The organism is Thermobacillus sp. ZCTH02-B1, from assembly GCF_002159085.1.
GTDB lineage: Bacteria > Bacillota > Bacilli > Paenibacillales > Paenibacillaceae > Thermobacillus.
The window spans coordinates 115,344-172,639 of record NZ_LZRU01000019.1; the positions used below are offsets into that span (position 1 = coordinate 115,344).

A 57,296-nucleotide genomic window follows, 5' to 3' on the forward strand; every position below is an offset into this window, starting at 1 on the left:
TGGCCGATTCGCACCTCGGCCACGTCTTCCCGGACGGGCCGCCGGAGCGCGGCGGACTGCGCTACTGCATCAACTCGGCGGCGCTGCGGTTCATCCCGAAGTCGGAGATGGAAAAGGAGGGCTACGGCGCCTACCTCGGGCTGTTCGAACCGGAGGAATGAGTCCCCGGCCCCGGGGGTTGCGCCCGGCGAAAAACGAAGGGCAGCCGCCAGGGCTGCCTTTTCGTCGTCATATGCGGCATATGCGCGCCGGTCACGGCACCCGGCTGCGCAGCGCGGTCAGCGAGCCTTCCAGCGCGTAGGCGCCGAGGTTGGCCGGCACGAGGAAGCAGTCGCCGCGCCGGACGGGCAGCTCGCCGCCGTCCCAGCGCAGCGTGCCGGAGCCGTCCGCGGCGACCAGGATGTCGAAGCTCTCGCCCGATGTCGCGAGTTCCGCCCGGCCGTCCACGATTCCCTTCTCGACGACGAAGTACGGCGATTCCGCGATCCGGAGCCATTCGCCCGGCCGGAGGCCGTCCGTCTTCATGTGCTTCGCGCCGGCGCCCTCGTAGGCGATGACGTTCAGCGAATCCTCGATATGGAGCTCGCGCGGCTTGCCGTCGAGCCCCGGCCGGTTGTAGTCGTACAGCCGGTACGTCGTGTCCGAGTTCTGCTGGATCTCCGCCACGACCACGCCCGCGCAGAGCGCGTGCACCGTGCCCGCGGGGATGTAGAACGCGTCGCCCGCCTCGACCGGCACTTCCCGCAGGACTTCCATGATCCGGCCTTCGGCGATCGCCTTCTCCAGCTCCGCCCGGCCGACGCCTTCCTTCAGGCCGTAGATGATCTTCGCGCCGGGCTTCGCTTCGAGCACGTACCACATCTCGGTCTTGCCGAGCTCGCCCTCCGGCAGCCGCTCGTAGTCATCCGTCGGATGCACCTGAACGGACAGGTCGTCGTTGCAGTCGAGCAGCTTCACGAGCAGCGGAAACCGGCCGTTCCGTTCGGAAAATCCCTTCGCGCCGAACCATTCCCGGCCGAGCGTCCCGCGGATTTCGTCCAGCCCCTTGCCGGCGAGCGGGCCGTTCAGGACGCGCGTCGTGCCGTTCGGATGGTCGGCGATCATCCAGCCTTCGCCGATCGCCCCTTCCGGCGGCTGAAGTCCGAAGCGTTCCAGCGCGCGTCCGCCCCAGACCCGTTCCTTGAACACGGGGGCGAATTTGAGCGGATAAGGATGCACGCCCATGGATGTCTCCACTCCCTTTATCGTTTGTTCGGTCAGCTTCTGTGCGGCCGGCTTCTTATCCGCCGGCTTCCCTCGCGGCATGCTTCGCGTTTCCCTTGCGCTCCACCGCAATCAGATAGGGCGCCTGCGGCCGCTGGATCATCCGGTACAGCACCGCTTGTCCTTCGTCCGCGGGCAGCGAGCGCGCCCATTCGTCGACCGCCTCGCCCTCTTCGCGGCCGCCTTCGTGGCCCGTGTAGACGACGACGGTAAGCACGCCGCCCGGGCGGAGGAAACGGAGCGAAGCGTCCAGCGCCGGCAGCGTCGTCTCCGGCCGGGTTACGACCGATTTCGCTTCTTCCGCGCCGGGCAGGTAGCCGAGGTTGAACATGACGGCGGAGACGCGCCCCGCAAGTTCCGCGGGCAGCAGCTCCGCCATCCGGTGGTGGCTCGCGAGATAAAGTTCAAGCCGCGTCTCCGGAGCGGCCGTCGCCACGCGGGCGCGCGCTGCGTCCAGGGCGGCCTGCTGGATATCGAAACCGTAGACGGTGCCCTTCGGGCCGACGGCCTGCGCGAGGAAAGCGGTGTCGATGCCGTTGCCGACGGTCGCATCGATGACGGCGTCCCCCGGCCGGATCCGTTCGGCGGCCAGCCGGTGGGCCATTGTCAGCACGGACGGGAAACCCATCAGCAGCTCCCCGGGCAGCCGCCGGCTCCGCCCGCGCTGGCGGCGAGTTCGTCGTCTTCGTCCGTTCGCTCGGCGCCGCCTGCGGCGAATCCGTTCGCGAATCCGGCAGCCGTCCCCGCCGCGGCGGCATCCGGAACGCCGGGAAGCATGCCGCCGAACGAGCGCGCCGCGTCCGGACGGCCGGCGACATCGCCCCCGCCGACCGCGCCGGGACCGCCGCCCGAGCGCGGCATCCCCGCTTCTCCCGCGTCCGTCGCCGCAGCCGGCGCCTTGGCCCCGCGCTTCTTGCCCTGCCAGGTATTCCGCCGTTCGAGCTCCGCGTCGATCGCGTTCAACACTTCCCATTTCTTCAGGCTCCACATCGGCCCGATGAGCAGCTCCCGCGGCGCGTCGCCCGTCACGCGGTGGACGATCATCTCCGGCGGCAGCATCTCGAGGGTGTCGACGACCAGGTTCACGTATTCGTCCATTTCGAGAAAACGAACCAGGCCCGCCTGCCACTGCTTCACCATCGGCGTCTTCTTCATCAGGTGGAGCAGATGGATCTTGATCCCCTGCACGTCCATGTCCGCGACCGCGCGCCCCGTCTCGAGCATCATGTCATGCGTTTCGAGCGGCAGCCCGTAGATGATGTGGGCGCAGACGCGGATGCCGCGTTCGCGCAGCCGCCGGACGGCGTCGTAGAAGCAGGCCGTGTCGTGCGCCCGGTTGATCAGCTTCGAGGTCGACTCGTGGATCGTCTGCAGTCCCATCTCGACCCACAGATACGTCCGCTCGTTCAGCTCGGCGAGGTAGTCGACGACGTCGTCCGGCAGGCAGTCCGGCCGCGTCGCGATCGACAGGCCGACGACGCCGGGCTGCGCGAGGATCGTCTCGTAATATTCGCGCAGCACGTGGACCGGCGCGTACGTGTTCGTGTACGCCTGGAAATAGCCGATGTAGAGCGCGTCCGGCCACTTCTTGTGCTGGCGGTCGCGGACCGTGTTGAACTGCGTGACGAGGTCGTCGCGCCGGCTGCCGGCGAAGTCGCCGGACCCGCGCGCGCTGCAGAACGTGCAGCCGCCGATCGCGAGCGTGCCGTCGCGGTTCGGGCAGGTGAAGCCGGCGTCCAGCATGACCTTGAACACCTTGCGGCCGAACTGCCGGCGCATCTCGTAGTTCCAGGTATGAAACCGCTTGTCGCCCCACAGGAGCGGCGTTTCGCCGCCCGCGGGCATCGTACCGGCGGATTTCACTTCCACGTTCCTCCGTCCCCCGGCCGTATGAAGGCCGTGCAATCATGGGACCATTATAGCGAAAAAAATTTTTTTCCGCCATGCGCCCGCCCGTTCCTTCCGCAGCGGACCGGTTCGCGCCGAAACCAGAACGATCGGCCGCCCGGCGGGCCGGAAAACGCGCTTTCCGGGTCCGTCCGGCGTACGAATCCCGGACCCGGAAAACGCATCGTTCGGAATCGGGAACTGGAAAAAAATCGCCCGTTCCGGAGCGGTCGGATTGCGGGCGTCTTGATAAACCTTACATGATATGTTATATTGAAATTGCGTCAAATCAACAAAAAAACCTTACATGAGATTCATTCTCAGTCGAAATAACGGGCGTCCAATCGTTTACAGAATTGACAGCAACACATTTCAAGCGAGGTGAACGGCATGGATCGGCTGAGGATTCCGAACGGCGACGAGAAGGTGACGGTCGAACTGACGGTCAAGGAGCTGCTGGCGCTGGCCGGCCAGAAGTTCCGCCTCGACCGGAACGTCGAGATTTCCGCGCGCAGGAAGCTCAACGAAGCGATCGAAGACACCTACCATCTGGAGCCGAAGACGGTTCACTGACGGCGGGACGCGGCGTTCGTGCGGGACCTTCCGGATTCACCCGGAAGGTCTTTTTGCTTGCCTTCTTTACATCCACGCCGCCATCGGGCACAATGGGGAATAGCGTGCAAAGGGGGAATGGACGCATGCGATTGCGCGGAAGGAAAGGCATCCGCGAAGAAATCGAGAACCAGCCGGATTTGGTCGTGCTCGATCCCGCGCCGTACAGGGGCCGCTGGCGCGAGCGGTTCGGCAACGACCGGCCGATCCATGTCGAGCTCGGCATGGGCAAGGGGAAATTCATCAGCGAGATGAGCGTGCGGTACCCGGACATCAATTTCATCGGAATCGACATGTACGACGAGCTGATCCGCCGGGCGGCCGTCAAGGCGCGGACGGCCTGGGCGCCGTTGGGAGTCGATCGTCCGCCCAACCTTCAGCTCGTGCGCGCCAACATCGAGTATCTGGAGACGTTCTTCGCGCCGGGCGAAGTCGAGCGGATCTACCTGAACTTCAGCGACCCGTGGCCGAAGAAGCGGCACGCGAAGCGGAGGCTGACGCATCCCCGCTTCCTGAAGAAATACATCGAGATTCTGAACGACAACGGCGAGATCCATTTCAAGACCGATTCCCGCGACTTCTTCGAGTTCTCATTGAACAGCTTCTGCGACATGCAGATCCAGCTTCGGAACATCTCGCTCGACCTGCATCGGGACGGCGTGCGCGAGGATCTCGTCATGACCGAGTACGAGACGAAATTCGCCGGACAGGGCATGCCGATCTACCGGCTTGAGGCCGTCGTCGGCGAGGCGGCGCTCCGCCGTCACCGCGAGGCGGTGCAGGCCGAGCTTGCGAAGATTCGCACGGGCAGGCCGCCGGCCGTCCGGCCCGAATCCTGAGCGTGCGCGGGTCCCGGCCGGGACGGCGTCGAAGCCCGATCCCCGCTCCGCCCGGACGCCGCGCCCGACCGGCTACGGGATTTCGGCCGGCATCCATCCGACGGACGTGACGAAAAGGGCCGTCACCGTGCCGATTACGGCTCCGGCCGCCACGTCCGACGGATAATGGAGGCCGAGATAGATGCGCGACCAGGCGACCGACGCCATGATGACGAGGCCGGCGGGCAGCAGCACCGGCAGCAGCCGGGCGTCCGCCGCCGCGAGAAAAGGAATGACGAAGGCGCAGATCGCCGTCGTGTGCCCGGACGGGAACGACGGGTCGGTGAGCGGCTTCTTCGTTCCGGTCACGATCTCCTTCAGCGCCTGGTACGGCCGCAGACGGCGGACTTTCCGCTTCACGACATAGACCGGAATGTGGCTGATCACGATGGCCGTCAGGCTCTGCCATCCCGCCTCGTTCCAGGGCGCGGGCGCGAGCAGCGCGACCGCGAGCGACGTCATCAGCGTAAAAAAGGCCCCGCCGGCGTGCGTGATCGTCCGCAGCCAGACGCCGAGCAGCCTCCGCACTCCTCTCTCGAAACGGCGCCCGTTCGCCCACACCACCAGCCGCTTCTCCTGGGCGACGAGCCATGCGCGCAGCCGTCCGGCCGCTTCTTTCCATCCGTTCTTCATCGGTTCCTCCGTCCTGCGTTCGGTTCCGGATTGAGTCGGCGCAAACCTCCATTCCGCATCATACCACAGAAAGCCCCCGGTGTTCCGCCGCATGTCCGTTTTTTTCGGTCCGGCGTTTCACCCGCGCGGGGTTCTTTTTGTCCCGTCACGGATGAAAAGGACGCCGGTTGGAAACGTTATACGAGACAGACAGAAAACAGACAGAGAGAGAACAGGGCAACCAAAGGGGGCGCTATCGCACATGTTCAACGTTCTGCTGGTCGCCGCGCAGATTCTCGTCGCCTGCGTCGGCGTGTATCAGTTCGCGATCTCGCTGTTCGGCCTCAGGAAGCGGAAGGCGCGCCGCCGGCACGAACCGAAGCATTCGTTCGCCGTCATCGTCGCCGCCCACAACGAGGAGCGGGTGATCGGCGCGCTGCTCGACAATCTGCTGAAGCTCGACTATCCGCGCGAACTGTACGACATCTTTGTCATCTGCGACAATTGCACCGACCGCACGGCGGACGTGGTCCGCGCATACGGCGTCCATGCGTTCGAGCGGCGGAATCCCGCGCTCCGGGGCAAGGGTCACGCGATCGAATGGATGCTGAACGAGCTGTGGAAAATGCCGAAGTCCTATGATGCGGTCGTCATGTTCGACGCCGACAACCTCGTCAGCCCCGACTTCCTCCGCTGCATGAACGACGACCTGTGCGAAGGGCACCGGGTCATCCAGGGCTATCTGGACACGAAAAATCCGACCGACTCCTGGGTGACGGCCGCCTACGGCATCACCTACTGGTACTGCAACCGGCTGTGGCAGCTGTCGCGCACGAACCTCGGCATGGCGAATTTCCTCGGCGGCACCGGGATGTGCTTCGAAACGCGGCTGCTGAAGGAAATGGGCTGGGGCGCGACGAGCCTCGTCGAGGACCTCGAGTTCACGATGCGCTGCATCAAGCGGGGCATCTATCCCGTGCTGGACTACGACGCGAAGGTGTACGACGAGAAGCCGATCACGCTGCGGGCGTCCGCCCGCCAGCGGCTCCGGTGGATGCAGGGGCATTTCTGCGTGGCGCGGCGGTACTTTCTGCCCCTGCTGCTGGACGCGCTGAGGGAGCGGAATTTCATCAAGTTCGACGCCGCGCTCTATTCGGTCACGGTGTACAACGTGCTGATCGCGTTTCTCGCGACCGCCGCGCTCTGGATCGACAATCTGCTGCCGTCGGCGAACCGTTTCGCCTCGATCTACGAATGGCTGCCGAGCTGGACGCCCGGCGCGGCGCTGACGCTCTCCGCGCTCCAGTTCCCGGCCGCGCTGCTGCTGGAGCGGGTGAAGGAGCCGCGCGTCTACGCGCATCTGCTGACGATGCCGCTGTTCCTGCTGACGTGGTGGCCGATCACGCTGTACGCTTTTTTCACGCAGAACAACAGGGAATGGAGCCACACGCAGCACACGCGGGTCATCCGGCTCGAGGAGATACGGGGCAAGCGGGTGCGGTTCAACGAAAACGGTTGACAAACCCGGTTCCGGCGTGGTAATATTCATCAAGCGTATTCGAGAGTGGCACAAGCAGAAGCACCCGCTTCTCACCTGACCGGCTGCGGCCGGCTGGTTCGCCGTCCGACAGGCTTTGCATGCGCAGGCGCCGTCTGCGCTGCGGGGCGTTCCAGACTGGTCAAGGAATGCGGGTCCGTGCGGCCCGCTTTTTTCGTGCATGGGATCGCCGCGCATATCTTCCTGGAGGTGGAGTGATTATTAGCCGCGAGCATCAGATCAACGAGGAGATCCGGGCGAAGGAAGTTCGCCTGATCGGACCCGACGGCGAGCAGATCGGCATCAAGCCGTTCCGCGAAGCCTTGCAGATGGCGATCGACATGGATATGGATCTCGTGAACGTCGCGCCGATGGCGAAGCCGCCGGTATGCCGGATCATGGACTACGGCAAGTTCCGGTACGAGCAGCAGAAGAAGGAGAAGGAGGCGCGCAAGAACCAGAAGACCGTCGACGTGAAGGAGATCTGGTTCCGCGCCAACATCGAGGAACACGACTACCAGGTGAAGTACCGGAACGTCGTGAAGTTCCTCAAGGACGGCAACAAGGTGAAGGCGACGGTCCGTTTCCGCGGGCGCGAGATCACCCACGCCGAGATCGGCCAGCGCATCCTCGACCGGCTGCGCAACGATGTCGCCGACCTCTGCATCGTCGAGCGCGCGCCGAAGCTGGAAGGCCGCAGCATGGTCATGATTCTGGCGCCGAAGAACAAGGACAAGGACTGACGCGCCGGCCGGCGGAGCCTTTTTGCGCGTTCCGCCGATACCAATTTCGGATGGAGGATCAATCGTCATGCCGAAGATGAAAACCCACAGCAGCCTGAAAGACCGCTTCAAGATTACCGGCACCGGCAAGGTGAAGCGGTTCAAAGCGAACAAGAACCATCTGCTCTACGGCAAATCCGGCCGCCGCAAACGCGTGCTTTCGAGCCAGCCGATCGCGTCGAAGGGCGACGTCAAGCGCCTGAGACAGGGACTCGCGCAGCTCCGCTGAGCGCCCTGCGCCGGAGATTCGCCGGAAACGGCAGCCAACCGCATCATGTGACAGCATAACGGGAACAATGGGAGGTTCACGATATGGCAAGAGTGAAGGGCGGCTTCGTCCGCACGCGTCGCCGCAAGCGGATCCTGAAGCTCGCGAAGGGTTATTACGGCGCCAAGCACCGCCTGTTCAAGTCCGCGAAGGAACAGGTGATGAAGTCGCTGCTGTACGCGTACCGCGACCGCCGTCAGCGGAAGCGCGATTTCCGCCGGCTGTGGATCACGCGGATCAACGCGGCGGCGCGCCAGAACGGCCTGAGCTACAGCAAGTTCATGCACGGGCTGAAGCTGGCCGGCGTCGAAGTGAACCGCAAGATGCTCGCGGACCTCGCGGTGAACGACATGAACGCGTTCAACGCGTTGGCCGGCATCGCGAAGGAGAAAATCAACGCCTGAGATCCGGGCCGCCCGACAGGGCGGCTCGTTCGCGTTTCAAGCGAGCGATTCAACCGGAAAGGGCGGGGACGAGCGGTTTCCAGAGCTCCCGGCAGCGGAGCGACGGCCAATACCGGACGGTCCGGTACCCGGCCCGAAGATAGAACCGGTGCGCCCGGTCGTTGCCATCGTCCACGAAGAGCACGGCCGAGGCGCAGCGGCGGGAGCGGCCGTATGCCTCGGCCTCGGCAAGCAGCGCCGATCCGATGCCGCGGCCGCGGCTTTCGGGTTCGACCGCCAGCAGGTCGATATGGAGCCAGGCGGGAGCCAACGGCGGTTTCGCCGCCATGAACATGAAGTGGATGAATCCCAGAACCTTGCCGTTCCGTCCCGCCGCGACCAGCGTCCGGCCCCGCCGGATGCGCGCGGCGAGCGCGCGGTCCGTCAGCGCCTCGCGCCCGATCGGCACGCGCGACAGCGGCGCGAGTTCGCTGCGGATCAGCCGCAGGATGGCCGGGGTGTCGCGGTGCGGACGGTACGGACGGATCTTGCAGGCGTGGGCCATGGCTTCCCGCTCCCTTGGTGTGTGCGCGTTCGCAGCCGGGGCGGCGCCGCCGCGCCGGCATACCATCGTATGCCGGACGGCCGGTGCGGGACCCGGCGGACGCTCCGGGGCGGGAGCGCGCGGCAGGGACGGGGCCGCCGGTCCGGCTGAGCGAAGGGGACAGGGTCACAAAGAAAAGCGAGAAGGGGAATGCAGCGCGGTTGGGCGAGGAAGATGGGATCGGCGAGTCGCGGAAGACGACCGCGCCGCCGCGGAATGTGCGCCTTTTTCGATGCGGGCGATCCGGTGCGACTTCGAATTCACTATCATTTTGGTTGAGCGACCGCGGGCATATTGACGGGCACCCGGGGTGAGACTATAATATACGATAAACGTTGAACCGCATATGTCATCGGCAATGATGAGGAGAAAGCGTTCAGGGCTCTTTCGTCCAGAGAGCGTGCGGAGTGTGCTGAGACCGGCGCCGAAATCCCTGTTGACGCGATGTCGCCTCGGAGCTGTTCCCTTGAACGACGTTGCTTAACGGATCCGGCGTCCAGTAGAGGGGATCGTCTGGCAAGCGTTACCCTGCCCAAGGTCGGTTCGGCATTGCGAAGCCGGACTTGTACCTGCAGAGGCCCATCGCCGCGAGGCATGGGCAAATCAGGGTGGTACCACGGAAGTGTCAAGCCTTTCGTCCCGGAGTGCGCTGCAGCGCATTTCGCGGCGGAAGGCTTTTTTGCTGGATCAGAATGCAAGATGCAAGGGAGGAAGGGTCTGATGAGCACGCAACCTGCCGCATTGCGCTCGAAGAACGAGCTGATCGAGAAGTGGTCCAAGCCGGAGGTCATCACCGGCTCGGAAATGCTGCTTCGCAGCCTGGTGCTGGAGGGCGTCGAGTGCGTATTCGGCTATCCGGGGGGCGCCGTGCTGTACATCTACGACGCCATGTACGGCTTCTCGGATTTCCACCACGTGCTGACGCGCCACGAGCAGGGGGCGATCCACGCGGCCGACGGCTACGCCCGCGCCACGGGCAAGGTCGGCGTCGTCATCGCGACGAGCGGTCCGGGCGCGACGAACCTCGTCACCGGCATCGCGACGGCGTACATGGATTCGGTCCCGCTGGTCGTCATCACCGGCAACGTTCCGCGCAGCGCGATCGGCACGGACGCGTTCCAGGAAGCCGACATCGTCGGCATCACGATGCCGATCACGAAGCACAGCTATCTGGTCCGCAAGGCCGAGGATATTCCGCGCATCATCCGCGAGGCGTTCCACATCGCGAGCACCGGCCGCCGGGGTCCGGTCCTGATCGACATCCCGAAGGACGTCTCGGCGGAGAAGGGGCTGTTCAAGCCGGTCACCGAAGTGAACCTGCGCGGTTACAATCCGACGATCGTGCCGAACAAGCTGCAAATCGAGAAGCTGCTGAAGGCGATCGCCGAAGCGAAGCGGCCCGTCGTGCTCGCCGGCGGCGGCGTCATCGCCTCGGGCGCGCATGAGGAGCTGCTCCGGTTCATCGAGACGACGCAGATTCCGATCACGACGACGCTGCTCGGCCTCGGCGGCTTCCCGAGCGGCCACGAGCTGTGGATGGGCATGCCGGGCATGCACGGCACCTACACGGCGAACAAGGCGATTCAGGGGGCGGACCTCCTGATCAACATCGGCGCCCGCTTCGACGACCGGGTGACGATGAAGGTGCAGGGCTTCGCGCCGAACGCGAAGATCGCCCACATCGACATCGACCCGGCGGAGATCGGCAAGAACGTGCCGACCGACATCCCGATCGTCGGCGACGTCAAGAAGGTGCTCGAGCTCCTGAACCGCGAGGCGAAGCGGACCGATCAGGCCGACGAATGGCGCGCGCAGATTGCGGCCTGGAAGCGGGAAATGCCGCTCCGCTACGAAGATTCGGACACCGAGCTCAAGCCGCAATGGGTCATCGAGATGATCTACGAGACGACGAAGGGCGACGCGATCGTGACGGCGGACGTCGGCCAGCATCAGATGTGGGTCGCCCAATACTACAAGTTCAACAAGCCGCGCTCCTGGATCACGTCGGGCGGCCTCGGCACGATGGGCTTCGGCTTCCCGTCGGCGATCGGCGCCCAGATGGCGCATCCGGACCGGACGGTCGTCTCGATCAACGGCGACGGCGGCATGCAGATGTGCGCCCAGGAGCTCGCGGTCTGCGCGATCAACAACATTCCGGTCAAGGTCGCGATCATCAACAACCAGGTGCTCGGCATGGTGCGGCAGTGGCAGGAGATCATCTATGACGAGCGATACAGCCACATCGACCTCGCCGGCAGTCCGGACTTCGTCAAGCTGGCCGAAGCCTACGGCGTGCGCGGATTCCGCGCGACGAACAAGGCGGAGGCGCGGGAAGCGTGGGAGAAGGCGCTCAGGCATGACGGTCCGGCCGTTGTCGAGTTTGTCGTCAGCAAGTACGAGAACGTCTACCCGATGGTCACCCAGGGCAGCACACTCGACGACATGATTCTGGGGGATGCGTGAGATGGAAAGGCACACGATCTCGATTCTCGTCAACAACCAGCCCGGCGTGCTGCAGCGCGTCGCCGGCCTGTTCGGCCGGCGCGGCTTCAATATCGAGAGCATCACGGTCGGCGAGAGCGAAGAGCCCGGCCTGTCCCGGATGGTCATCGTGACGACCGGGGACGACAAGACGATCGAGCAGATCGGCAAGCAGCTTTACAAGCTCATTGACGTGATCAAGGTGGTCGATCTGAGCGAGAGCCCGATGGTCGCGCGGGAGCTCGCCCTCATCAAGGTGCACGCGGAGCCCGCGCATCGGCCGGAAATTCTCGGCGTCGTCGAGACGTTCCGGGCTTCCGTCGTCGACATCGGCGCCTCGACGATGATCGTCCAGGCCGTCGGCGACTCGGACAAGATCGACGCGATCATCGAACTGCTCAAGCCGTATGGCATCCGCGAACTGAGCCGGACGGGCGTAACGGCGATGACCCGCGGCACCCGGTGAGCGGCCCGGGCCGGCACGGACCGCGGCGGAGATCGGCCCCGGTCCCGCGTTCGCCGATTTTTCCGCGGCTTCGTCCGATTTGGGGGATGCAACCTGCGGAAAGATGCGGTAAGATGGAAGATGTGCATATTTCGAAGGAGGCGCTCGAAACGCAATGGCAGTCAAAATGTACTACGAACAAGACGCAGACCTCAGCGTCCTGCAGAACAAGACGGTCGCGGTTCTCGGCTACGGCTCGCAGGGCCACGCCCAGGCGCAGAACCTGCGCGACAGCGGCGTGCGGGTCGTGATCGGCCTCCGGCCGGGCAAGTCGGCCGAGAAGGCGAAGAACGACGGATTCGAAGTGCTCTCCGTCGCCGAAGCGGTGAAGATCGCCGACGTCGTGCAGATCCTGATGCCGGACGAGACGCAGGCGAAGGTGTACCGCGAGGAGATCGAGCCGAACCTGAAGCAAGGCGCCGCGCTCATGTTCTCCCACGGGTTCAACATCCACTACGGACAAATCGTGCCCCGGCCTGACAACGACGTGCTGCTCGTCGCCCCGAAATCGCCGGGCCACATGGTGCGCCGGACGTACGTGGAAGGCTTCGGCGTTCCCGGCCTGATCGCGGTCGAGCAGGATGCGACCGGCAACGCGCTGGCCATCGGCCTCGCCTATGCGAAGGGCATCGGCTGCACGCGCGCCGGCGTCATCGAGACGACGTTCCGCGAAGAGACGGAGACGGACCTGTTCGGCGAACAGGCCGTGCTCTGCGGCGGCGTCAGCGCGCTGATCAAGGCCGGCTTCGAGACGCTCGTGGAGGCCGGCTACGCCCCGGAGATGGCCTACTTCGAATGTCTGCATGAAATGAAGCTCATCGTCGACCTGATCTATGAAGGCGGCCTCGCCGCGATGCGCGACTCGATCTCGAACACGGCCGAATACGGCGACTACGTGACGGGTCCGCGCATCATCACGGAAGAGACGAAGAAAGAGATGAAGCGCGTGCTCGCCGACATCCAGTCCGGCAAATTCGCCCGCGAATTCATCCTCGAGAACCAGTCGAACCGGCCGGTGCTGACGGCGATGCGGCGCCGCGAGGCCGAGCATCCGATCGAGCAGGTCGGCAAGCAGCTTCGCGAAATGATGCACTGGATCAAGAAATGATGCACGCGATCATGAAATAAAATGATAATCAAGGAAAGGACGAAACGGCGCCTTGCCTGCGCGTCCGCGCGGGCAAGGCGCGCCGTGCTGTCCGGAAGCGTTCGGCCCCGCGGCAGACGACGGGCGGCAACCTGATGCAGGCGGGCGCCATGGAGGTGCACTATGCGGAAAATTTACATTTTCGACACGACGCTCCGGGACGGCGAGCAGACGCCGGGCGTCAATCTGAACACGCAGGAGAAGGTCGAGATCGCGCTGCAGCTCGAGAGGCTGGGCGTCGACCGGATCGAAGCCGGCTTCCCGGCCGCCTCGCCCGGCGACCTGGCCGCCGTGAACGCGGTCGCGCGGGCGGTCAGAAACGCGACGATCGTCGGCCTGTCCCGTTCGCGCACGCAGGACATCGATGCGGTTCGGGAAGCGCTTCAGGGCGCGGAAGACGCGTGCATTCACCTGTTCCTCGCGACATCGCCGATCCACCGCGAGCACAAGCTGCGGATGACGAAGGAACAGGTGCTGGAGACGGCCGAGGCGGCGATCCGGTACGCGAAGAGATATTTCAGCAAAATCGAGTTCTCGCCGGAGGACGCCGGCCGCACCGAGCTGGACTTCCTGTGCGAAGTGGTGGCGATGGCGATCCGCGCGGGCGCGACCGTCATCAACATACCGGATACGGTCGGCTACATGACGCCGCTCGAGTTCGGCAACATCTTCAAGACGCTGCGGGAGAAGGTGCCGGGCATCGAGAACATCCAGCTCAGCGCCCATTGCCATGACGACCTCGGCATGGCGACGGCCAACTCCCTCGCCGCCATCGAGAACGGCGCCGACCAGATCGAGGGCACGATCAACGGCATCGGCGAGCGGGCGGGCAACACCGCGATCGAGGAAGTCGCGCTGGCGCTGGAGACGCGCTTCAACCACTACCAGGCGAAGACGACGCTGAACCTGAAGGAGATCGCGCGCACGAGCCGGCTCGTCAGCAAGCTGACGGGCATGCCCGTTCCGGCCAACAAGGCGATCGTCGGCGCGAACGCGTTCGCCCACGAATCGGGCATTCACCAGGACGGCATGCTCAAGGAGAAGTCGACGTACGAGATCATCTCGCCGGAGACGATCGGCCTCGTCGAATCGAAGCTCGTCCTCGGCAAGCACTCCGGCCGCCACGCGTTCCGCGAGAAGCTGATCGATCTCGGCTACGATCTGGATGAAGAAGCGCTCAACCGCGCGTTCGCGAAGTTCAAGGATCTCGCGGACCGGAAGAAGCGGGTGAGCGACGAGGACATCCGGGCGCTGATCGAGGAGAAGATCGTCGAGACGCCGGAAGTGTACCGGCTCGAGAAGCTTCGGGTTTCGTTCGAAAGCGATTCGGTGCCCACGGCGTATGTCGCGATCCACGTGCAGGGCGAAGGCGTCCGGGAACAGCGCGCCGAAGGCAACGGCTCGGTCGACGCGATCTACAACGCGATCGACGCGCTGACCGGCGAGGAGGTCGAGCTGGAGGACTACGCGATCAAGTCGGTATCGCAGGGCAAGGACGCGCTCGGCGAAGTACACGTCGTGCTCGCGCAGAACGACGTGTCGGCGCAGGGCCGGGGCCTCAGCACCGACATTCTCGAGGCGAGCGCCCGCGCGTACATCGACGCCCTGAACCGGCTGATCGAACGGCGCAAGTCGCCGCGGCGGCGCGACCGGATGAGCCTGATTTGAAAGACGGGCGCGGCCGGATCGGCGGCGTCCGGGCGGATCGGCGACCCGAACGTCGCCTTCATGAAGCAAGGAAAGCGGACGGGGGCTGCCTGCGGGCGGCCCCTGTTTTGATTCGCGCAAAACGCGGAGCGGCTCGATGACGGTCTGCCTGTTCGCTCCGTCGAAGCCGGATTGTGAAGGCATCACCGTTTTCAATCCGTGCTGCGACACGATCCTGCAGCCCCTCCCCGGGCGGTGTGAAGCAGAAGCCAGTTGCCCGTCCCTCCTGATTTTTGGGCGGGGCGGTGCAGGAATTCGGACTTTCCGCGCCGAATACAATGTGTCAAAGAAAATGCCGGCCTTACGGGCAAGGATCCGGCCCGGCCGAATCGGAGGTGACGGCGATGAGCTTCTGCTGCGGCGCGAGCATGATCGGCACGCGGGGCACGATGAAGTATTACCGCACGTTCATCCACAACGTGCCGATTCTGTTCTGTCCGGTCTGCCATCGTGTGGAAGTGCATCATCTGGTCGAACGGGAATACGAGCTGCTCGCGGAATACGCGCACGGGGACGGCGCCTCCGAGGTCGATTTCCGCGATTATGTCGATCAGGAGCGCGAGGAGCTGCTCGCCAACTGCGTGAATCACGAAGACGAGGATCCGATGGAGATCGTGCTGAACCAGATCGACATGGCGCTCGATTTGCTGGCGTTTGCAAAGCAGATCGGCGATCAGGAGTGGGAAGAACAGTTGAAGCGGCGCCTCGTCGTCCTGAACAACCGGCGCAACAAGCTGGCGCAGCGGCGGCCGAGCGGTCGGCGGACGTGATCACGGAACATCATGACAGCCTCCCGCAAGGAGGCTGTTGTTTTTTTGCCGAACCGTAGCGGAAACGATGCGTTTTTGCGCCATACCCCCCGAAAATTGGACAATCCCGCGAATATTGTCTGAACGAGACGAAAGCCGCGACGCATGTTGTCGGCTTCACATTTCCCGAGGCCTGGCGATCCGAAGGCATGCGGCCCGGACCGTCAGGCGGTCAGAGGTGAAGCGATTGATCCTCTTGTTGATCAAGCGGCTGTTCGGCAGATCCGGAGACGGCCGTGCGCGGGACGGCGCGCAGGAGCCGCCGGAGAAGATCGTGGCCCGCATCCGGGCCGGGGACGAGAGGCTCCGCGAATCGTTCATCGCGGACTACGGCCCCTACATCGCCCGGACGGCGAGCCGATTTTGCAAGCGATACATCGATCCGTCACGCGACGACGAATACAGCATCGCCCTTGCGGCGTTCAACGAGGCGATCGACGGCTATGACGGCACCGCGGGAAAATCGTTTCTCGGCTTCGCCGAAACCGTCATCCGCCGGCGTCTGATCGACCATATCCGCCGGGAACAGCGGCATGCCCGGGCGCTGCCGATGAGCGCGTTCGAGGACGATCCGGCCGGCGAATCGCCGCTCAACGCGGTGGAGACGGCGGGCGCGCTCGATGCGTACGCCTCCGAGAACCTCCGCGAATCGCGCCGGCTCGAGATCGAAGCGCTGGCCGAGCGCCTTGCGCGCTGCGGCATCACGTTTGCCGATCTTGCGGACCGGTCTCCCCGGCATGCCGACTCCCGCGCCCTGCTGCTCGGCATCGGCGCCGCGCTGGCGAGCCGGCCGGAGCTCATGGAGGCCATGGAGCGGCACGGCCGCCTGCCGATCAAGGAACTGATGGAGTGCTGCCGGGTGTCGCGCAAGACGCTCGAGCGGAACCGGAAATACATCATGGCGACGGCCCTGATCCTGTCGGGAGACTATCCGCTGCTCAAGTCCTATTTGCTGCCGGCGCTGAGGGAAGCGGCGGCGTCGAGGGAGGTGGGATCGTGAGAAAGGGAATTGTCATGGCCGAAGGCCGCCGCGGCCCCGTCGTGCTGACGCCGGACGGCGAGTTCCTGGAGCTGCCCGGCCTTGACGGGGTGGTCGGGGAGGAAATCGCGTTTGCGCCTTCCGTCCGCCGGACGGCTGCGCGCAGACGGCTCCTGTTTTCCGCCTCCGCGGCCGCCTTCCTGCTGCTGATCGCGGTCGGCCTGGCAAGGCTTCCGGTCTTCGGCGGCCCGCAGATCGCGGCCTATGTGGCGATCGACATCAATCCGAGCGTCGAGATCGGCGTGGACCGGAAACTCGACGTCGTCGAACTCCATGCGCTCAATCCGGAGGGCGCGAGGGTGATCGAGGGCGTCGCCTACCGGAAGCGGCCGGTCGGCGAGGTGGCGGCGGAGATCATCCGCAATGCGGAGGCGGCCGAGTATTTGCGGGACGGCGGCGAAGTGTTCGTCACGAGCATGGCGGCGGACGGCGTCGGCGAACGGTTCGAGGAGGAACTGGTGCGGGAGATCGACCGGGCCGTTCATGCGGCGGCGCTGCACCCCGGCGGAGAGCCGGAGGACGGGGAGGGCGCGGCCGCATCTTCCGGCGGGGCGGGACCCGATTCCGGAAAGGAAGGCCTGGAGGATGCCGGAAAGGACCGGGGAGCGGACGGGGCGAAGGCGATTCCCGGAGCGGGTTCCGGATCGGGAGGCACAGCGGCGCATCCCGGAGCGGGACCGGACGGGACCAGGGCGCAATCCGGATCGAACGCCGGAACGGCAAAACCGGGGCCGGCCGCCGGCGGCGCGGCTCCGAAACGCGAGCCGGCTTCGTCATCCGGGCGGGACATCGCGGTGACGATCGTCCGTGCGCCCGGCGAGCTGCGGGAGACGGCGAAGGCGAACGGCGTTTCGCCGGGCAAGATGGCGGTCTATCTGCTGGCGGAGAAGCGGGGACTGCCGATCAAGCTGGACGATCTGAAGCAGGGTTCGATCCGTCAGGCGGTCGAACCGTACGGCGGTCTGGCCGGCTTGCTCGGCGACGGGAATTCGGGTGAAGATCGGAAGCGCGAGCTTGCCGAATTGCTGGCGAAGGAAGCGGCCGCGAAGGCGCGGGACAAGGCCGCAGACGCGTCCGGCGGCAAGAAGGCGGCGGGCGGCAAGGAACCGTCGGGCGGCAAGAAAGCCGCGGCGGACGGAGGAAAGGACAAGACGGCGGTTGCCAAGAAGACCGCGGCGGACGGCGGCAAGGACAGGACGGGGGCCGCCGGCAGGAAGCCCGCGGCGGATGACGGAAAGCGAGCACCGTCGGATAACGGGAGGAAAGCGCCGGCGGTCGACGGGAAGAACGCGTCCGCGGCCACGGGCAGGAAGGCCGGGGCGAACGGCTCGAAAAACGCGTCATGGACCGCCGGCAAGAAGTCCGCAACGGAAGACGGAAAGAAACCATCTCCGGATAAAGGGAAGAAGACGTCGGCAGACGACGGACCCCGGTTTTGGAAGGCCCCCGGCGGCAGGCTGACGCCGGTGCCCGCGGGCAAGGTTTCGGCCGCCGACGGGAAGGCCCCGGCGGGAGCCGGCGGCCGGGATGACCGGGAGCCGCGGCGGAGCCTGACGGAGCCCGGGCCGGTTCAGCGGCGCGAGGTGCATGACCGCCGTGACCGGCGGGAAGAAGAGCCCCGGAAGAATGGTGGGCAGGACCGCATGTGGCAAGTTCCGGGATCGCCGCAGGATTGGATGCGGCGGGTACCGGACTTGTCCCGGAACGATGCGGGACGACGGGAGCAGGCGTCGCAGCGGAGGAGCGCGGGCCGGGAGACGGAGATCGCCCATGCGTCGATCCGCCCGCCCCTCGACCGGCAGGAGCGGATCCGGAAGCAACCGCAAGGCCAGCGGCAGGATCCGCGGCAGGACCGGCTGCAGGAAACGGAGAAGCGCGACCGGCAGGTCCGGGGACAGGAAGCGCCCGCACGATGGCAGGAACGGAAGCGGTAGCGGGCGACGAGCCGGGGACGTACCGGGAGCAGGGGGAGCTGCGGAAGCATCGGAAGCGGGGACAACCGGAAGCCGGGTGAACCATGCGGCATCGGGCCTGCAGGGCCGGACGACCGGCCGCGGGGACCCAGGCGGATCGCCGCGGCCGGCGGCTTCCCCGTCGGTTCCGCCGGTACGAATTTCCTGCCGATCTGAGCGGTCCGGACCATCGGCGGAATCGACAAAGTCTTCGGTTGACACGTTGTCACGCCCGTCTCTATGATTAGGATACCGGGGTTTTCCAACCATGGAATCTTTGCACATCCGCGAGTCAACGGCGGAGGCGATGGCATTTGCACGGAAGGATGCGTCAGGCAGCGCCCCCGGTCCGGACGTTCCGTCCTGAGCGCGGAGGAGGCGATCGAATGCTAATGACGAGCAGGCGTTATTTTCCCGCGCTTGCGGCTTATTTGCGGGCCGAATCTCCGGTTTCGCTCCAGTGCGCGGTCGAACTCGGCCGCACGCTGGCGGGCATGCGGCCGGAAGAGATCGTCGCGATGCATCACGAGGCCGTGCAGATGCTGGCGGCCAACGCGGAGCCGGAGGAAGCGCTGGACCTCTACGACCGGTCGTTTACGTTCCTGATCGAGATCATGGCGGCGTTCCGGGATCGCATGCCGGACTCCGGACCGACGTTGAACTGGTACGCGGAAATGAAGGAGAAGCTCAACCGCTCGCAGCGGTCTTTCGTCGATATCAAGAACAAGTACGAAAGCGTGCTGCAGCACATGGACAGCGGCATCGCCCTGTTTGACGGCGAAGGCACGCTGTCTTTCGTCAATCTGCAGATGGCCAGGCTGCTGGACGTGCCGCGCAACGCGCTGGCGGGCTGCACGCTGCGGCATCTCCTTTTCCACCCGCGGCTGAAGAAGCCCGTCCGCCGGATGATCCTGCGGGTTCTCAAGGAAATGGCGCTGAAGCGATCGCGGTACTTCGAACTGCAGGACGCGCAGGGGCGTCATCTGCTCGTCACCGTCACGTACGGCGACCGGCTCGACGGCCATTATCTCGTCAGCGTGAAGGACGTGTCCGAGTTCAAGCAGATCGAGCAGACGGCCTACCAGAACGACAAACTCGCCATGCTCGGCAAAATCGCCGCGTCCATCGCGCATGAAATCCGCAATCCCCTCACGTCGATCCGCGGATTCATTCAGCTCCTGCGGCCGCACCTCATGAAGCTCGGCAAGGAAGAGTATGCGCGCATCATCCTCGACGAGATCGACCGCGCGAACGATATCATTTACGAATTTCTCAACTCGAGCAAGCCGACCGCGCCGATGGCGCAGATCGTCACGGTCGAGACGCTGCTGAAGGAAGTGATGCTGCTGTCGGAGAGCGAGGCGATCATGCGCGGATGCCAGATCAACCTCGAGGCGTACGACCCGCAGGCGAAGGTGTCGATCGATGTCAAGCAGATCAAGCAGGTGATGCTGAACATCGTGAAGAACGCGCTTGACGCGATCACCGAACTCGGGGGAGAGAGGAACGGGCGCATCGACATCGTCGCGCGCAAGGAAGGATCATTCGTCGTGATTGCCGTCCGGGACAACGGCAAGGGCATGGATCAGGCGACGATGAGCCGGCTCTTCGATCCGTTCTTCACGACGAAGGAGCAGGGCACCGGGCTCGGCCTTTCGGTCAGCTATCGCATCATCCGCAACCACGGCGGAATGATCCGCGTGAGCAGCCAGCCGGGCGAGGGGACGGAATTCAAGATCTATTTGCCATCGGCGGACTGAGGCGGTAGAATCGGGTGTGACGCCCGATTCTTTTGTTTGCGGCCGTCGGCGGCCGAACGGGAACCGGGCGGAGCAACACGTCATGGAGGATGGACATTGGTTACGGAACTTCATTATACGGGAGATCTGCTTGAAGCGCTCGAGAATGCCGCGGCGGCGGTCGTATTCGCGGGACCGGACGCCGCCGGAACGGGCGGTTCGGGGGCGTCCGCGCTGCCCGGCGCCTTGCCGGATGCGATCCGGCGGCTCGGCGAGGCCGGCCTGTTCAAGGGCGAGGCGGGCGGCGTCCAGACGATTCCGACGCTCGGCACGATGCAGGCGGGCTTTGTCGTGCTTGCGGGTATCGGCGACGGATCGCCCGATTCGCTGCGTCAGGCGGGGGCGGCCGCGGCGAAGGCGCTGAAGCAGATCAAGGCGGAACAGGCGTGCGCATTGGTCGGTTCGGAGATCTTCGCCGGCGGCGGGGACGGCGCGGACGCGTCGGACGCGGTGCGGCGCAAGGCGCAGGCGTTGGCGGAGGGCTTCCTGCTCGGCGCCGCGACCCGCGAGCCGCAGCGCCGGGAGAAACCCGCCGAAACGAAGCTGCGCGTGACGTTCGCGCCGGACGGGCAGCCGGACGCGAAGGCGGAAGAGGCATTCCGGTCCGGGATGGACCGCGGGCGGATGTTCGGCGAGGCGGTCGCCTACGCCCGGAGGCTGACGAATCTGCCCGGGAACTTGCTGACGCCCGAGATGCTGGCGCTCGAAGCCGAAGCGCTGGCCCGGGAATTCGAGCTCGACATCGAGGTCATCGACGAATGGACCGCGACGGAGATGGAGATGGGCGGTCTGCTCGGCGTCGGTCAGGGCAGCGCCAATCCGCCGCGCATGATCGTCCTGCACTACGAGGGCGATCCGGATTCCAAGGAGAAGCTCGGCCTCATCGGCAAGGGCATCACGTTCGACACCGGCGGCATCTCGCTCAAGCGCGCCGATGGCATGGATGAGATGATCTCCGACATGGCCGGCGCGGCGGCGGTGCTCGGCGCGATGCGGGTGATCGGCGAGGCGAAGCCGAAGATCAACGTCGTCGCCGTCATTCCGGCCGCCGAGAACATGCCGTCCGGACAGGCGCTGAAGCCCGGCGACGTGCTGAAGACGATGAGCGGGCGGATGGTCGAGGTCGTCAACACCGATGCCGAAGGCCGGCTCGTGCTGGCCGACGGGCTGACGACCGCGATCCGGCGCGGCGCGACGCGGCTCATCGACGTCGCGACGCTGACCGGCGCCGTGATGGTCGCGCTCGGGGACGTCGCGACCGGCGCGGTGACGAACGACGAGGCGTTCCTCGCCGAACTGGTCGAGGCGAGCCGCGCGACGGGCGAGCGGATCTGGCAATTGCCATCCTGGCCGGAGTACCGCAAGCTGCTCGAGAGCGACGCCGCCGACCTGAAGAACAGCGGCGGACGCCACGCCGGCACGATCACGGGCGGGCTGTTCATCGGCGAGTTCGCCGAGGGGCTGCCGTGGATCCATCTGGACATCGGCGGCACCGCCTGGCTGTTCAAGGAACGGGGCTGGGAGCCGAAGGGCGCGACCGGCGTCATGACGCGGACGCTGGCCGAATACGCGCTGCGTCTCGCCGAGCGGCGGACGAAGGCGTGACGGTCAGGTGGATGGATGGCCCCCGCATCATCCCCGAATCGTCTTCGGCGGGCATCCGGTTTCGGGCGGGCATCGAGCGGATGCCCGCCGTTTTTTTGCGGCTGCCCCATTCGCCGACAGCACGGAACGGCCGTGGTTGCGGCGTGGACACCGCGTTGCAAAGACCCGCATCCCGGCGATGACTCTTGCACCCCCGCGAAGCCGGCCGTCACGCGGGCGCCGCGCCACATCGTCGGCCGCCGGGATCCACGCGGTGGCCTGCCGCGATGCGCCCGGCGGATCACGGGAGGTTCCGTCCGTTTCGGGTTTCCAACCTCAGGAAAACGTTATATTATTGAAGTATGACCAGCGGCCGGTCCACGTATCGGGCGCCCATCCGGCGCGGGATCGCAGATGCTGCATGAAGGGCGGATCGCGCCACATGGATGACCCGGCATTTGCGGCACGGTTCGATCTGCCGGCGGCATCCCGACCGGTCGGGTCGGAAGAACGCGCGTTTTCGCGACGACCGCCGGTGTCTGCTGCATGATGCCGTCAGGATATCGATCGGGGAGGAGCAGCCATGAGCGAGAAGACGTATGGCATTCCGCTTCCGGGATTTGCCGAATTCTGCAGGAAAGTCGCGGCGGACGGAGCGGTGCTGCTGAAGAACGACGGGAAGGTGCTGCCGCTCGGGCCGGGCGATCATGTCGCGGTCTTCGGCCGCTGCCAGATCAACTATTACCGCAGCGGCACCGGCTCGGGAGGCAGCGTCAACGTGCCGTACACGACGAATCTGCTGGACGGCCTCCGGAGCAAGAAGCACATCGCCGTCAACGAGACGCTCGCGTCCGTCTACGCGAAATGGATCGAAGAGCATCCGTTCGACGACGGCGGCGGAGGCTGGGCGGCCGAACCGTGGCACCAGAAGGAAATGCCGCTGACGGACGAGCTGGTCCGGGCCGCGCGGGCCGTGTCGAACAAGGCGGTCGTCGTCATCGGCCGGACCGCGGGTGAGGACAAGGACAATGCGAACGCGCCGGGCAGCTGGCTCTTGACCGACGAGGAGCTGGCGATGCTGGAGCGGGTGACGGCGCATTTCGAGCAGACGATCGTCGTGCTCAACGTCTCGAACATCATCGACATGAGCTGGCTGGAGAACCCGCGCTTCCGGCATCCGATTCCGTGCGTCATCTATGCGTGGCACGGGGGCATGGAGGGCGGCGACGCGATCGCCGACGTGCTGGCCGGCGACGCGGTACCGGGCGGCAAGCTGACCGACACGATCGCCCGGTCGATCGACGACTATCCGTCGACGCGCAATTACGGCGGCGAGTTCCGGAATGTCTACGAGGAAGACATTTACGTCGGATATCGCTACTTCGAGACGTTCTGCCCGGAGAAGGTGCTGTTCCCGTTCGGCTACGGCTTGTCCTACACGACGTTCCGCATCGAGCCCGGAGAGGCGAAGGAGATCGACCGGGACGGGGAAAAATGGATCGCCCTGACCGTCACCGTCACCAACACCGGCACCGAATACGCGGGGCGGGAGGTCGTGCAGCTCTATTTCGAGGCGCCGCAGGGCCGGCTCGGGCGGCCGGCGAGGGAGCTCGCCGCGTTCGCGAAGACCCGCACCCTCAAGCCGGGCGAATCGGAGCGGCTCGAGCTCGCGTTCCCGGTGCGCCGGATGGCCGCTTACGACGACGGCGGCGTGACGGGTCACCGCTCCGCGTATGTGTTGGAAGCGGGTACATACATGCTCCATGTCGGGCCGAACGTTCGGGATTTGAAGCCCGTCCGCTTCGAGAGCGGGGAGGGCTATGTCGTGCCCGATCTCGTCGTTGTGGAGCAGCTCGAGGAGGCGCTGGCGCCGACCGTTCCGTTCCGGCGGATGAAGCCGGGCCGGCGCAGGGCGGACGGCACGTACGAGCTCGTGTATGAAGATGTGCCGCTGCGGCGCGCATCGATCGCCGACCGGATTCGCGAGCGGCTGCCCGAGCCGATTCCGTACACCGGCGACCGGGGCATCACGCTGCGGGATGTCGAGGCGGGCAGGGCGACCCTGGAGGCATTTGTCGCGCAGCTTACCGACGAGGATATGGCCGTCCTTGTCCGCGGAGAAGGGATGTCGAATCCGCTCGTCACGCCGGGCACGGCGTCCGCCTTCGGCGGCATGAGCGACCGGCTGTTCTCGAAATTCGGCGTGCCGATCGGCTGCACGGCCGACGGTCCCTCGGGCATCCGGATGGACAGCGGGCACCAGGCGACGCTGATGCCGAGCGGGACGCTCCTGGCCGCGACCTGGGACGTCGACCTTGTCGAGGAGCTGTACGTGCTCGAGGGCCGGGAACTGCTCAGCAATGAGATCGACGTGCTGCTCGGTCCCGGCATGAATCTGCGGCGCAATCCGCTGAACGGCCGGAATTTCGAGTATTTCTCGGAGGACCCGCTCGTGACGGGGATGATCGGCGCGGCCTGCGTCCGGGGCATCAGGAGGGGCGGTTCGAACGCGACGCTGAAGCATTTCGCCTGCAACAACCAGGAGAAGCACCGGACGCAGGTCGACGCGGTCGTCTCGGAGCGGGCGCTGCGCGAGCTGTATCTGCGCGGCTTCGAGATCGCGGTCAAGCTGGGCGGCGCGAACGCCGTCATGACGGCCTACAACCCGGTCAACGGCGTCTGGTCGGCGTCGAACTACGATCTGAACACGACGATTCTGCGCGGCGAATGGGGCTTTGAGGGCATCGTCATGACCGACTGGTGGGCGAGCATGAACGATCCCGTGGAAGGCGGCGAATCGAGCCGGGAGAACACGGCGGCGATGATCCGCGCGCAGAACGATCTGTACATGGTCGTGCCGAACTACGGCGCGGAGACGAACGCGATGGGTGACAACACGCTGGAGGCGCTGGCGTCCGGCAAGCTGACGCGCGGCGAGCTCCAGCGCAGCGCGATGAACATTCTGCGCTTCCTGATGCGGGCGCCGGTGTTCCGGCGCGGGCAGCGCCCCGAGCAGACGTTCGAGGCCCGGCCCGCCGACCCGTCGCGGGCGCCTTCGCCGGCGTCGGTGCAGTCCGCCGACGATACGGGACAGGTCAAACTGCCCGCGGAAGGGCCGGCCTGGTTCTCGATCTCGCGGACCGGCGTGTATCGGATTCTGGCGCACGTCATGTCGCCCGAGCATTTCGTCGCCCAAAGCGCCTGCAACCTGTATCTCAACGGCGATCTCACGGCGACGGTGCAATCGAACGGCACCCTGGGCAGATGGATGACGCGGAAGCTCGTCAAGGTCCGGCTGGAGGCCGGGGTGTATGAAGTGCGGATCGAGCCGGTCAAGGCGGGCCTCCAGGTCGACTGGATCGCGTTCAAGCCGATCGAGATGTGAATGCAGCAGACGGAAGGGGCCGTCCGGAAGCCGTTCCGGCTTTCGGACGGCCCCGTCTGTTTCCCGGCCATCGGACCGGATACGGGGCTTGCGGTTATCGGACCGGATGCGGATCTTGCGGTTGCCAAGCGCCGGCGCCCGGGAGACGGATCGGAAGACCGGGACCGGTGCCGGTTTTCTCAAACGGGCGGGGGTGGATGCCGATAAAGTGGCAAGGGATTTTTTTGCAATAAATCAGGAAAAAAGGAGTGGAGCGATGTTGAAGCGATCGGACAAGGGATGGCGCATTCGGATCATGGCGGCGATCGCGGGATTGTCGCTGCTGGCCGCGCCGGCGGCGCCCGTCAACGCCGGGCCGAAGTCGTTCGCGTATCTGGATGACGGCAGGACGTACGTTCCGCTCCGGCTGCTCGGCGAGTACGCCGGCGCGTCGGTCTCGTGGCATCCGGAGGAGCAGCGGGTCGTCCTGCGCAAGGACGGAGGCGAGATCGTGCTCCATGTCGGCCGCACCGAGGCGGTCGTCGACGGCAGGGCGGTGCCGCTCGACGCGCCGCCGTTCGTGCGGGACGGCGTGACCTACGTGCCGCTCCGGTTCGCGGGCCGGGCGCTGGGACTCGAGATCGAGTGGCGGCAGGATGCGGGCGCGGTGCGCGCCGTGCGCGGGGACGGAGAAATGCGTCTGCCGGCCGTTCCGGTCGGCTCGATCCGGAAGGACGCCCCGCCGGTCGTCCACGAGACGCGCGAGTTCCAAGTGGACGGCAGGCGCGTCAAGGCGCAGATGATCACGATCTCGCTCATGGATCCGCGCGTCGAACTTGACGTCGTGGTGGCGAAGGATGAGGTCGGCCGGACGGAGGAATTGGGCGCGATGGCGGAGCGCCACGGCGCGGCGGTCGCGATCAACGGGGCGTTCTTTGACGCCTATACCGAATCGGATTACAAGAAGCCGTACGGGTGGCTGCTCAACGACGGCGAAGTGCTGAGCCGCGGGGATACGTTCCGCCGCGCCACCTTCATCTATGACCGCAACCATCTGGCCGAAATTGCGGAAGGTCTCGACATGCCGGATCTCATCAGGGCCGGGGGCATCGACGGCGCGGTGCAGGCGGGGCCGCGCCTCGTGCGGAACGGCCGGGTGGACCTGGACGTCGAGGGGGAAGGATTCACGGATCCGAAGATTCTGTCGATGAGCGGCGCGCGCAGCGCCCTCGGCATCACGCGCGACCACCGGCTGATCCTCGTCACGGTTCCGGCCGCGACGATTCCGGAGCTCGCGGAGATCATGCTGCAGGCGGGCGCCTGGCAGGCGATGAACCTCGACGGCGGCGCATCGAGCGGCCTGTATTACAACGGCCGATATTTGACCAAACCGGGACGGCTGCTCAGCAACGCGCTCATCGTGAAGCTGGAGCCGTGAGCGGCGGCACGGGCTTTCGGACGGAGCGGGGCCGGCGTCCACGGCATCCTGGACCGGGCGGGGTTTCGCCGGCTGCCGGCTCCGCGCATCCTGGCCGGCGCCGGCCCGGCATTCAGGCGCGGTCCCGCATGGCGTATCCCGGCTCCGGGACGAACGGGCGGAACCCTGCCATGCCCTCCGGAGCGAACGCGATCGGCCGGCCGCCGGCCGCCAGCAGCACGTTCCCGTAGCCCCGGCCGGGCGACGCCGGCAGGAAGAAGGCGGCGGTGTGCCGGAACGCCAGGGCCAGCGCCGCGTGGACGGATGCGATCCGGCGGTCGCCGCGCGCGCGGCCGGTCAGGTTGAGAATCAGAAGACCCGGGCCGCGCATCCTGGCCGCGGCCGCCTCGAAGCATTCGAGCGTCGTCAGGTGGACGGGCGTGCCGTCCTTCGTGAACGCGTCGATCAGGACGGCGTCGAGCGAAGCCGGCGGCTCGGCTTCCAGCAGCGCGCGGCCGTCGCCGATCGCGATGTTGTCCCACGGGTAGCCGAAATATTCCCTGCTGATCGCGGCGACCCGCCCGTCGATCTCGGCGACGGTGAACGTCCGTGCGGGGTATTGCGACGGGATCGTGCCGATCCCGTGGCCGATCATGAACGCCCGCTCGAAGCCCGGCGCGTTCCGCCCGAGCAGGTGGAGGATCGCCCGGGGGTATTCGAGCACGACGCGGCCGGGATCTTTCAGGTCGATCGCCCCCTGCACCGCCCCGTCGGCGAATTGGAGGCACCGGAACCGTCCCGTCATGCCGAACAGCGCGCCGGTCTCATAGACGGTGATGTCGTTCCAGGGCGTCTTCTCGCGTGCGATCACGTGCATGCGGCGATCACAGCAGCCCGAGGATGTCCGCCTCGATTTTCTCCGGCTTCACCGCCGGTCCGAACCGTTTGACGACGCGGCCTTCGCGGTCGACGAGGAACTTCGTGAAATTCCATTTGATGCTTCCCGAGCCGAGCAGGCCGGGCTTGCGGCTGATGAGGTACCGGTACAGCGGATGCCGGTTCGGGCCGTTCACGTCGATCTTGGCGAACATCGGAAACGTGACGCCGTAGCGGAGCGAGCAGAACGACGCGATCTCGGCCTCGCTCCCCGGCTCCTGACCGGCGAACTGGTTGCAAGGGAAGCCGAGCACGACCAGTCCCCGGTCCCGGTATTTTCGGTACAGCGCTTCCAATCCGGCGTATTGCGGCGTGAATCCGCACCTGCTGGCGGTGTTGACGATGAGCATCACCTTGCCCTTGAATGCCGACAGGGTGATGCGGCGGCCGTCAATCGTCACGACCTCGATGTCGTAGATGTCCGACATGCGTCACCTTTCCTTCCGGCTGGATTTGGCTATGATTGTAGCCGTGGGAAGACGGGCCGTCAACGGATCACCTCCGCCGCGCGCCGACGGGAATCCCGGGCAGCCAGGACGCTCCCGGCGGCGCCGCTGTTTTCCGGTTTGGCGGCCGCGGTTTTCATGCCGGGGAGGCGGGCGCCGCACGGGCTGTGCGGAACGCGGACGACGGATGCCGGCGGGACCGGACAAGCGGGTAACGCAGGAGGCGGCGGAAAAACGATCCGGGAGCGCGGATCATGCGGGAGCGTCCACGGGCGTATCATTTTTTGCGGACGGGTTCGCGGACGGCATCTTTTTTTTTGAAAAAAGTTTTGCGTTACGGCCGGTTTTGTCTTAAGATGAGGAAATATAGATCGTAACGCGAAGGAGATGCACGATGCCCATGAGGACCGACACCAGCCACTGCAAGATTCTCGACTGCACGATCCGTGACGGCGGACTCGTGAACAACTGGGATTTCAGCGTCGAGTTTGTCCGGGACCTGTACCGCTGGCTGAACGAAGCCGGCGTCGACTATATGGAGATCGGATACAAGAATTCGCCGAACCTGCTCAAAGGCGCCGATTCGGCGGGGCCGTGGCGGTTCCTCGACGACCGCTTCCTGCGCGAGGTCATACCGCAGAAGGGCGAGACGAAGCTGTCCGCGCTGTGCGATGTCGGCCGCGTGGACGAAAACGATATCCTGCCGCGCGAGGAAAGCCTGCTTGACCTGATCCGCGTCGCCTGCTACATCCAGGACGTGGACAAGGCGCTCCGACTGGTCGAAGTGTTCCACAAGCGGGGCTACGAGACGACGCTGAACATCATGGCGCTTTCAAACGTGCTCGAGAACCAGCTCGTCGAGGCGTTCAGGATGATCGCGGACAGCCCGGTCGACATCGTCTACATCGTCGATTCGTACGGCAGCCTGCTGCCCGACGACGTGAACTTCCTGGTCGACCTGTTCCAGAAACATCTGCCGCACAAGCGGCTCGGCGCCCACATGCACAACAACCTGCAGCTCGCGTTCGCGAACACGCTGCTTGCGGCCGGCAAAGGGGTGGAACTGCTGGACGCGTCCGTCTACGGCATGGGGCGCGCGGCGGGCAATTGTCCGACCGAGCTGCTCGTCTCGAAGCTGCAAAATCCGAAGTACGAAGTGCGCCCGGTGCTGCAGATGATCGAGAAGCACATGATCCCGCTCCGGGAAAAGGAGGAGTGGGGCTACATCATTCCGTACATGATCACCGGCCTGCTCGACGAGCACCCGCGTTCGGCGATGGCGCTGCGCAATTCGCCGGACAAGGACATGGTCGTCGATTTCTACGACCGGATGATGACGCCGGAGGCGGCGGTGCGGAGCTGAAGGCCGGCTCGACGGAACGCACGGGACGGGAGAAGTTCGCCGGAGGTGGTGTTCGGCATGAGCCTGAAAGCGAAAGCCGCGGAATGGCGGAGCAAGCTTGAAGCGCGCAGACCGCTGCTGCCGCTGCGGCCCGCGGGGCCCGTGGACCGGGAAGCGGACGAGGCGATCGGCAGGCTGCTCGAGGAAGCAGGCGATGATCCGGACGCGCGGGCGGTCGTCTCGGGGCTCATCCTGTGGAACGGCAATCTCGACCGTTCGCATGCGATTTCCCAAGGCATCGCGAACGCGACGGGCAGCTACTGGCACGGCATCATGCACCGGATGGAGGGCGACTACTGGAATGCGAAGTATTGGTTCCGGAGGGTCGGCCGGCATCCGGCAATGGAACGGCTGTGGGACGCGGCCGGCGAAAAGCTGGCGGCGTTCCGGGCCGGAGACGGGCCAGGGGCTTCGGAAGCGGACCGGCTGATCCTGCGACTGGCGGCCGCCGGCGCGTGGGATCCGTTCCTGTTCGTCGACGCCGTGGAGGCGCAGGCGGAAGGCCGGGGGAGCGAAGCGGCCGGCGCCCTGTTGGAGGAACTGCAGCATCTGGAGCTGTCGGTGTTGTCGGCGTATTGCCTGGAGCGCATCGGATAAGGACGGCTTCGCGGGCGGAATTCCCGCGGAGCCGTTTTGTCGTTGAGATGCCCGGAGCAAAGCGGTTAAAGCGGTCAGGCAGCGAAGGTCCGGCGCGCGCGATGCCTGTGCCGCGTCGCGGAACGGCATGCGGCTTCATGCAGGCCGCAGCGTATGGACAGAAGGATGAAAATGGAGGAAACTTTAAAGTGTGCATGCGCGCGGAGTGCGGATGCTCCGTGCGGTTCACGGATCGGAAGCGGCGGTGGCACCGGCCTTGCGCGACGCGGGGCCTGCGCGGGGCAAAGGCTGTGTGTGCCGAACGGTTGGATGCATCGGTGATCCGCCGGGCAAGGGACGTTTCGGAGACCAATGCGGGAGCGGGGTGGAGAGCGTGATGCGGTGGGTGCCTGCCGGGGACCGGGCGGCCGTGGCCGTGTGGGAGGGCGGCGCGGACGAAGCGCCTGATCCGGCGTCGTGCGCGGCCCGGATCGCGGCGGCAAAGCTGCCGTGGGTCGTCGACATCGTGCCCGCCTACGACACGGTGACGGTGGTCTATGACCCCGCGGCCGCGGCGGAGCAGGCGCCGATGGAAGGCGGCGGACCGGCGGTGTGGCAGCGCGTGGAAGCGGCGCTGCGGCGCGCGGCCGCAAGCGGCGACGCGGGCGCGGAGGCGAGGCCGCGCGTGGTCGAGATTCCGGTGCGCTACGGCGGGGAGTACGGCCCGGATCTGGAAGCCTGCGCGGCGCGGGCCGGCATGGATCCGCGGGAATTCATCGAAGCGCATGCGTCTGCGCAATATACGGTCGCGATGATCGGATTCCTGCCGGGATTTCCGTATCTGAGCGGATTGCCGGAGCGGCTTGCGCAGCCGCGCCTCGCAGCGCCGAGGCGGCGGGTGCCGGCCGGGTCGGTCGGCATCGCGGGCGTGCAGACCGGCGTGTACCCGTTCGATTCGCCGGGCGGGTGGCAGATCATCGGCCGTACCGATCGCAGGCTGTTCGATCCGCATGCCGCCGAGCCGTCGCTGCTTCGCGCCGGTGACATCGTCCGGTTCGTACCCGTCGGGAACGACGACGGCGCGCGGTCGTCAGCCGTTCCGGGCGGCGCAGCCGGCGTTGCAGGGCTTGATGCGGCGGATGGCGAAGGCGGGGGCCGGGCGAATGCGACCGGCGAGGGAGTCGTCCGAGGGAAAGCGCCGCGGACGGGGCTCATCGTCCGGTCGCCCGGGTTGCTGACGACGGTGCAGGACGGCGGCCGGCCCGGATACCGCGCGATCGGCGTCAGCGCGGGCGGCGCGATGGACGAGGTCGCGCTCCGGATCGCGAATCTGCTCGTCGGGAACCCCGAACGGGCCGCCGCGCTGGAGATGACGCTGGCGGGCGCCGAGCTGGAAGCGACGGATGATCTGCTCATCGCGGTGGCGGGCGCCGGGATGGAGCCGACCGTGGACGGCAAGCGGCTGCCCGCGTGTCGCCCGGTGTGGGTGCGGCGCGGCACGGTGATCCGCTTCGGCCGTGCCGCGCGGGGGTGCCGCGCGTATCTCGCGGTCGCCGGCGGCATCGATGTGCCGCCGATGCTCGGCGGGCGCGGCACCGACATCCGCGCCGGCTTCGGCGGCGCGGACGGCCGGCCCCTGCGGGCCGGAGACGCGCTGCCCGCGGGCGATCCCTCGGCGTGGGCGGCCGCCTGGGCGGCGGCGCTCGCGGCGGAAGCCGCCGCGTCCGGTCGCCGCTGGGCGGCGCCCGGATGGTGCGCGTCGCCGGACGGCTTCGTCCCGGAGGGCGGCGCGCGGAATGCGGCGGACGGCGTCGTGCTGCGCGCCGTGCCGTCCGCCGACATCGATGCGTTTACGGAGGAGGCCCGCGAGCGGTTCTTCCGGGAGCCGTACCGGGCGGCTCCCGATTCGGACCGGATGGGCGTGCGGCTTGCCGGACTGCCGCTCGAGCTGAACGTGCGCACGGAGATGTGCTCGCGCGGCGTGCTGCCGGGCACCGTGCAGGTTCCGGCCGGCGGACAGCCGATCGTGCTCGGCGCCGACTGCCAGACGACCGGCGGCTATCCGGTCATCGCCCACGTGGCGGCCGTCGACCTGCCGCTGCTCGCCCAGATCCGCCCCGGCGACCGGGTGCGCTTCCGCCCGATCGGGCTGGATGAGGCGCACCGGCTGCTGCTCAGGCGGGAGAAGGAGCTGCGGCTGCTTGCCGCCGGTCTGCGCTGCCGGCTTCCGGCCCGCTCAATCTGACGGGAGGCGACGTCCATGACGACACGGGAGAGAACCATTGATCTGAACGGTGATGTCGGCGAAGGGATCGGCCGGGACCGCGAGCTGATTCCGTTCCTGTCGTCGGCGAACATTGCGTGCGGTTTCCACGCCGGCGATCCGCGCACGATGCGTGAGACGGTGGAGCTGTGCATGGAACACGGCGTCGCGATCGGCGCGCATCCGGGACTTCCGGACCGCGCCGGATTCGGACGGCGGGCAATGGCGATCTCGCCGCGCGAGGCCGCCGATGATCTGCTGTACCAGCTCGGCTCCCTCTACGCGTTCGTCCGCGCCGCGGGCGGCCGGATCCGGCACGTCAAGCTGCACGGCGCGCTGTATCACATGGCGGACCGGTCGGAGGAACTGGCCGACGCGATTGTCGGGGCCGTCCGCAGGTTCGATCCGTCCCTCGGCCTGTTCGTGCCGCCAGGAGGGCTGCTGGCGCGCTCGGCCGAAGCGGCCGGCCTCGGGTACGCGGTCGAGGCGTTCGCCGACCGGCGATACGGCGCAGACGGACGTCTGCTGCCGCGCGGCGCCGACGGCGCGGTGCTGGAACGGCCGGAAGAAGCGGCGGAGCAGGCGCTCGCCATAGCCGCCTGCGGCGTCGTGCGGACGGCGGACGGCGGCACGGCGGAGGTCCGGGCCGGCACGATCTGCATCCACGGCGACAGCCCGCGGGCACCGGAGATCGCGGCCGCGGTCAGGCGGGCCCTCGAGCGGGAAGGATGGCGAATCGTTTCCCCGTTTGCACCAAATTAAAAAACCGGGAGGACCCTGCCAGTTCATGCAAAAGTTGCATAACCGGCAGGAATCTGCAGAATGCGCGTGGAAATGTTATTGAAGAACGCGAAAAAACGCGAGGATATTCGAAATGTTGAAGGTGCAGGCACGGGGGCGGAGCAATGTCGGTTAACAAGGCGGAGAAACAGACCATACAGGTGATCGGCCTGGCGCTGATCGCGTTTGCGGTCATGCGGCTGTTCCACGGCCGCATCGACAAATGGGCGGGATCGCTGGATGTGCTGTTCATCTCGACATTGCTCGGATATGCGATCGTGGCGTTCTGTTTCGGGATGGTGCTGCTCGGCTGGGCGTTTTTCGTCCGGCAGCTGACGCGGATCCGGCTACATTCGGCCAGCCTGTTCACGATCGTCGGCATGCTGGAGCTGGCACATGCGATCACGTTTTACGGTCAGCCGTTCCATCGCGAGCTCGGTGACACTTCGCTGACGATGATTTACGGCGCGGCCGCGCAGATCATCGGCGCGGCCGGATTGCTCATGCTGCTCAGCCAGTCGGACGGCAAGGCGCACGGCGGCGAGCGCAGGCGGCTATTGTGGATGTCGCCCCTCTGCGGCATCGCGTTCGTGTCGATCATCGGGCTCATGGCGCTGTATCAAGGCCCGGAGCTCTTCTCGGGACAGAAGCTGAACGCGCTGCGCATCGCGGCCATCGTGCTCATCCTCGGCGGCTATGCGACCGCCGGCGCGATGATCCTGTACCGGAACCGGATCACGCGGCCGCAAATGCTGCTGAAGGTCGTGCAGGCGATATGCCTGCTCTGGTTCGCGAATCTGCAGATGCTGTTCGTCGATGCAACGCTGGACGCGGACATGCTGCTCGCGCAGCTGTACAAGGCGGGCGGCTATTTCTTCCTGATGCAGGGCATCTATCTGATCACGATCGAAGGTCCGATGCGGCAGCAGAAGCGGGCGGAAGCCCAGATCCAGTATCTGGCGTACCATGACGAATTGACCGGCCTCGGCAACCGCCGGCTGCTGATGGAGCGCCTGGAGGCGGAGCTGAACCGCGCGAGGCGTTCCGGCACCGTGCTCGCCGTCCTGCTGTTCGACCTGGACCGGTTCAAGACAATCAACGACACGCTGGGACACACCTGCGGAGATCAGCTGCTGATCGCCGCGGCGAACCGCCTGAGGCAGGCGATCGCGCCTTCGACGCATGTCTACCGGATGGGAGGCGACGAGTTTACGGTGCTGCTGCCGGGCCTGGAGTCGGTCGGGGAAGCGGAGGAGGCGGCGGCACGGCTGCAGAAGGAATTCGAAGCGCCGCTCCGGTTCGACGGCACCGGCTATCATATCACGGTCAGCATCGGCATCGCGATCGGTCCGGAGCCCGGCAACACGCCGGAGATCCTGCTCACGCAGGCGGACGCCGCGCTCTACAGCGCGAAGGCGGAACGGAACACATACCGCCTGTACGATCCCCGGATGAGCGACAAGGCTCGCGAGCGGCTGGAACTGGAGAACGATCTGCGGCGCGCGCTGGAGGAGAACCAGTTCCATCTGGTCTATCAGCCGCTCGTCGATCTGCGCACCGGCCGCGTCACCGGCGTCGAGGCGCTGCTGCGCTGGAAGCATCCCGAGCGGGGCACCATTCCGCCCAGCCAGTTCGTGCCGATCGCGGAGGAGACCGGGCTCATCAACGAGATCGGCGAATGGGTCATCCGCACGGCCTGCAGGCAGAACAAGGCTTGGCAGGACGCCGGACTGCCCCCGTTCATCGTGTCGGTCAATCTGTCCATGCGGCAGTTCCACCAGCATGATCTGGCGGATCGCATCCGCGCGATTCTCGAAGAGACCGGCCTGGAGCCGCGCTGGGTCGGACTGGAGATTACGGAGAGCATGACAGCCGATGTTGAATTCGCTTACGAGACGCTGCGGAAACTGAAGGAAGTCGGGGTGCAGATTTGCCTCGACGATTTCGGAACCGGGTACAGTTCGCTCAGCTACCTGAAGCGCTATCCGATCGACAAGCTGAAGATCGATCGCTCGTTCGTCGCGGATCTGGAGCGGGACGGGAACGACGCGGCGATCGTGTCGACGATTGCCGCGATGGCCCGCCACCTGAATTTGCGCGTGACGGCCGAAGGCGTGGAGAACGAGGAGCAGCTTCGCTTTCTGCGCGCGGAATCGTGCGAAGAGGCGCAGGGCTATTATTTCACGAAGCCGGTTCCCGCCGATGCGTTCGTCAGGTGGTATGAAGCGCATGCGAAGGCGTTGGAGGCGTAGGGGGAAACATGACCCGGACCGTGCGCGTGTTCGTCTACGGCACCCTGCTGCCCGGTGAATCCAATCACGGCGTTGCATCCCCCTGGCTGGTCGATGCGCGGCCGGGTGAAGTGAACGGCAGGCTTGTCGACTGCGGCCTCTGGCCCGCGCTGGTGCGGAGCGGCGACGCGGCGGCGGGCCGCGTCAGGGGGATGTGGTTCACGGTCTGCATCGAGGCGCTGAGGGTGATGGATGAGCTCGAGGATTTCATCGGCCCGGAATCGTTGAACGGCTACGAGCGGATCTGGATCCGCGACGCGTCCGGGCAGCCGCTGGAAGGATGGGTGTACGTCTGGCCGGACGCGCGGGGATTGCCGTACATGGGCGTCGACTATTGGCCCGATCGAAGCAAAGCAAGGTAACGGCCGCCGGGCCCGCCATGCGCGGGCAAGGCGGCCGTTTGCCTGCGCGGGCAAAGCGACTGTTTGCCATGCGCGGGCAAGGCGGCCGTTTGCCTGCGCGGGCAAAGCGACTGTTTGCCATGCGCGGGCAAGGCGGCCGTTTGCCTGCGCGGGCAAAGCGACTGTTTGCCATGCGCGGGCAAGGCGGCCTGTTTGCGTTGCGCAGGGCAGGCCGGCCGTTGTCGAACGAGGGGATGGCCGGGATGCGTTCGGGCGCGTGGCCGGCGGACCGTTCCTCCCGGCAAGGAAAACCGCTCCTCCCGGCAATGGATGAATGACCTTGCACCATTGCCGCGCACATCAGGTCCGCCGGAGGCCGCATTTCGCGCGCCCGGGCCGGCATATCGTCTCCGTCCGGGCTCGGGTCTTGATTCCGTCAGCGAATTAAATTAGAATAATTCTCAAATGAAATTAAATTTCAATATGGAGTGATGATCGAAATGGAAACAACCGCGAGCACCGGCAAATGCCCCTTCCCACACGGGAGCGTCACGAGCCACAAGTCCGAAGCGACCACGAACAAGCACTGGTGGCCGAACCGGCTCAACCTGAGCATCCTGCGCCAGCATGACCGGAAATCGGACCCGATGGACGAAGGGTTCGACTACGCGAAGGAATTCGCGAAGCTCGACTACTGGGCGCTGAAGGAAGATCTCCGCAAGCTGATGACGGACAGCCAGGACTGGTGGCCCGCCGACTACGGGCATTACGGACCGCTCATGATCCGCATGGCCTGGCACTCCGCCGGCACCTACCGGATCGGCGACGGCCGCGGCGGCGCCAACACCGGCACCCAGCGGTTCGCCCCGCTGAACAGCTGGCCGGACAACGCGAACCTGGACAAGGCCCGCCGTCTCCTGTGGCCGATCAAGAAAAAATACGGCAACAAGATCTCCTGGGCCGACCTGTTCATCCTCGCCGGCAACGTCGCGATCGAATCGATGGGCGGACCGGTGCTCGGCTTCGGCGGCGGACGCGTCGACGTCTGGCATCCGGAGGAAGACATCTACTGGGGCACGGAGAAGGAATGGCTGGACGACAAGCGGTATTCCGGCGACCGTGAGCTCGAAAATCCGCTGGCGGCCGTCCAGATGGGCCTCATCTACGTCAACCCCGAAGGTCCGAACGGCAAGCCGGACCCGCTTGCGGCCGCGCGCGACATCCGCGAGACGTTCCACCGGATGGGCATGAACGACGAGGAGACCGTCGCGCTCATCGCGGGCGGCCACACGTTCGGCAAGGCGCACGGCGCCGGCGATCCCTCGAAGGTCGGCCCCGATCCGGAATCCGCGCCGGTCGAACACATGGGCCTCGGCTGGATCAGCACGCACGGCTCCGGCAAGGGCCGCGACACGATCACCAGCGGGCTTGAAGGCCCGTGGACTTCGAATCCGACGAAATGGGACATGGGCTACTTCCAGAACCTGTTCGGTTATGAATGGCAGCTCACCAAGAGCCCGGCAGGAGCATGGCAGTGGGAGCCGGTCGATGTGAAACCGGAACATATGGCGCCGGACCCGGAAGATCCGTCCATCAAGGTCAAGCCGATCATGTTCACCACGGACCTGGCGCTCCGGTACGATCCGGAATACGAGAAAATTTCCCGCCGCTTCATGGAGAATCCGGAAGAGTTCGCGCAGGCGTTCGCGCGTGCGTGGTTCAAGCTCACGCACCGCGACATGGGGCCGCGCACGCGCCTGCTCGGTCCGGAGGTGCCGCAGGAGGACTTCATCTGGCAGGATCCGGTGCCGCAGGTGGACTATACGCTTACGGAGGAGCAGATCGAGGACATCAAGAAGCGGATCCTCGATTCGGGCCTGACGGTCAGCGAGCTGGTCTACACGGCGTGGTCGTCGGCGAGCACGTTCCGGCATACCGACTATCGCGGCGGCGCGAACGGCGCGAGAATCCGCCTGGCGCCGCAGAAGGACTGGGAAGTGAACCAGCCCGAGCAGCTCGCGAAGGTGCTCAGGATCCTGGAAGCGATCCGGGAGGAGCTCGATCCGAAGGTCAGCATCGCCGACCTGATCGTGCTCGGCGGCAGCGCGGCGGTCGAGAAGGCGGCGCGGGACGCCGGATTCGACGTGAAGGTGCCGTTCGCGCCCGGACGCGGCGACGCGACGCAGGAGATGACGGACGTCGAAAGCTTCAAGGTGCTTGAACCGCTTGCCGACGGCTTCCGCAACTACGTGAAGAAGGGCGTCGACGTCAATCCGGCGGAACTGCTGGTCGACAAGGCGCATCTCCTGGGCCTCACCGTTCCGGAAATGACGGTGCTCGTCGGCGGCATGCGCGTGCTCGGCGCGAACTACGGCGGCACGAAGCACGGCGTGTTCACGGACCGCGTCGGCGTGCTGACGAACGACTTCTTCGTCAACCTGCTGGATATGAACATCCGGTGGACGCCGGCCGGCGACGGCATCTACGAAGGACGCCACATCAAGACGGGCGAGCTCCTGTACACCGCGACGCAGGTGGATCTCGTGTTCGGCGCCAACTCCGAGCTGCGCGCCGTCTGCGAATTGTACGCCCAGGACGACAACCGGGAGAAATTCGTCCGCGACTTCATCAAGGCCTGGGTGAAGGTCATGAACGCCGACCGTTACGATCTGCAACGGGTGATGGTGCACTGATCCGACATGCGATCATCGTTCGAAAGATGCACAAACGGGAAGCGCGCGTGCGCTTCCCGTTTGCGTTTGGTTCATCCGATATTCGTGTTCACTTCGCTGCCGATGCCGTTCATCCGCTCGTAGACGACGGTGCCCTCCTGGGCATGGGACGTCAGGTTCATCTGCCTTGCCCGTTGCAGCAGCCGGTAAAGCGTCTCGAGATCGGCCTGGGCGGCCGCGTCGCTGAGCGCTTCGAGCGTCGCGATCCGTTGGCGCAGCGCCTTGTTCTCCTTCTCGATCATCTTCATCCGGTCGCGGCACTGATTCAGCTCCTGCGACAGATTCGCGAACAGCACCTGCACCTTCGGCGCGGCGTCAAGCAGCTGCGAGAGCGCGGCGGGAAGCGGCGTCGTCTTCGCCGATCCCTTCGCGGCTGCGGCGCCCGCATTTTCCGCCGGAGCGCGACCCGCATCCTGGGCCGGCTGGCGCTGGCGCCGGCCGCGCCGCGGCTGGACGGGCAGCGTGTAATGATTCTTCAGTTCGGTGTTCCAGCGGAAGCCGCAGGCCGCCGCCGATCGGCCGGGCAGCAGCTCCGCGGCCGCGGCGAACGCCGCCGTCAGCGACGAACCGGACTCCAGGTGCTGGCGGATGACGCTGACCAGCGTCTCATCTTCGCTCGGTGTCCATCTTGCGCGTGTTCTCTCCGACATGACTGGCATCCACTCCCTTCGATTCTGTTAACCATTGTTGCCGAATCCGGGCAATCTATTCTTGAGAAACTCGGAATTTCGTCCGGGGGGCTGTAGAAGAAGATCGGGAGACGGAAAACATTTGTTTCCCGTACCGCTTGACCCTCTTGCGTGATCCTGTACAGTGGGTGGCGGAAAGGAGGTTGAACGCGGCGATGCGGGTGAAGGCCGATGCCGCGGAAGTTCAGGCCGCGATCGGCGAATGGTACGAGCTGCTGCGGAAGTTCGGCGATTATCCGCCGGAGATGTTCCGGAAGCTCGGCCAACTATACGTGGACGACGCGCGGTTCAAAAAGAACATCGACCGGTTCGGCGAAGGGCTCGCGGCGTTCATGCGCGACGCGATGGCCGTGTACGCGGACCGGATGCAAGCGCCGTAAACAGGGGAAGGCAAGCCCCGCGGGCCTTGCCTTCGTTCGTTCGCGCCATCCGGTTCATTCGGCCGAGCCTTCGCCGGCCGCGCCCGCATCCGCCCGGTCCGGGACGGATTCCGCATCCGCCGGGACGGGTTCCGCATCTTCCGGAACCGATGCCGCCGATCCGGACGCAGAACCGCTCCCTTCCGACACTTCGCCCGATCCCGGGAATTCGAACGCGTTCGGTCCGCTCGCCGGATTCTCGGCCGCCCCGTCGATCACCGCCTGCAGCCGGGTCTGCATGCTGGCGAGCGCTTCCCGCACCGTCTTCTCGTCGTTCAGGACGGCCTGCATCTCTTCATTCCCGATGAAGTCGAACTGCATGTAGAAGTCTCCGGGAAGATCGTCCGCCCCTTCGTACAGATTGGCGCCCGACGGCTTCAAGGCGTAGAAGGCGGCCAGGTTGCGGCCTTCCTCGTCCTGGATGTATTTCGTGCGGGTCGGGAACTGGCCCATGAACGATTTCGATACGACCCGCGCAAATTCGTCGCTGTGGACGTAACGGATAAACTTCCAGGCCGCGTCGGGGTTCGTCGACTCCGCGTTGATCGCAAACACGTCGTAGAAGTTCATGTCGGGCGAATAGTCGGGATTGGCGGGATCGACCGGAACGGTGACGAGATCCCAATTGTTGACCGCCTTGTCCGGCAACATGCCCGAGGCTTCCCGGATTTGGATGAGCAAATACATCGGGCCGATCGCCATCGCGGCTTTGCCCCCGATGAACGGATCCCGGAGCAGGTAGTCTTGATACACGATTTCGCCTGTGAAAGAAGCGGGATCTTCCTTGTACAGCGCGCCGGATCGAACGGCTTTCACCGCCGTTTCGTACACGCGGGCCCAGGAATCGGTGTCGAGGGACACCCGCTTGTCGGCCGGATTCAGCACGCGGAGCCCGTGGGTGAGCCCGATCTGCTGGGCGAGCGGTTGGACGCCCGAGGGGGCATACATCATATAAAGCCCGAAGACCCGATCTTCACCCTCGCCGTCCGTCGGGAACCGCGCCGCCAGATTGAGCAGTTCCTCCCAGCTCATCCGGTCGGTCGGATATTCGATGCCGAACCGGTCGAACAAGTCCTTGTTGTAGTAGACGGCCTGCGAGTAGAAACGCGGCGCAAGGCCGTACAGCTCGCCGCCGCCCTTCTCCCTCAGCAACTCGACCATGCCTGGGACAAATCCCTCGAGATCGAACTTGTCCCGGGTGATGTACGATTCGAGCGACACGAGCCGGCCGTCGGCGGCGTACTTCTCGTACTGGTCCTGCGACAGCAACAGGATGTCCGGCTTTTCCTTCCGGATGAGTTCATCCAGTTTTTCGTTGTAGTCGCCTTCGCCGGATTGGATGGCATTCGTGTTGACCACCTGAATCTCGATATCCGGGTGCGTGGCGTAGAACAGCATGCCGTATTCCATTTGGAACGACTGGTCGCTCCAGTACAAAACCTTGATCGTCGCCGGTTCTCCGGCCGATTCCTTGCCGCTCCCGCCCTTGCTGCAGGCGGAGAGCAGCAGGGACATGGCGAGCGCGGCCGCAATCCAGCGCCGCAGCCGGATGACGGCACGATTGGCGGAACGATTCATGACGAAAAATCTCATCTCCCCCGTTTGAATGGTCGGATGGGCCGCGGCTGACTGTGTTGGCTGTCGGGACAGGGCCACTACGAAAATAGACGTTGGAAGGGAATCGATGGTTTCATTTGACATCACTGGTCCAAATTCCTTCCTTTCCCTCGCCTGCAGGCGGATCTGCAGGCGGCGGGCGCGTCTTTGAATCCGTTCAATAAATAGACAATCAGGGTCCGGAACCGGTTCATCCCCCTTTTGCGCAAGGACACAAAAAAGAGGAGCGCCCCGGCCGGGCAGCTCCTCCGCGTATTGCGCATCTGTTCGATCGGAACGCTATTCGTTTTGTTCGTTTGCGCCTTCGGCCCGGTTCGCCAGCGCCTCGTCCAGCGCAGCCTGCAGCCGGGTCTGCATGCTGGCAAGCGCCTCCGCGACGGTCTTGCGGTCTTCCAACACCGCCTGCATTTCTTCCGTGCCGATCTCGTAGTAGTGCGTGAAGAAATCGTCCGGCAAATCGCCGTAACGGGCGTACATGTTCGTGTCGGCCGGCTTCAGCAGATAGAAGGCGGCCAGGTTCCGTCCTTCGTCATCGCGGATATATTTCGTGCGAACCGGGAACGTGCCGTTCAGGATTTTGGACATGACCCGCGCATAATCGTCACTGTGGAGGTAGCGGATGAAATCCCACGCCGCGTCGCGGTTCGCCGAATCGGCGTTGATCGCGAAAATGTTGTAGAACCAGACGTCGTTCGTGTAGTCGGGATTCGCCGGATCGACCGGCACGGTGACCAGGTCCCAGTTTTTGACGGCCTTGTCGGGAATGTAATCCTGCGCTTCGCGGATTTGCTGCATCAGGTACGCGCCGTCGATCGTCATCGCCGCTTTGCCGCTGATGAAGGGATCGCGCAGCAGAAATTCATCGTAGCCGCCTTCAAAGCTGGTCGATTCGATCTTGTACAGGGCGCCCGAACGCATCGCACCGAGCGCCAGTTCGTAGACGCGCGCCCACGAATCGGAGTCGACCAGCACCCGCATGTCGGCCGGATTGACCTCGCGCAGCCCCAGCGACATCCCGATCCGCTGGCCGAGCTGGAACAGATCGGTATAGTAGCCGATGTTGAGACCGTAGACCCGGTCTTCGTCCGATCCGTCCGTCGGGAAACGGGCCGCGAGGTTGAACAGGTCCTCCCAGCTCATCTTGTCCGTCGGGTAGTCGATGCCGTAGCGGTCGAACAGATCCTTGTTGTAATAGAGCGCCTGGCTCGAAAAATGCGGCGTCAGGCCGTACAATTCACCGCCGCCCTTGCTTCGCATCAGCTCGATGAGGCCCGGCACGAAACCGTCGAGATCCACCTTGTCCCGGTTCAGATAGGGTTCGAACGACACGAGCCGGCCGTCGTTGGCAAACTTCTCGTATTGTTCCAAATCCAGCACCAGAATGTCCGGTTGTTCCTCGCGGATGAATGCGTCCAGTTTGTCCAGATAGCTTTCGCCTTCGGAAACCCGGATTTTCGAGGTGTTCACGACTTCGAACTCGACATCCGGATTCAGCGCGTAATACGGCATGCCGTATTCCGAATAGAACGACTGGTCGTTCCAGTACAGGACCTTGAGCGTAACCGGTTCGCCGTCCGCTTCCTCCGTGTTTCCGCCGGAGCTGCACGCGGCCGTGAGCAGCGCCAGGACGAGCATGATGAACATCAGGCGCCGCGGGGTCTTGCCGCCTGCCGGATTGCCCGTCTTGCCGCTTTCCGGGCCGGTTGCCGGAAGTTCTGCCGAATGGCCTGCCGGGTTTGGAGTGCGAATCATGTGGTTTCCTCTCTCCCGTCCAAATCGTTTCGGTATGCCGCGGATTTCTCGTCATGTTTCGCGTTCCGCGCACCTTCCCTTATTACGAATCGCCCGGCGGTTTTGTTTCATACGGGGTGGAAAAAAGCGCTGTTGTGGACAAAACGTCCGTCCGCGCGGATAATGAGTAGCGGGAGGAGAGACTCGTGGCGATTTTGCGGAACGATTGGGCGGAATATCTGGAACCTGAATTTTCGAAGCCGTACTATCGGCAATTGCGCAGGTTTCTGATCGAAGAGTACCGGACGCGGGTCATCTATCCGGACATGTACGATATTTTCAACGCGCTCCACTATACGTCCTACGCCGACACGAGGGTGGTCATCCTGGGCCAGGACCCCTACCACGGTCCGGGTCAGGCGCATGGCCTCTGCTTCTCGGTGAAGCCCGGCGTGCCGCAACCGCCGTCGTTGCAGAACATCCTGAAAGAGCTGCACGACGACCTCGGCTGCGCGATCCCGGATCACGGCTGTCTGGCCGCCTGGGCGAAGCGGGGCGTATTGCTGCTCAACACCGTGCTGACGGTGCGGGAAGGTCAGCCCAATTCGCACCGCGGCATGGGCTGGGAGACGTTCACGGACCGCGTGATCGAGACGTTGAACATGAAGAAGGAGCCGGTCGTGTTCCTGCTGTGGGGCAGCCACGCGCAGAGCAAAGCGCAGCTCATCACGAATCCGCGCCACCATCTGATTCGTTCGCCCCATCCGAGCCCGCTGTCGGCGCACCGCGGCTTCTTCGGGAGCCGCCCGTTCTCGCGCGCGAACCGGTATCTCCGGGAGAACGGGCTGCCCGAGATCGACTGGCAGCTCCCGCTCCGCGCGGAAGAAGCGATGTAAGCGGCGGCGGTCCCCCTTGCCCGATCAGAGATTGACAGACCGCCGCGTCCGTGATAAAGTGATGCTCACAAGCGTATACCAACAAATTATATCTGAATTCTTGAAATTGTCGACCATTCAAGTGGAGACTTTCTGCCGCGCCCGCGGCGGAAAGTCTCCGCCATTTTTCGGGGAGGGACAACGGATGGCGGAAAACGCGGGGGAAATCATCCATTGGCCGGACTACAAGTTCGCGGAATACTGCCGCAACCGCTTCCGGGTCAACCGCGGCGTCTACAACACGATCGACGTCTGGCTGTACGAGAACGGCGTCCGCGACATCGGCGAACGCAGGCGGCTGATCCTGCTGTTCCTTGCAGGCTGCAGCGAAGCATCCGATCGCGAGGACGGCAAGTTCCTCAGATTCGGCAAGGGCGGACTGGCGGACCGGATGCGGCGGTATGTGTTCGGCAATCCGCAGTCCGATCGCAACCTGCATCACTGACAGCATCGTCTCCGTTTCCGTGCGCGCATGACGGAACAGGAAAGGCTTCCCGGTCCCCGGGAAGCCGAATCCATTCAGGCAATCATCATATACATCGCGATCGTGCTGCGCTCCGGATGTTCGGGCGCCGCGATGTGCCCCTCGGCCAGCGCGTGGCGCAGGGAAATCATCCGCATGCTCCAAAGCTGCTCGCCGGTCACGAACTTGAGCTGTTCCGTCAGGCGGGCGGGGCAGCCCTTGCCGATGAGGTGGTACGTGTACCGGTAATACTCGCCCATGATGCTCACCAGCCCGGTGTATGCGGCATGCGATTTCCAGGGCAGGAACCGTTCGAGATGCTCCCGCCGGAAGACGGGGAAGTTCGGCACGATCCGCTTCGGATCGTCGGCGAGGAATCCGCGGGAAACCAGGCTGTCGATCACGCCGGCTTCGACGCGTCCGAGCCGGTCCCGCGTGAGCCCGGCGCGGATGGCGTCGGTCAGGACGCGGATCTCGAACGGGTTCAGTTCGCCGGCGCGATCCCACAGCCCGGGCAGCGACAGTTTGTAGTGCCACATCGAACCCGTTTCGTCGCCGTCGCCGTTGTGTCCGACAAAATGGCTGTACGGCAGTTCGCATTTCTCGTACCCGACGATGTCCCACTGTCCGTCGTTCGGCCGGCTCGTGCGCGATTCCGGCACGCCGTTGAGGCGATGGACATCCCTGGCGATCGCGTCCACCGTGAGCGGGATCAGCGTCCAGAGCAGAAATCCGCGCTCAAACCGCTGCCCGATGATCCGCTGCACATCCTCCAGCACCGAGTCGAGAAATTCGATGAGCAGCGGCGCGAACGCCTTTCCGTATTCCTCCGATTTATGGAATTTCTCGATCTGCATTTCCTTGTCCAGAATGATGAAATCCGTCTCGAACCGACCCTTCGCGACTTCCCTGAGAAGCGTCCCTTCCGTGAGCAGCCGCACCTCTTCTTCCATGTACGGCATCGCGACGCCGAGCTCGAGGGACAGTTCCTCCAGCGTCATCGGGTTCCGGTACGCCGCGAGCAGAATGTTCTTCGGAATGAGCCGGTTGATCAGATTCCACGGCGAACCGTCCCGGCCGTCCCTGCCGCTCTTGCTGAATTTCACCTCTTCCGCCCTGAAACTGCGCACGCCCGGTTCCTTGGCCATCTCGATTCCCTCCCGGATGGATTTGCGGCAGTCGTGAAGCCGCCGCTTGACCGTGCCCTCCGGCACGCCGAGCCGGGCCGCGATGTCCGCGATCCGTTCGCCCGCGAAATAGTAGGCGACGACGATCTCGCGGTAATCCTTCGTGAGCAGCGCCAGCTTTGCGTCGGAGCGCCGCCAGCTCTTCGTCCCGGACGAGCGACGCTTCGGCGAACGGTTCATCGTCGGACTGGGCGGACAGGATCTGTTCGTCATGGACGAACGCGGAGCGCCTGCGCTTTTCCTTCGCCCAGCGGGCATAGCGGTTGCGCGCCACCGCCCACAGCCACCGGTCGAAGTCGTTCGGCCGGCTGCCGCCGGCGAGGCCGGCGAGCGCCTGCACGGCAATCTCCTGCGCGAGATCCTCCGCTTCGTGGCGGCTGCCCGTCTTCCGCAGCGCGAAATAGTACAGCTTCTCCAGCACGTCCCGCCCCAGCACCGCATCCGCCGTATTCGGGGCACCGATGTTCGCCATCCGGCTTCACCTGCCTTTCATCCGTACAAGTGCAGCGGGGAGGGAGACGGTTCGGCGGATTCGCCATTTTTTTTTGCCGTACGCGCCGGAAAATTTTGCCGCGGCCACATCGGATTCAGGATTCCGCCAGGTAGATGTCGGAACCGCCGGACCCGCGGTACCAGGGATACTCCATCCGCTGACGGATCGTCTCCGCCGCTTCGGGGGCCTTTCAGCCGCTCGACGACGTACAGCCCGGTGTCAATGGACGCGGAGACGCCCGCTCCCGTAATCACCTGCCCGTTCCGGACCACCCGCGCCTTCACGACTTCCGCGCAGTACGGGGCGGGCAGATCGAAGGCGGACGCGTTCGTCACGGCTTTTTTGCCTTGCAGGAATACCGCCGCGCCCAGGAGCAGCGCGCCCGTGCAGACGGATACCTTCCATTCGGCCGGTTCGGCCGTCCGGAGCCGGCGGAGAAAAGCGTCATCATGCCGCAGCGTTCTCGTGGCCATGCCGCCGGGGACGAAGACGAGATCGCATCCGGCGAGATCCGGGCGGATCCGGTTAGCGCGATACGTGACGCCCCGGTCGTCGGCGACCGTATCCTTCACGGCGCAAAAATCCCACGACACGCTCTCGCCGCCTTCCATCAGCCTGAGCCGCGTCACCGCCTCGAAAAAGCCGATCCAGTCCAGCGAGGTCATATCGTCGAAGAGGAGGCAAGCCATCTTCAATTCCGATCGCCCCCTTTTTTTTCGATATTGTACAATAGAAGGCGTAAGGGGCGGTATCGGGGGTTTTTTCGCAAGGGGGCAAAACCGTGCGGACGGAAAAGGAAATGATGGATCTCATCCTCGGCTTTGCGAAGGCGGACGAGCGGGTGCGGGCGGTGATCCTGAACGGCTCGCGGGCGAATCCGGACGCGCCGCGGGATGGCTTTCAGGATTACGACATCGTGTATTTCGTGCGCGCGGTGGAGCCGTTCGTGCGCGACCGGAGCTGGATCGGCCGGTTCGGCGAAGTGCTCGTCATGCAGACGCCGGACGAGAGCGCGATCCTGCCGCCGGTGCGGAAGCGGCCGGGCTTTGCGTTTCTCATGCTGTTTGCGGACGGCAACCGGATCGATCTGACGTTCTGGCCGGCGGACCGGCTGGAGGAGCTGGAGGAAGACAGCCTGAGCGTGCCGCTGCTCGACAAGGACGGCCTGATCGGCGAGCTGCCGCCGCCGGGTGTCCGCAGCCATTTGCCGAAGCCGCCTTCGGCCGCCCGGTTCCGGGATTGCTGCAACGAGTTCTGGTGGGTGAGCACCTATGTGGCGAAGGGGCTGTGGCGGCGCGAGCTGCCGTACGCGAAGGCGATGCTCGAGGGGCCGGTGCGCGCGATGCTGATGCGGATGCTCACCTGGTATGTCGGGGAGATGTCGGATTGGCGGGCGGATCCGGGCAAGGAGGGCAAATATCTGGAGCGCCATCTGCCGTCCGACATGTGGGCGCGGTTCGTGCGGACGTATCCGGACGGCGACTACGATCGGATCTGGGACGCGCTGTTTGAGATGGGGGAGCTGTTCCGCAGGGCCGCCCTCGCGGTGGCGGAGCGCCGCGGGTTCGTCTATAACCGGCGGGAGAACGAGAACGTGACGGCGTATTTGCGGCGCGTAAGGGAGATGCCGCGGTGAGGGGACGTCGCGTTGAAACGGCATTCGCGGGGCGGTGCCGCAGCACCATGATGCGCCGTTCAAGCGCGGCATTCGCGGGGCGGTACCGCCGCGCCGTGATGCGCCGTTCAAGCGCGGCATTCGCGGGGCAGCCCGGCCGGCGCGGGGTCCGGAATTTCCGCCAAAGAAGCAACAAATCCGGCACCATGCGTGCCGGATTTCCGTTTTTGGCAGTCTTCAAGCAAGGGGGCGTCTTCCGCTCCTAACGATAATATTATAACGCAACATTTTTTATAAGTCTATACTTTTTTCACCCGATTGGCTATATTTTTCACGGCGATCCCGGGATCACACCAATCCGAACGGGGTGATCGTTTGAGTCTCATCAAGCTTGAGGCAATCGGCAAATCGTTCAAGGTCGCGAAGCGGCCGGCAGGTTTCCGGGAAGCGGTGAAAGCGTTTTTCTCCCGTGAGCACACGATCGTCGAAGCGCTCCGGGACATCTCGTTCACCGTCCGCGAAGGCGAGATCGTCGGCTACATCGGCCCGAACGGCGCCGGCAAGTCGACGACGGTCAAAATCATGTGCGGCGTGCTCGTTCCGGATGCCGGCTCCTGTTCCATCATGGGATACACGCCCTGGAAAGACCGCGTCCGCTACGTCCGGCACATCGGCGTCGTGTTCGGCCAGCGGTCGCAGCTCTGGTGGGACGTGCCGGTCATCGACTCGTTCGAGCTGCTGCGCGACATCTACGCCATTCCGCCGGATGCCTATCGCAAAAATCTCGACCGGCTCGCCGAATGGCTGGACCTCGCCGATCTCCTGCGCACGCCGGTGAGGCAGCTCAGCCTCGGCCAGCGGATGCGCTGCGAGATCGCCGCTTCGCTGCTGCACGAGCCGGCGATCCTGTTCCTCGACGAGCCGACGATCGGCCTTGACGCCGAGAGCAAACGCGCGGTCCGGCAATTCATCAGGATGATCAACCGGGAGCGCGGCGTCACCGTCATCCTGACGACCCATGACATGCACGACATCGAGGCGCTGGCCGACCGCATCCTGATGATCGGCAAGGGGATGCTGCTCTACGACGGCAGCCTGTCCGACCTGCGAAACCGCTACGGCACGCGGAAGACGATTGCCGTCGAATACAAGGGCGGCGCCGACGCCGTCCCCCCGATCGATGCGCCCGGCGTGCAGTGCCTTTCCCGTTCGCCGGGTCGGGCCGTCTACGCCTTCGATTCGGACCGGATCGACATCACCGATCTGATCAACCGGTTGTCGGCAGTCGGAGAACTTGCCGACGTCGAAATCGGCTCGCCGCCGGTTGACGAACTCATCCTTCGGCTTTACAAGGAGCATCGGGTATGAATGCGCCGCTTGCGCTCTTGAAAATGCGTTTCCTGACCGGCCTGCAGTACCGGGCGGCCGCCGCGGCCGGCGTGCTGACGCAGTTCTTCTTCGGCCTCGTCTTCATCATGGTGTACGTCGCCTTCTACAGGCATGCCGGCCCGGCGCAGCCGATGACGCTGGAGGAAGTGGCCGCCTACATCTGGCTGCAGCAAATCTTCTTCACGTTCATCATGCTGTGGCATTCCGATTATGAGCTGTTCGATCTGATCACCGGCGGGGGCATCGCGTACGAACTGTGCCGGCCGTGGCGGCTCTATACGGTCTGGTACGTCAAGCTGCTGGCGGCGCGCCTTTCCGCCTGCGCGCTCCGCTGCCTGCCGATCGCGGCCGTCGTCCTGTTCCTGCCGGAGCCGTACGGCCTTTCGCTTCCCGCGTCGCCGGAAGCGTTCCTGCTGTTCGTCGCGGCGCTGCTCGCCGGCCTTCTGCTCGTCATTGCGATTTCGATGTTCGTCTACCTTTCCGTCTTCTGGACGATGTCACCGGTCGGTTCGATATTGTTGATCGCGGTGGCGGGCGAGTTTTTCGCGGGAATGGTGATACCGGTGCCGCTCATGCCGGACTGGATGCGGCAGATCGCGCATCTGCTGCCGTTCCGCTGGACGGTCGATTTTCCGTTCCGGGTATACACCGGCCATATCGGTGCGCAGGAAGCGATCGCCGGAATCGGCGGGCAGCTCGTCTGGCTTGCTATCCTCGTCGCCGCCGGCCGATGGCTGATGGGGCGGGCGCTCCGGCGCGTCGTCGTGCAGGGAGGCTGATGCATAAGATGCGGCTCTATTTCAAATACATGTCCATCCTGTTCAAGTCGCAGATGCAGTACCGGACGTCGTTCCTCATGCTGTGCATCGGCCAGTTTTTCGTGCCGTTCTCCGTGTTCGCCGGCGTGTACTTCCTGTTCGAGCGGTTCGGCGGGCTGCCCGGCTGGACGTTCCACGAAACGGCGCTTGGCTACGGCGTCGTCCACATGGCGTTCTCGGTGGCGGAATGCTTCGCGCGCGGCTTCGACGCGTTCCCGCGCCTCGTCGTCCGCGGCGATTTCGACCGGCTGCTCGTCCGGCCGCGCGGCACGGTCGTCCAGGTGCTCGGCTCGAACATGGAATTCACCCGCTTCGGCCGGATGCTGCAGAGCGCGGTCGTGCTCGGGATCGCGGCAGGCGGGCCCGATGTCGGCTGGACGCCGGCCAAGGTGATCACGCTGTTTCTGATGATCGCGGGCGGGGTGATCGTTTTCTGCGGCATCTGCATCCTCAGGGCGTCGTTCTGTTTCTGGACGGTGCAGGGGTTGGAAGTGATGAACATTTTTACGGACGGCGGGCGAGAGATGGCGCAGTATCCCCTTGACATCTATGCAAAATGGGTCACGCGGTTCTTCACCTTCATCATCCCGTTCGGCGCCGTCAGCTGCCTGCCGCTCATGTACATCCTGGACCGGACGGACGGACCGGACCTCATGTACATGGCGATGCCGCTCGCGTCGCTGCTGTTCCTCGCGCCGTGCCTTCTGGTGTGGTGCATTGGCGTAAGGCATTACCGGTCGACCGGATCGTAATCCGGGACGGCGGACGCTGAAGGGAGGAAGAAAAATTGACCCTGTTCCCGAACATCGACCGCATCCCCGGCTATGTGCCCATGCAGTCGAAACCGTGGTTCGATCAGCTCGCCGCCATGACAGGCAAGTACGCGTTTCCGTGGCGCGAGATCGCGGACGGGGAGCGAATCACCGGGAAATTCGCGGCGCGGCTGCGCAGCCGGCTGCGCGGCCGGGTGCTGGACGTCGGCTGCGGGCACGGCGAGTTTACCGTGCAATGGGCCGGCCAATGCGATGAAGTCGTCGGGTACGACATGACGGAAGGATTCATCGGGACGGCGAGACGCGATTACGCCCGGGACAACGTGCGCTACGTCGTCGGCTTCACGCATGACGGGATGCCGTTTCCGGACGGGTACTTCGACTTCGCCTATACGAATAAGGGGCCGACGAGCTGGTACCGGGAGGCCGCGCGCATCGTGAAGCCCGGCGGAGCAGTGTTCGCGCTCCATCCCGGCGACAGCGGCGATGCCGGGGGCGAGCTCGGCCTTGCCTTTCCCGGGCTGTTCCCGCCTCCCGGATCGGGCACGCCGATTCTGGACCGGATTCGGGAGCGCCTCAACACGAGCGGATTGGTCGACATCACGTTGACGCGCCTTGCGGAGACGGTCTGGCTGCCTTCCGCGGAAGACGTGTTCGAGATGGTCTGCTTCGGCCAGAACGGGACGTTCCGGCAGTACGTGCGGGACAACCTGTACAAACCGATCGCGGAGCGTTTCGAGGCTTTCCGGGAGGAGAGGGGCCTCAGGATCACCCATGTCTGCTACGGGCTGGAGGCGAAGGTGCCGGGCTGACGGAAGGCAGGCCAACAGTTTTCCGCGATGTTCGTTTATAGAGATAGAAAAAAGCTCCACTTCACGGGAGGGCGAAGCGCATGAATGAACAACCCGGACAAACGGAACAAAGGAAAGGCCGCATTCAGCTGCTCGGCCTGCTCGATCTGCGGGACGTGAAATCGGTGGAGGAACTGCGGCATATCGAGCAGATTTCGTTGGTGGGAGCCGTACTGCTATCGGACGATTTTCAGGGATCGATCGCTTCCATTCCGATGGACCGGGTCGGCGCGATCGTCAAGGTGCCGGCCGGAAGCCGGGTGAACCACATTGCCGGCACCATGCAGGCCGGCGGCGGACTCCTCGAACAGCCGGCCGCCGACGGGTCGGACATCCTGCTCGTCACGGGGGAACTGCTGATCACGTCGCCCTTCCGGTCGGTCGCCTACCGGCAGGTCATCGTGACGGGCCAGATGTTCATTCCCCGGGAGAGCGAATCCGTTCTTGCCCCCCATGTGACGCAGACCAGCGGTCTGATCGTTCCCTGCGATCACCGGAATCCGCGGATGTTCTTCGGACAGGGGCGGTTCGGAAAGCTGTTTTTCGAAATGATGAAGGATCCCGTCACCCTCATTCTCTTCGGCGAATATGTGTTCGAAGCCGACGTGACGCCCGAACTGCTGCGGGAGAAGACGTCGGAAATCCTGCTGCTGGGCATGATCCGGGCGGAGGACCAGAAGCTGGTGCCGGCTTTGCAAGCGCTCACAACATTGCAGCAGGGAGCCATTCTTCCGGCTTCCGGTCCGGGGGACGGACTAAATGATTGGTTCGGACGGCATTAGGGACGAAGCCTTTTTCCGCGAACTGTACGAGGCTTGCCACCGGGCGGTCTATGCCTTTTTTCTCGCGCGCACCGGCAGCAGGGAACTCGCGAAGGACCTGATGCAGGAGACTTACGCGCGGGCCTGGCGCGGCATCCGGGCCGCCCGCGCGATGGGGTTTGACGCGGGCCGTCTGTGGCTGATGCGCATCGCGCGCAATCTGCTGACGGACCATTACCGGCGGTCGGCGGCCGGCGCCGGCGCGGAGGAGCGGATGCGCCGGGAAGCGGCGGCCGCCCCCGCGCACGCGGAGCCGCCCGGCGAGGCGTACGACGCGCGGGAACGCGTCCGGCGCGTCGGCGAAGCGATCCGAAGGCTGCCCGCGGAATTGCGGGAGCCGCTGCTGATGCAGGCGGTCGGCGGTTTGAACAGTTCGGAGATCGGCAAGCTCTGCGGCCTGCCGGCGGGCACCGTCCGGTACCGGATCAGCGCCGCGAGGCGGATGCTGCGCGAAATGCTGGGCGAGGAAGGCGGCGGGACGGAAGTTCCCGGCGGAACGGAAGGCGACGGAGACCGGATGTCAGCGGGAAGCGGGACGGCGGCGAACATGGCGGGACGGCGACCGGACGGCAAGCGGATGGAGACGCGCGAAGCGGGAGTCGGAGGAAGGAGGGGATCGGATGGAACGGACGGGTCGAACGGACCGGGAGATGGAGATTGACCCGGCGGACGGCGGCCCGATGCCGGAAGGCTGGGACGATTGGCTGCGGCGGGCCGTGCTGACGCCGGAGGAATCGGCGGCTGTCCTGGATCGGCTGCTGTCCATGCCGCTTCGGGACGCGCATCCGGTCCTGGACCGGATCGGGCGGCAGGTCGCGTTCGCCACCCGGTCGCTCAGGCCGTTCGCCGAGCGCCACCGGGTCTATACGGAACCCTGGCACGGAGGGTGGTGATCGATGGTGGACACGACGCCTTCGATGACGGCGGGCCGAGGCGAAGCCGGTCGCGCGGAAGTATTCGTGGCGCTGCTTCGCTGGGTCCGCCGGTATACGCCGCATTATGTCGCCCTGGCGCTGATCGTCGGCGCGGCGTCCCTGATCCCGGTCGGACAGGCCGAAGCGCTGCGCCGGGTATTCAACGCGGTATATGAAGGTTCCGTTCCGCTGCTCCGGCAGGCGGCGGTATACTTCGGCGCGGTGTTTTTCGGCGGGCTGATCGTACAGATCGCCCGCACCTGGCTGTCGCAGCGGCTGTACAACCGGTCGACGCTCGAACTGCAGCGGGAAGTGCTGCGCCGCATGTTCCGGCTTGACCTGAGGCTCCTGAACCGCTGGCATGTCGGCGACCAGATCCAGCGGATCGGCGACTCCGCCGTGGCGGCGCAGGACGGGGTGAACCGGCAGATTCCGGCGCTGATCGAGCGGCTGCTGTCGGTCCTCCTGCTGATTGTCTACCTGACGGTGCAATCCTGGCAGCTCATGGCCGTCGCGCTGGCCGTCGCGCTGTTGATGCCGATGGTCTCCAATCTGCTGGCCGGGCCGATTTACCGCGAGCAATCGCGGGCGAACGAAGCCCGGGCTGAACAGGATGCGCTGCTGCAGGACCAGATGCAGGGCGCCGAGACCGTCCGCGCGTTCCAGCTGCGCGAACGGTTCAACCTCCGCTGGCTCGAGGTCGTCCGCCGATCCTTCCGGCACCGCCTGCGCGGCCATCTCTGGATGGCGGCTTCCGGCTTCTCGATTTTCCTCGGTTACTGGCTCGGCATCGCGTATATATTCATCGCCGGCGCGCTTCAATTCGCGGCAGGCGCGATCGATATCGGCGTCATCGCGGCCTTCGTCATTTCCTATGAGCATCTCGTGCGGCCGCTCTCCCATCTGACGAACATCTGGGCGGCCGTGCAGAACGCGCTGGCCCATGCGGCCCGCGTGTTCGAGATTGCCGATCCGGCCGCGCCCTTGGAGAAGCCGCCGGCCGGGGCCGAACGCCTGCTGCCGGATGAAGGGGATCTGGTCCTCGACCGGGTGACGTTCGGGTACGATCCCGCGCAGCCGGTGCTGCGCGAATTGAGCCTCACGGTGCGCCGCGGGACGGTGACGGCGCTCGTCGGTCCGAGCGGCCAGGGCAAAAGCACGCTGCTCAAACTGATCATGGGGCTGTATGCGCCGGACTCCGGCGCGGTGCTGCTGGGCGGCGTGCCGATCGATGAGCGGACGATGGCGGACTGGCGGCGCCGGGCGGCCTGCGTGCCGCAGGACATCGGCCTGTTCGACGCGACGGTCGCCGACAACATCCGGGCCGGGCGGACGCATCTTCAGGATGAGGCGCTGGCGGAGGCGGCGAGGCTCGCCCGGGCCGACGGCTTCATCGGGAAGCTGCCGGAAGGGTATGCGACCCGGCTGGGCGAACGGGGGCAGACGCTGTCCGGCGGCGAACGGCAGCGGCTGGCCATCGCGCGCGCCTGCGCGCGGAACCCCGAGTTTCTGCTGCTCGACGAACCGACGTCGGCCCTCGACGGGGAGAACGAGCGCCTGCTGCAGGAGACGCTGCGCTCCCTGATGGCGGGGCGGACGGTGATCGTCGCGGCCCATCGGCTGTCGACGGTCCGGCATGCGGACCGGATCGTCGTCATTGACGAAGGGCGGGTCGTCGAGAGCGGGACGCACGATGAACTGATGGCGCTCGGCGGTCGTTACGCCGAACTGGTGCGGGCCGGAACGTGGGCGGACCGGGCGGAGGCGACCGCTTCGGGGGAGGGGAATGAACCGTGAGCAAGCCGTCGGCCGTTCACCCGAAACTGTCCGATGTCTGGGCGCTCACCTGGCAGCGGCTCGGTCCGCGCAGGCTGGCCTATGCCGCCGGCCTCATCCTCAGCCTGTCGCAGTCGCTCATCATGATGCTGGATCCCTTCATCATCAATCTCGTGTTCAACGCGCTGGAAGCCCGGGAGTTTGCGGATGTGCGGCTCATCGTCGCGGCGGGGACGGCCGTCTTTTTCTTCCTGACCGGCACCTTCCTCGTCGGCGAATACCTCAAGCAGGACGCGCTGAACGGCCTGAACACCGGCCTCATGGCGCAGGCGGCGGACGAAGCGCAGCGGTTGCCGCTCGAATACGCACAGTCGGCCCATTCGTCCGATCTGGTGCAGCGGGCTGCGCACGACACGCAGCGGATGACGGGCATCCTGAACCTCCTCCTCGACCGGATGGCGGATCAGGCCGCGATGTTCGCGATGGCCGCCGCCTATCTGCTCGCGCTCAACTGGCGGATCGCGCTGCCGCTGCTGGCGGTATCGCCGCTCATTTTGGCCGCCGGCCGCCTGATCCGCAGACGGCTGAAGGCGATCGGAAGCGAGACGGCCGAACAGGAGGCGGCCGTCCGCCTGTGTCTTCAGGATGCGCTGCAGAACCTGGAGATCGTGCGCGCGCTGGGGGCGGAGGACTGGATGACGGAGCGGTTCGCGCGGGAGAGGACCCGGCTGAACCGCCTCTACGCGCGCCGGACCTGGTGGCAGCAGGCCGTCATGCTGACGACGACCTCCCTCTCGAATCTGATCATTCTGGTCACCATGCTGGTCGTCGGCCTCCTGGCCATCCGGGGAGAGATGGCGCTCGGTTCGCTGATGGTCTATTTCGCGCTCGTCTGGCGGATCAACGGCCCGCTCGAGAGCATCGGCCAGATCTGGGGACAGGTTCAGGAGCAGATCGGCGCTTCCGGGCGCGTGTTCCGCCTGCTTAAGGCCGAGAAGGAGCCGCAAGCGGTTGCCGGTGAAGCGCCTGCCCCATCCCCCGCGCAGGGCGGATTGACCATGAATGGCGTCTCGTTCCGTTACCGGCGGTTTGCGGAGCCGCTGCTGCCCGCCGGGCCATCGCCGGCGGCGGATGACGAATGGACGGTGCGCTCCATCGACCTGGAGCTTGCCACCGGCACGTTCACGGCGCTCGTCGGACCGAGCGGATCGGGCAAATCGACCGTGGCGAAGCTGGCCGCCGGCCTGCTGTTCCCGCATTCCGGGCGGATCCGGATATGCGGGCTCGATCCGCGGGAAGACGCCGAGGCGGCCCGGGCGCTCGTCGCCTATGTTCCGCAGACGCCGCACATGTTCGGCGGGACGATCCGGGACAACATCGCCGTCGGCCGGCCCGGCGCGTCCGATGAAGACGTGACGGCGGCCGCGCGGGCGGCGATGGCCCACCCGTTCATCGTCGGGCTTCCGGACGGCTATGACACGGTCATCCGCGAGCACGGCCGGACGCTGTCCGGCGGGCAGAAGCAGCGGATCGCACTGGCGCGCGCGGTGTTGTCCGGCCGTCCCGTCTGGATTCTGGACGAGGCGACTTCCGCGCTGGACGCGGAGACGGAGCGCGAAATCATCGCGATGCTGCTGCGGCTCAAGGCGACAGGGCACGCGATTCTGTTCGTCGCGCATCGGCTTGCCGCCGTGACCGGAGCGGACGAGATCGTCGTCATGCAGGCGGGCTCCGTCGCGCAGCGCGGAACGCACGAAGAACTGCTGCGCGACCGGCAGGGCCTGTACCGGCGGTTGTGGGAAAGCTTCGCGCCGATGCAGGCCGCTTCCCGTTGAACGCCGCACACGTGCCGCATCCATACAGGAAGCCGCCGGTTCCAACCGATGAACCGGCGGCTGTTCCCGTCCATTTCATGCTCCGGCGCTGACGTTCACGTGGAACGTGACGCCGAACCGGTCCCGGACGATCCCGTACAGCGGGCTCCAGTCCGTCTTCTGCTGCGGCAAGATCACTTCGCCGCCGTCGCTCGGCGCGTCGAAGATGCTCCGCGCCCGCGCCTCGTCGTCCAGCACGATCGCGATCTGGACGGCGCCGCCCGGCGGATGGGCCGTGCCGGGGACGTGTCGGAGAACATGAGCTCCGCGTCGCCGACCTTGAGCGGCGCGTGCAGGACGCGGTCTTTGGCTTCCCCGGGGACAGGGTGATCCGGCGCGGACGGCAGATCCCCGTAGGTCATGATCCCCGTGATCTTTCCGCCCAGCGCATGCCCGTAGAAACGGACGGCCGCCCTCGCGTTGCCGTCGAAGGTCAAATACGGATTCAGGCGGATGGACATGGCGCCGCACTCCTTCGCACGTACAGGATGCAACGTCCTCAGTATGCCCAGAAATCCGCATCATCCGACAGAG

The 57,296-nt window shown here is 65.4% G+C and carries 50 protein-coding genes and 2 pseudogenes (1 of these 52 only partly in view); 38 read left to right on the forward strand and 14 right to left on the reverse strand.

The genetic code is table 11. The annotated features are described in order from the left end of the window. Positions 1–161, forward strand: partial view of a peptide-methionine (S)-S-oxide reductase MsrA gene (gene msrA, locus A9Z00_RS08855; RefSeq protein ID WP_296976028.1) — the end only. It extends 820 nt beyond the left edge of the window; only the last 161 of its 981 coding nucleotides appear in the window; the start codon falls outside the window, past its left edge; it ends in the stop codon at positions 159–161. Positions 162–252: 91 nt separating this feature from the next. Here the strand turns inward: msrA and A9Z00_RS08860 are convergent, their stop codons facing one another. The 3 genes and pseudogenes from A9Z00_RS08860 to mnmL all read right to left on the reverse strand — a co-directional run. Beyond that, a complete protein-coding gene (locus A9Z00_RS08860; RefSeq protein ID WP_296976031.1) occupies positions 253–1,224 on the reverse strand; it encodes a type I phosphomannose isomerase catalytic subunit in 972 nt (323 codons plus the stop codon). Positions 1,225–1,279: 55 nt separating this feature from the next. After that, positions 1,280–1,891 carry a tRNA 5-(aminomethyl)-2-thiouridylate-methyltransferase MnmM gene (gene mnmM, locus A9Z00_RS08865; protein ID WP_296976033.1) on the reverse strand — a complete coding sequence of 204 codons (612 nt, stop codon included), beginning with the start codon at positions 1,889–1,891 and terminating at the stop codon, positions 1,280–1,282. Between the two features lie 281 nt (positions 1,892–2,172). Beyond that, positions 2,173–3,108: pseudogene (mnmL, locus tag A9Z00_RS08870) on the reverse strand (tRNA modification radical SAM protein MnmL/YtqA); the annotation flags it as partial. A 432-nt stretch (positions 3,109–3,540) separates the two neighbouring features. On the opposite strand from mnmL, the gene A9Z00_RS08875 reads away from it, so the two are divergent. Beyond that, on the forward strand, positions 3,541–3,723 hold the full coding sequence (locus A9Z00_RS08875; RefSeq protein ID WP_296976036.1) for a hypothetical protein: 183 nt from the start codon (positions 3,541–3,543) through the stop codon (positions 3,721–3,723). 125 nt (positions 3,724–3,848) lie between these two features. After that, the gene (gene trmB, locus A9Z00_RS08880) at positions 3,849–4,601 is read left to right on the forward strand and encodes a tRNA (guanosine(46)-N7)-methyltransferase TrmB (protein ID WP_296976039.1); all 753 of its coding nucleotides are present in this window, start codon (positions 3,849–3,851) and stop codon (positions 4,599–4,601) included. 72 nt (positions 4,602–4,673) lie between these two features. Here the strand turns inward: trmB and A9Z00_RS08885 are convergent, their stop codons facing one another. After that, on the reverse strand, positions 4,674–5,273 hold the full coding sequence (locus tag A9Z00_RS08885; RefSeq protein ID WP_296976042.1) for a phosphatase PAP2 family protein: 600 nt from the start codon (positions 5,271–5,273) through the stop codon (positions 4,674–4,676). A 241-nt stretch (positions 5,274–5,514) separates the two neighbouring features. Here A9Z00_RS08885 and A9Z00_RS08890 point away from each other — a divergent pair, with 241 nt between their 5' ends. The 4 genes from A9Z00_RS08890 (at position 5,515) to rplT (ending at position 8,243) form a co-directional block, all read left to right on the forward strand. Beyond that, positions 5,515–6,771, forward strand: coding sequence for a glycosyltransferase family 2 protein (locus tag A9Z00_RS08890; protein WP_296976044.1), 1,257 nt, complete (start codon positions 5,515–5,517; stop codon positions 6,769–6,771). Between the two features lie 233 nt (positions 6,772–7,004). Then, on the forward strand, positions 7,005–7,532 hold the full coding sequence (gene infC / locus A9Z00_RS08895; RefSeq protein ID WP_483316287.1) for a translation initiation factor IF-3: 528 nt from the start codon (positions 7,005–7,007) through the stop codon (positions 7,530–7,532). Positions 7,533–7,599: 67 nt separating this feature from the next. Then, positions 7,600–7,800: a 50S ribosomal protein L35 gene (gene rpmI, locus A9Z00_RS08900; protein WP_296976046.1), complete on the forward strand. Its 201-nt coding sequence runs from the start codon at positions 7,600–7,602 to the stop codon at positions 7,798–7,800. An 83-nt stretch (positions 7,801–7,883) separates the two neighbouring features. After that, positions 7,884–8,243: a 50S ribosomal protein L20 gene (rplT, locus tag A9Z00_RS08905; protein ID WP_296976050.1), complete on the forward strand. Its 360-nt coding sequence runs from the start codon at positions 7,884–7,886 to the stop codon at positions 8,241–8,243. 49 nt (positions 8,244–8,292) lie between these two features. Here rplT and A9Z00_RS08910 read toward each other — a convergent pair whose 3' ends face one another. Further along, positions 8,293–8,787, reverse strand: coding sequence for a GNAT family N-acetyltransferase (locus A9Z00_RS08910; RefSeq protein WP_296976052.1), 495 nt, complete (start codon positions 8,785–8,787; stop codon positions 8,293–8,295). Between the two features lie 759 nt (positions 8,788–9,546). Between A9Z00_RS08910 and ilvB the strand changes: the two genes are divergently transcribed. The 11 genes from ilvB (at position 9,547) to A9Z00_RS08965 (ending at position 26,651) form a co-directional block, all read left to right on the forward strand. After that, positions 9,547–11,289, forward strand: a complete 1,743-nt coding sequence (gene ilvB, locus A9Z00_RS08915) for a biosynthetic-type acetolactate synthase large subunit (protein ID WP_296976055.1) — start codon at positions 9,547–9,549, stop codon at positions 11,287–11,289. A 1-nt stretch (position 11,290) separates the two neighbouring features. Next, positions 11,291–11,773 (forward strand): acetolactate synthase small subunit, encoded by a 483-nt coding sequence (ilvN, locus tag A9Z00_RS08920; RefSeq protein WP_296976057.1) that lies wholly within the window; start codon positions 11,291–11,293, stop codon positions 11,771–11,773. 154 nt (positions 11,774–11,927) lie between these two features. Next, positions 11,928–12,920 carry a ketol-acid reductoisomerase gene (gene ilvC / locus A9Z00_RS08925; RefSeq protein WP_296976060.1) on the forward strand — a complete coding sequence of 331 codons (993 nt, stop codon included), beginning with the start codon at positions 11,928–11,930 and terminating at the stop codon, positions 12,918–12,920. Positions 12,921–13,082: 162 nt separating this feature from the next. Next, the gene (locus tag A9Z00_RS08930; protein WP_296976063.1) at positions 13,083–14,627 is read left to right on the forward strand and encodes a 2-isopropylmalate synthase; all 1,545 of its coding nucleotides are present in this window, start codon (positions 13,083–13,085) and stop codon (positions 14,625–14,627) included. 383 nt (positions 14,628–15,010) lie between these two features. Continuing rightward, entirely contained in the window at positions 15,011–15,436 is a 426-nt protein-coding gene (locus tag A9Z00_RS08935) for a hypothetical protein (RefSeq protein WP_296976066.1), read from the forward strand. A 217-nt stretch (positions 15,437–15,653) separates the two neighbouring features. Next, the gene (gene sigI / locus A9Z00_RS08940; protein ID WP_296976068.1) at positions 15,654–16,475 is read left to right on the forward strand and encodes an RNA polymerase sigma factor SigI; all 822 of its coding nucleotides are present in this window, start codon (positions 15,654–15,656) and stop codon (positions 16,473–16,475) included. Further along, positions 16,472–18,448 (forward strand): anti-sigma-I factor RsgI family protein, encoded by a 1,977-nt coding sequence (locus tag A9Z00_RS08945; protein ID WP_296976070.1) that lies wholly within the window; start codon positions 16,472–16,474, stop codon positions 18,446–18,448. The genes sigI and A9Z00_RS08945 overlap by 4 nt, the downstream gene beginning before the upstream one ends. Positions 18,449–18,852: 404 nt before the next feature. Continuing rightward, entirely contained in the window at positions 18,853–20,226 is a 1,374-nt protein-coding gene (locus tag A9Z00_RS08950; RefSeq protein WP_296976073.1) for an ATP-binding protein, read from the forward strand. A 96-nt stretch (positions 20,227–20,322) separates the two neighbouring features. Continuing rightward, a complete protein-coding gene (locus A9Z00_RS08955) occupies positions 20,323–21,870 on the forward strand; it encodes a leucyl aminopeptidase (RefSeq protein WP_296976075.1) in 1,548 nt (515 codons plus the stop codon). 562 nt (positions 21,871–22,432) lie between these two features. Next, on the forward strand, positions 22,433–25,234 hold the full coding sequence (locus A9Z00_RS08960; protein ID WP_296976078.1) for a glycoside hydrolase family 3 protein: 2,802 nt from the start codon (positions 22,433–22,435) through the stop codon (positions 25,232–25,234). Positions 25,235–25,490: 256 nt separating this feature from the next. Then, positions 25,491–26,651 (forward strand): phosphodiester glycosidase family protein, encoded by a 1,161-nt coding sequence (locus tag A9Z00_RS08965; RefSeq protein ID WP_296976081.1) that lies wholly within the window; start codon positions 25,491–25,493, stop codon positions 26,649–26,651. 112 nt (positions 26,652–26,763) lie between these two features. Here the strand turns inward: A9Z00_RS08965 and A9Z00_RS08970 are convergent, their stop codons facing one another. Together A9Z00_RS08970 and A9Z00_RS08975 are read right to left on the reverse strand one after the other, a co-directional pair. After that, on the reverse strand, positions 26,764–27,507 hold the full coding sequence (locus tag A9Z00_RS08970; RefSeq protein ID WP_296976084.1) for a spermidine synthase: 744 nt from the start codon (positions 27,505–27,507) through the stop codon (positions 26,764–26,766). Positions 27,508–27,514: 7 nt separating this feature from the next. After that, a complete protein-coding gene (locus tag A9Z00_RS08975) occupies positions 27,515–27,994 on the reverse strand; it encodes a glutathione peroxidase (RefSeq protein ID WP_296976087.1) in 480 nt (159 codons plus the stop codon). Positions 27,995–28,412: 418 nt separating this feature from the next. On the opposite strand from A9Z00_RS08975, the gene A9Z00_RS08980 reads away from it, so the two are divergent. The 7 genes from A9Z00_RS08980 (at position 28,413) to katG (ending at position 38,358) form a co-directional block, all read left to right on the forward strand. Beyond that, entirely contained in the window at positions 28,413–29,375 is a 963-nt protein-coding gene (locus A9Z00_RS08980; protein ID WP_296976089.1) for an aldolase catalytic domain-containing protein, read from the forward strand. A gap of 57 nt (positions 29,376–29,432) precedes the next feature. Continuing rightward, positions 29,433–30,011: a hypothetical protein gene (locus tag A9Z00_RS08985; protein ID WP_296976092.1), complete on the forward strand. Its 579-nt coding sequence runs from the start codon at positions 29,433–29,435 to the stop codon at positions 30,009–30,011. 376 nt (positions 30,012–30,387) lie between these two features. Further along, positions 30,388–32,235 (forward strand): 5-oxoprolinase subunit PxpB, encoded by a 1,848-nt coding sequence (pxpB, locus tag A9Z00_RS15805; protein ID WP_367189370.1) that lies wholly within the window; start codon positions 30,388–30,390, stop codon positions 32,233–32,235. A 15-nt stretch (positions 32,236–32,250) separates the two neighbouring features. Beyond that, positions 32,251–33,015, forward strand: coding sequence for a LamB/YcsF family protein (locus A9Z00_RS09000; protein WP_296976095.1), 765 nt, complete (start codon positions 32,251–32,253; stop codon positions 33,013–33,015). 143 nt (positions 33,016–33,158) lie between these two features. After that, complete coding sequence (locus A9Z00_RS09005; protein WP_296976098.1) at positions 33,159–35,285, forward strand: putative bifunctional diguanylate cyclase/phosphodiesterase; 2,127 nt, start codon at positions 33,159–33,161, stop codon at positions 35,283–35,285. A gap of 8 nt (positions 35,286–35,293) precedes the next feature. Beyond that, positions 35,294–35,686 carry a gamma-glutamylcyclotransferase family protein gene (locus A9Z00_RS09010; RefSeq protein ID WP_296976100.1) on the forward strand — a complete coding sequence of 131 codons (393 nt, stop codon included), beginning with the start codon at positions 35,294–35,296 and terminating at the stop codon, positions 35,684–35,686. A gap of 479 nt (positions 35,687–36,165) precedes the next feature. Beyond that, on the forward strand, positions 36,166–38,358 hold the full coding sequence (katG, locus tag A9Z00_RS09015; protein ID WP_296976103.1) for a catalase/peroxidase HPI: 2,193 nt from the start codon (positions 36,166–36,168) through the stop codon (positions 38,356–38,358). A 71-nt stretch (positions 38,359–38,429) separates the two neighbouring features. Here the strand turns inward: katG and A9Z00_RS09020 are convergent, their stop codons facing one another. Next, positions 38,430–39,047 (reverse strand): Myb-like DNA-binding domain-containing protein, encoded by a 618-nt coding sequence (locus A9Z00_RS09020; RefSeq protein WP_296976106.1) that lies wholly within the window; start codon positions 39,045–39,047, stop codon positions 38,430–38,432. Between the two features lie 167 nt (positions 39,048–39,214). Between A9Z00_RS09020 and A9Z00_RS09025 the strand changes: the two genes are divergently transcribed. Next, entirely contained in the window at positions 39,215–39,466 is a 252-nt protein-coding gene (locus A9Z00_RS09025; RefSeq protein ID WP_483316288.1) for a TipAS antibiotic-recognition domain-containing protein, read from the forward strand. A gap of 54 nt (positions 39,467–39,520) precedes the next feature. On the opposite strand, the gene A9Z00_RS09030 is transcribed toward A9Z00_RS09025, so the two are convergent. Further along, on the reverse strand, positions 39,521–41,083 hold the full coding sequence (locus A9Z00_RS09030) for an ABC transporter substrate-binding protein (protein WP_296976108.1): 1,563 nt from the start codon (positions 41,081–41,083) through the stop codon (positions 39,521–39,523). 318 nt (positions 41,084–41,401) lie between these two features. Continuing rightward, positions 41,402–42,874, reverse strand: a complete 1,473-nt coding sequence (locus tag A9Z00_RS09035; RefSeq protein ID WP_296976111.1) for an ABC transporter substrate-binding protein — start codon at positions 42,872–42,874, stop codon at positions 41,402–41,404. 185 nt (positions 42,875–43,059) lie between these two features. On the opposite strand from A9Z00_RS09035, the gene A9Z00_RS09040 reads away from it, so the two are divergent. Together A9Z00_RS09040 and A9Z00_RS09045 are read left to right on the forward strand one after the other, a co-directional pair. After that, positions 43,060–43,749, forward strand: coding sequence for a uracil-DNA glycosylase (locus A9Z00_RS09040; protein WP_296976113.1), 690 nt, complete (start codon positions 43,060–43,062; stop codon positions 43,747–43,749). A gap of 184 nt (positions 43,750–43,933) precedes the next feature. Next, positions 43,934–44,233, forward strand: a complete 300-nt coding sequence (locus A9Z00_RS09045; RefSeq protein WP_296976116.1) for a hypothetical protein — start codon at positions 43,934–43,936, stop codon at positions 44,231–44,233. A 74-nt stretch (positions 44,234–44,307) separates the two neighbouring features. On the opposite strand, the gene A9Z00_RS09050 is transcribed toward A9Z00_RS09045, so the two are convergent. The 3 genes and pseudogenes from A9Z00_RS09050 to A9Z00_RS09055 all read right to left on the reverse strand — a co-directional run bounded on the left by A9Z00_RS09050 (position 44,308) and on the right by A9Z00_RS09055 (position 46,620). Then, the gene (locus tag A9Z00_RS09050; RefSeq protein WP_296976119.1) at positions 44,308–45,651 is read right to left on the reverse strand and encodes an RNA polymerase sigma factor; all 1,344 of its coding nucleotides are present in this window, start codon (positions 45,649–45,651) and stop codon (positions 44,308–44,310) included. Between the two features lie 28 nt (positions 45,652–45,679). Further along, a pseudogene (locus A9Z00_RS15810) lies at positions 45,680–45,910 on the reverse strand (RNA polymerase sigma factor); the annotation flags it as partial. A gap of 17 nt (positions 45,911–45,927) precedes the next feature. Further along, a complete protein-coding gene (locus tag A9Z00_RS09055) occupies positions 45,928–46,620 on the reverse strand; it encodes a DJ-1/PfpI family protein (protein WP_367189390.1) in 693 nt (230 codons plus the stop codon). Positions 46,621–46,712: 92 nt separating this feature from the next. Between A9Z00_RS09055 and A9Z00_RS09060 the strand changes: the two genes are divergently transcribed. The 10 genes from A9Z00_RS09060 (at position 46,713) to A9Z00_RS09105 (ending at position 56,723) form a co-directional block, all read left to right on the forward strand. Further along, a complete protein-coding gene (locus A9Z00_RS09060) occupies positions 46,713–47,567 on the forward strand; it encodes an aminoglycoside 6-adenylyltransferase (RefSeq protein WP_296976122.1) in 855 nt (284 codons plus the stop codon). Positions 47,568–47,921: 354 nt separating this feature from the next. Further along, complete coding sequence (locus A9Z00_RS09065) at positions 47,922–48,914, forward strand: ABC transporter ATP-binding protein (RefSeq protein WP_296976124.1); 993 nt, start codon at positions 47,922–47,924, stop codon at positions 48,912–48,914. Further along, the gene (locus A9Z00_RS09070) at positions 48,911–49,714 is read left to right on the forward strand and encodes an ABC transporter permease (RefSeq protein WP_296976127.1); all 804 of its coding nucleotides are present in this window, start codon (positions 48,911–48,913) and stop codon (positions 49,712–49,714) included. Before A9Z00_RS09065 ends, A9Z00_RS09070 begins: the two co-directional genes overlap by 4 nt. An 8-nt stretch (positions 49,715–49,722) precedes the next feature. After that, a complete protein-coding gene (locus A9Z00_RS09075) occupies positions 49,723–50,505 on the forward strand; it encodes an ABC transporter permease (RefSeq protein WP_296976130.1) in 783 nt (260 codons plus the stop codon). A gap of 35 nt (positions 50,506–50,540) precedes the next feature. Then, positions 50,541–51,338 (forward strand): class I SAM-dependent methyltransferase, encoded by a 798-nt coding sequence (locus A9Z00_RS09080; RefSeq protein WP_296976133.1) that lies wholly within the window; start codon positions 50,541–50,543, stop codon positions 51,336–51,338. A gap of 80 nt (positions 51,339–51,418) precedes the next feature. Continuing rightward, positions 51,419–52,159: a hypothetical protein gene (locus A9Z00_RS09085; protein WP_296976136.1), complete on the forward strand. Its 741-nt coding sequence runs from the start codon at positions 51,419–51,421 to the stop codon at positions 52,157–52,159. After that, positions 52,137–52,859: an RNA polymerase sigma factor gene (locus A9Z00_RS09090; protein WP_296976139.1), complete on the forward strand. Its 723-nt coding sequence runs from the start codon at positions 52,137–52,139 to the stop codon at positions 52,857–52,859. Before A9Z00_RS09085 ends, A9Z00_RS09090 begins: the two co-directional genes overlap by 23 nt. Next, the gene (locus A9Z00_RS09095; protein WP_296976142.1) at positions 52,819–53,091 is read left to right on the forward strand and encodes a hypothetical protein; all 273 of its coding nucleotides are present in this window, start codon (positions 52,819–52,821) and stop codon (positions 53,089–53,091) included. Before A9Z00_RS09090 ends, A9Z00_RS09095 begins: the two co-directional genes overlap by 41 nt. A gap of 3 nt (positions 53,092–53,094) precedes the next feature. After that, a complete protein-coding gene (locus tag A9Z00_RS09100) occupies positions 53,095–54,909 on the forward strand; it encodes an ABC transporter ATP-binding protein (protein ID WP_296976144.1) in 1,815 nt (604 codons plus the stop codon). Further along, positions 54,906–56,723 (forward strand): ABC transporter ATP-binding protein, encoded by a 1,818-nt coding sequence (locus tag A9Z00_RS09105; RefSeq protein ID WP_296976147.1) that lies wholly within the window; start codon positions 54,906–54,908, stop codon positions 56,721–56,723. The genes A9Z00_RS09100 and A9Z00_RS09105 overlap by 4 nt, the downstream gene beginning before the upstream one ends. Positions 56,724–56,896: 173 nt before the next feature. Here the strand turns inward: A9Z00_RS09105 and A9Z00_RS09110 are convergent, their stop codons facing one another. Continuing rightward, positions 56,897–57,223 (reverse strand): VOC family protein, encoded by a 327-nt coding sequence (locus A9Z00_RS09110; RefSeq protein ID WP_296976151.1) that lies wholly within the window; start codon positions 57,221–57,223, stop codon positions 56,897–56,899. Between the last annotated feature and the right edge of the window lie 73 nt (positions 57,224–57,296).

Coding starts and splice junctions, on each gene's coding strand:
- A9Z00_RS08860 (WP_296976031.1), bottom strand. CDS start 1,224: ATGGGCGTGCATCCTTATCCGCTCAAATTCGCCCCCGTGTTCAAGGAA.
- mnmM (WP_296976033.1), bottom strand. CDS start 1,891: ATGGGTTTCCCGTCCGTGCTGACAATGGCCCACCGGCTGGCCGCCGAA.
- A9Z00_RS08875 (WP_296976036.1), top strand. CDS start 3,541: ATGGATCGGCTGAGGATTCCGAACGGCGACGAGAAGGTGACGGTCGAA.
- trmB (WP_296976039.1), top strand. CDS start 3,849: ATGCGATTGCGCGGAAGGAAAGGCATCCGCGAAGAAATCGAGAACCAG.
- A9Z00_RS08885 (WP_296976042.1), bottom strand. CDS start 5,273: ATGAAGAACGGATGGAAAGAAGCGGCCGGACGGCTGCGCGCATGGCTC.
- A9Z00_RS08890 (WP_296976044.1), top strand. CDS start 5,515: ATGTTCAACGTTCTGCTGGTCGCCGCGCAGATTCTCGTCGCCTGCGTC.
- rpmI (WP_296976046.1), top strand. CDS start 7,600: ATGCCGAAGATGAAAACCCACAGCAGCCTGAAAGACCGCTTCAAGATT.
- rplT (WP_296976050.1), top strand. CDS start 7,884: ATGGCAAGAGTGAAGGGCGGCTTCGTCCGCACGCGTCGCCGCAAGCGG.
- A9Z00_RS08910 (WP_296976052.1), bottom strand. CDS start 8,787: ATGGCCCACGCCTGCAAGATCCGTCCGTACCGTCCGCACCGCGACACC.
- ilvB (WP_296976055.1), top strand. CDS start 9,547: ATGAGCACGCAACCTGCCGCATTGCGCTCGAAGAACGAGCTGATCGAG.
- ilvN (WP_296976057.1), top strand. CDS start 11,291: ATGGAAAGGCACACGATCTCGATTCTCGTCAACAACCAGCCCGGCGTG.
- ilvC (WP_296976060.1), top strand. CDS start 11,928: ATGGCAGTCAAAATGTACTACGAACAAGACGCAGACCTCAGCGTCCTG.
- A9Z00_RS08930 (WP_296976063.1), top strand. CDS start 13,083: ATGCGGAAAATTTACATTTTCGACACGACGCTCCGGGACGGCGAGCAG.
- A9Z00_RS08935 (WP_296976066.1), top strand. CDS start 15,011: ATGAGCTTCTGCTGCGGCGCGAGCATGATCGGCACGCGGGGCACGATG.
- A9Z00_RS08950 (WP_296976073.1), top strand. CDS start 18,853: ATGCTAATGACGAGCAGGCGTTATTTTCCCGCGCTTGCGGCTTATTTG.
- A9Z00_RS08960 (WP_296976078.1), top strand. CDS start 22,433: ATGAGCGAGAAGACGTATGGCATTCCGCTTCCGGGATTTGCCGAATTC.
- A9Z00_RS08965 (WP_296976081.1), top strand. CDS start 25,491: ATGTTGAAGCGATCGGACAAGGGATGGCGCATTCGGATCATGGCGGCG.
- A9Z00_RS08970 (WP_296976084.1), bottom strand. CDS start 27,507: ATGCACGTGATCGCACGCGAGAAGACGCCCTGGAACGACATCACCGTC.
- A9Z00_RS08975 (WP_296976087.1), bottom strand. CDS start 27,994: ATGTCGGACATCTACGACATCGAGGTCGTGACGATTGACGGCCGCCGC.
- A9Z00_RS08980 (WP_296976089.1), top strand. CDS start 28,413: ATGAGGACCGACACCAGCCACTGCAAGATTCTCGACTGCACGATCCGT.
- A9Z00_RS08985 (WP_296976092.1), top strand. CDS start 29,433: ATGAGCCTGAAAGCGAAAGCCGCGGAATGGCGGAGCAAGCTTGAAGCG.
- pxpB (WP_367189370.1), top strand. CDS start 30,388: ATGCGGTGGGTGCCTGCCGGGGACCGGGCGGCCGTGGCCGTGTGGGAG.
- A9Z00_RS09000 (WP_296976095.1), top strand. CDS start 32,251: ATGACGACACGGGAGAGAACCATTGATCTGAACGGTGATGTCGGCGAA.
- A9Z00_RS09005 (WP_296976098.1), top strand. CDS start 33,159: ATGTCGGTTAACAAGGCGGAGAAACAGACCATACAGGTGATCGGCCTG.
- A9Z00_RS09010 (WP_296976100.1), top strand. CDS start 35,294: ATGACCCGGACCGTGCGCGTGTTCGTCTACGGCACCCTGCTGCCCGGT.
- katG (WP_296976103.1), top strand. CDS start 36,166: ATGGAAACAACCGCGAGCACCGGCAAATGCCCCTTCCCACACGGGAGC.
- A9Z00_RS09020 (WP_296976106.1), bottom strand. CDS start 39,047: ATGTCGGAGAGAACACGCGCAAGATGGACACCGAGCGAAGATGAGACG.
- A9Z00_RS09030 (WP_296976108.1), bottom strand. CDS start 41,083: ATGAATCGTTCCGCCAATCGTGCCGTCATCCGGCTGCGGCGCTGGATT.
- A9Z00_RS09035 (WP_296976111.1), bottom strand. CDS start 42,874: ATGATTCGCACTCCAAACCCGGCAGGCCATTCGGCAGAACTTCCGGCA.
- A9Z00_RS09045 (WP_296976116.1), top strand. CDS start 43,934: ATGGCGGAAAACGCGGGGGAAATCATCCATTGGCCGGACTACAAGTTC.
- A9Z00_RS09050 (WP_296976119.1), bottom strand. CDS start 45,651: ATGACGAACAGATCCTGTCCGCCCAGTCCGACGATGAACCGTTCGCCG.
- A9Z00_RS09055 (WP_367189390.1), bottom strand. CDS start 46,620: ATGGCTTGCCTCCTCTTCGACGATATGACCTCGCTGGACTGGATCGGC.
- A9Z00_RS09070 (WP_296976127.1), top strand. CDS start 48,911: ATGAATGCGCCGCTTGCGCTCTTGAAAATGCGTTTCCTGACCGGCCTG.
- A9Z00_RS09075 (WP_296976130.1), top strand. CDS start 49,723: ATGCGGCTCTATTTCAAATACATGTCCATCCTGTTCAAGTCGCAGATG.
- A9Z00_RS09085 (WP_296976136.1), top strand. CDS start 51,419: ATGAATGAACAACCCGGACAAACGGAACAAAGGAAAGGCCGCATTCAG.
- A9Z00_RS09090 (WP_296976139.1), top strand. CDS start 52,137: ATGATTGGTTCGGACGGCATTAGGGACGAAGCCTTTTTCCGCGAACTG.
- A9Z00_RS09095 (WP_296976142.1), top strand. CDS start 52,819: ATGGAACGGACGGGTCGAACGGACCGGGAGATGGAGATTGACCCGGCG.
- A9Z00_RS09100 (WP_296976144.1), top strand. CDS start 53,095: ATGGTGGACACGACGCCTTCGATGACGGCGGGCCGAGGCGAAGCCGGT.
- A9Z00_RS09110 (WP_296976151.1), bottom strand. CDS start 57,223: ATGTCCATCCGCCTGAATCCGTATTTGACCTTCGACGGCAACGCGAGG.